At 70.8% G+C, this 56,908-nt stretch carries 51 protein-coding genes and 1 pseudogene (1 of these 52 cut by a window edge); 31 read left to right on the top strand and 21 right to left on the bottom strand.

Annotated features, from left to right (window positions below; genetic code table 11):
- Positions 1-748: 748 nt before the first annotated feature.
- Positions 749-1,387, top strand: a complete 639-nt coding sequence (locus I4J89_RS42235) for a hypothetical protein (RefSeq protein ID WP_196419849.1) — start codon at positions 749-751, stop codon at positions 1,385-1,387.
- A 266-nt stretch (positions 1,388-1,653) separates the two neighbouring features.
- Here I4J89_RS42235 and I4J89_RS42240 read toward each other — a convergent pair whose 3' ends face one another.
- The gene (locus tag I4J89_RS42240) at positions 1,654-2,367 is read right to left on the bottom strand and encodes a creatininase family protein (protein WP_196419928.1); all 714 of its coding nucleotides are present in this window, start codon (positions 2,365-2,367) and stop codon (positions 1,654-1,656) included.
- A gap of 22 nt (positions 2,368-2,389) precedes the next feature.
- Positions 2,390-3,577 carry an NsdA family TPR-like regulatory protein gene (locus tag I4J89_RS42245; protein ID WP_196419850.1) on the bottom strand — a complete coding sequence of 396 codons (1,188 nt, stop codon included), beginning with the start codon at positions 3,575-3,577 and terminating at the stop codon, positions 2,390-2,392.
- Positions 3,578-3,748: 171 nt separating this feature from the next.
- Here I4J89_RS42245 and I4J89_RS42250 point away from each other — a divergent pair, with 171 nt between their 5' ends.
- The 17 genes and pseudogenes from I4J89_RS42250 (at position 3,749) to I4J89_RS42330 (ending at position 15,319) form a co-directional block, all read left to right on the top strand.
- Positions 3,749-4,636 (top strand): hypothetical protein, encoded by an 888-nt coding sequence (locus I4J89_RS42250; protein ID WP_196419851.1) that lies wholly within the window; start codon positions 3,749-3,751, stop codon positions 4,634-4,636.
- A 55-nt stretch (positions 4,637-4,691) separates the two neighbouring features.
- On the top strand, positions 4,692-5,150 hold the full coding sequence (locus I4J89_RS42255) for a single-stranded DNA-binding protein (protein ID WP_196419852.1): 459 nt from the start codon (positions 4,692-4,694) through the stop codon (positions 5,148-5,150).
- Positions 5,150-5,437 carry a hypothetical protein gene (locus I4J89_RS42260; protein ID WP_196419853.1) on the top strand — a complete coding sequence of 96 codons (288 nt, stop codon included), beginning with the start codon at positions 5,150-5,152 and terminating at the stop codon, positions 5,435-5,437. Before I4J89_RS42255 ends, I4J89_RS42260 begins: the two co-directional genes overlap by 1 nt.
- A complete protein-coding gene (locus I4J89_RS42265) occupies positions 5,437-6,318 on the top strand; it encodes an FtsK/SpoIIIE domain-containing protein (RefSeq protein ID WP_230860533.1) in 882 nt (293 codons plus the stop codon). Before I4J89_RS42260 ends, I4J89_RS42265 begins: the two co-directional genes overlap by 1 nt.
- A 59-nt stretch (positions 6,319-6,377) precedes the next feature.
- The gene (locus I4J89_RS42270; RefSeq protein WP_196419854.1) at positions 6,378-6,746 is read left to right on the top strand and encodes a hypothetical protein; all 369 of its coding nucleotides are present in this window, start codon (positions 6,378-6,380) and stop codon (positions 6,744-6,746) included.
- Positions 6,747-6,790: 44 nt separating this feature from the next.
- Entirely contained in the window at positions 6,791-7,144 is a 354-nt protein-coding gene (locus I4J89_RS42275; RefSeq protein ID WP_196419855.1) for a tetratricopeptide repeat protein, read from the top strand.
- Positions 7,145-7,267: 123 nt separating this feature from the next.
- The gene (locus I4J89_RS42280; protein ID WP_196419856.1) at positions 7,268-8,368 is read left to right on the top strand and encodes a DUF6197 family protein; all 1,101 of its coding nucleotides are present in this window, start codon (positions 7,268-7,270) and stop codon (positions 8,366-8,368) included.
- Complete coding sequence (locus tag I4J89_RS42285) at positions 8,365-8,820, top strand: MazG-like family protein (RefSeq protein ID WP_196419857.1); 456 nt, start codon at positions 8,365-8,367, stop codon at positions 8,818-8,820. The genes I4J89_RS42280 and I4J89_RS42285 overlap by 4 nt, the downstream gene beginning before the upstream one ends.
- Positions 8,817-9,104: pseudogene (locus tag I4J89_RS42290) on the top strand (hypothetical protein); the annotation flags it as partial. The gene I4J89_RS42285 and the pseudogene I4J89_RS42290, both read left to right, overlap by 4 nt.
- Positions 9,105-9,490: 386 nt before the next feature.
- A complete protein-coding gene (locus I4J89_RS42295) occupies positions 9,491-9,985 on the top strand; it encodes a Pycsar system effector family protein (protein WP_196419858.1) in 495 nt (164 codons plus the stop codon).
- A 16-nt stretch (positions 9,986-10,001) separates the two neighbouring features.
- A complete protein-coding gene (locus I4J89_RS42300; protein ID WP_196419859.1) occupies positions 10,002-10,283 on the top strand; it encodes a GIY-YIG nuclease family protein in 282 nt (93 codons plus the stop codon).
- On the top strand, positions 10,280-11,293 hold the full coding sequence (locus I4J89_RS42305; protein WP_196419860.1) for a hypothetical protein: 1,014 nt from the start codon (positions 10,280-10,282) through the stop codon (positions 11,291-11,293). The genes I4J89_RS42300 and I4J89_RS42305 overlap by 4 nt, the downstream gene beginning before the upstream one ends.
- An 11-nt stretch (positions 11,294-11,304) precedes the next feature.
- Positions 11,305-12,156, top strand: coding sequence for a deazapurine DNA modification protein DpdA family protein (locus tag I4J89_RS42310; protein WP_230860534.1), 852 nt, complete (start codon positions 11,305-11,307; stop codon positions 12,154-12,156).
- Entirely contained in the window at positions 12,153-13,676 is a 1,524-nt protein-coding gene (locus I4J89_RS42315) for a replication initiator (protein ID WP_196419861.1), read from the top strand. Before I4J89_RS42310 ends, I4J89_RS42315 begins: the two co-directional genes overlap by 4 nt.
- A 55-nt stretch (positions 13,677-13,731) precedes the next feature.
- Positions 13,732-13,935 (top strand): hypothetical protein, encoded by a 204-nt coding sequence (locus tag I4J89_RS42320; protein ID WP_196419862.1) that lies wholly within the window; start codon positions 13,732-13,734, stop codon positions 13,933-13,935.
- A complete protein-coding gene (locus I4J89_RS42325) occupies positions 13,932-14,117 on the top strand; it encodes a helix-turn-helix transcriptional regulator (protein ID WP_196419863.1) in 186 nt (61 codons plus the stop codon). The genes I4J89_RS42320 and I4J89_RS42325 overlap by 4 nt, the downstream gene beginning before the upstream one ends.
- Positions 14,117-15,319, top strand: coding sequence for a tyrosine-type recombinase/integrase (locus I4J89_RS42330; RefSeq protein ID WP_196419864.1), 1,203 nt, complete (start codon positions 14,117-14,119; stop codon positions 15,317-15,319). Before I4J89_RS42325 ends, I4J89_RS42330 begins: the two co-directional genes overlap by 1 nt.
- 81 nt (positions 15,320-15,400) lie before the next feature.
- On the opposite strand, the gene glnA is transcribed toward I4J89_RS42330, so the two are convergent.
- Positions 15,401-16,825 (bottom strand): type I glutamate--ammonia ligase, encoded by a 1,425-nt coding sequence (gene glnA / locus I4J89_RS42335; protein ID WP_196419865.1) that lies wholly within the window; start codon positions 16,823-16,825, stop codon positions 15,401-15,403.
- A 187-nt stretch (positions 16,826-17,012) separates the two neighbouring features.
- Here glnA and I4J89_RS42340 point away from each other — a divergent pair, with 187 nt between their 5' ends.
- The gene (locus I4J89_RS42340) at positions 17,013-17,408 is read left to right on the top strand and encodes an RDD family protein (protein ID WP_309238724.1); all 396 of its coding nucleotides are present in this window, start codon (positions 17,013-17,015) and stop codon (positions 17,406-17,408) included.
- A gap of 6 nt (positions 17,409-17,414) precedes the next feature.
- Here I4J89_RS42340 and I4J89_RS42345 read toward each other — a convergent pair whose 3' ends face one another.
- Together I4J89_RS42345 and I4J89_RS42350 are read right to left on the bottom strand one after the other, a co-directional pair.
- A complete protein-coding gene (locus I4J89_RS42345; RefSeq protein WP_196419867.1) occupies positions 17,415-19,583 on the bottom strand; it encodes a hypothetical protein in 2,169 nt (722 codons plus the stop codon).
- 4 nt (positions 19,584-19,587) lie between these two features.
- Positions 19,588-20,574, bottom strand: coding sequence for a hypothetical protein (locus tag I4J89_RS42350; RefSeq protein ID WP_196419868.1), 987 nt, complete (start codon positions 20,572-20,574; stop codon positions 19,588-19,590).
- 126 nt (positions 20,575-20,700) lie between these two features.
- Here I4J89_RS42350 and I4J89_RS42355 point away from each other — a divergent pair, with 126 nt between their 5' ends.
- The 4 genes from I4J89_RS42355 to I4J89_RS42370 all read left to right on the top strand — a co-directional run bounded on the left by I4J89_RS42355 (position 20,701) and on the right by I4J89_RS42370 (position 23,513).
- Entirely contained in the window at positions 20,701-21,048 is a 348-nt protein-coding gene (locus tag I4J89_RS42355) for a WXG100 family type VII secretion target (protein ID WP_196419869.1), read from the top strand.
- Positions 21,049-21,074: 26 nt separating this feature from the next.
- Positions 21,075-21,359 (top strand): WXG100 family type VII secretion target, encoded by a 285-nt coding sequence (locus I4J89_RS42360; protein ID WP_196419870.1) that lies wholly within the window; start codon positions 21,075-21,077, stop codon positions 21,357-21,359.
- Between the two features lie 112 nt (positions 21,360-21,471).
- Complete coding sequence (locus I4J89_RS42365; RefSeq protein ID WP_196419871.1) at positions 21,472-22,260, top strand: ATP-binding protein; 789 nt, start codon at positions 21,472-21,474, stop codon at positions 22,258-22,260.
- Between the two features lie 14 nt (positions 22,261-22,274).
- Positions 22,275-23,513, top strand: coding sequence for a S8 family serine peptidase (locus I4J89_RS42370; protein WP_196419872.1), 1,239 nt, complete (start codon positions 22,275-22,277; stop codon positions 23,511-23,513).
- Between the two features lie 370 nt (positions 23,514-23,883).
- Here the strand turns inward: I4J89_RS42370 and eccB are convergent, their stop codons facing one another.
- Both eccB and eccD read right to left on the bottom strand, forming a co-directional pair.
- Positions 23,884-25,236, bottom strand: a complete 1,353-nt coding sequence (gene eccB / locus I4J89_RS42375; protein WP_196419873.1) for a type VII secretion protein EccB — start codon at positions 25,234-25,236, stop codon at positions 23,884-23,886.
- A gap of 6 nt (positions 25,237-25,242) precedes the next feature.
- Positions 25,243-26,646, bottom strand: coding sequence for a type VII secretion integral membrane protein EccD (gene eccD / locus I4J89_RS42380; protein ID WP_196419874.1), 1,404 nt, complete (start codon positions 26,644-26,646; stop codon positions 25,243-25,245).
- 87 nt (positions 26,647-26,733) lie between these two features.
- Here eccD and eccCa point away from each other — a divergent pair, with 87 nt between their 5' ends.
- A complete protein-coding gene (gene eccCa / locus I4J89_RS42385; RefSeq protein WP_196419875.1) occupies positions 26,734-30,690 on the top strand; it encodes a type VII secretion protein EccCa in 3,957 nt (1,318 codons plus the stop codon).
- Here the strand turns inward: eccCa and I4J89_RS42390 are convergent.
- From I4J89_RS42390 to I4J89_RS42405, 4 genes are all read right to left on the bottom strand, one after another.
- A complete protein-coding gene (locus tag I4J89_RS42390) occupies positions 30,687-31,490 on the bottom strand; it encodes a hypothetical protein (protein ID WP_309238725.1) in 804 nt (267 codons plus the stop codon). The two genes, eccCa and I4J89_RS42390, sit on opposite strands and share 4 nt — an antisense overlap.
- Positions 31,491-31,903: 413 nt before the next feature.
- Complete coding sequence (locus I4J89_RS42395; protein WP_309238726.1) at positions 31,904-33,088, bottom strand: type VII secretion protein EccE; 1,185 nt, start codon at positions 33,086-33,088, stop codon at positions 31,904-31,906.
- A gap of 402 nt (positions 33,089-33,490) precedes the next feature.
- Positions 33,491-35,146 carry an AAA family ATPase gene (locus I4J89_RS42400; RefSeq protein WP_196419876.1) on the bottom strand — a complete coding sequence of 552 codons (1,656 nt, stop codon included), beginning with the start codon at positions 35,144-35,146 and terminating at the stop codon, positions 33,491-33,493.
- 359 nt (positions 35,147-35,505) lie between these two features.
- Positions 35,506-36,198, bottom strand: a complete 693-nt coding sequence (locus tag I4J89_RS42405; RefSeq protein WP_196419877.1) for a DUF4191 domain-containing protein — start codon at positions 36,196-36,198, stop codon at positions 35,506-35,508.
- A 171-nt stretch (positions 36,199-36,369) separates the two neighbouring features.
- Here I4J89_RS42405 and I4J89_RS42410 point away from each other — a divergent pair, with 171 nt between their 5' ends.
- From I4J89_RS42410 to I4J89_RS42420, 3 genes are all read left to right on the top strand, one after another.
- Entirely contained in the window at positions 36,370-36,552 is a 183-nt protein-coding gene (locus I4J89_RS42410) for a hypothetical protein (RefSeq protein ID WP_196419878.1), read from the top strand.
- An 88-nt stretch (positions 36,553-36,640) separates the two neighbouring features.
- The gene (locus I4J89_RS42415; RefSeq protein ID WP_230860535.1) at positions 36,641-39,475 is read left to right on the top strand and encodes a helix-turn-helix transcriptional regulator; all 2,835 of its coding nucleotides are present in this window, start codon (positions 36,641-36,643) and stop codon (positions 39,473-39,475) included.
- 300 nt (positions 39,476-39,775) lie between these two features.
- Positions 39,776-39,979 carry a hypothetical protein gene (locus I4J89_RS42420; protein WP_196419879.1) on the top strand — a complete coding sequence of 68 codons (204 nt, stop codon included), beginning with the start codon at positions 39,776-39,778 and terminating at the stop codon, positions 39,977-39,979.
- An 836-nt stretch (positions 39,980-40,815) separates the two neighbouring features.
- Here the strand turns inward: I4J89_RS42420 and lipA are convergent.
- Entirely contained in the window at positions 40,816-41,712 is an 897-nt protein-coding gene (gene lipA, locus I4J89_RS42425) for a lipoyl synthase (protein ID WP_196419934.1), read from the bottom strand.
- A gap of 355 nt (positions 41,713-42,067) precedes the next feature.
- Here lipA and aspS point away from each other — a divergent pair, with 355 nt between their 5' ends.
- A complete protein-coding gene (gene aspS / locus I4J89_RS42430) occupies positions 42,068-43,333 on the top strand; it encodes an aspartate--tRNA(Asn) ligase (RefSeq protein ID WP_196419880.1) in 1,266 nt (421 codons plus the stop codon).
- A 35-nt stretch (positions 43,334-43,368) separates the two neighbouring features.
- Positions 43,369-44,424: an outer membrane protein assembly factor BamB family protein gene (locus tag I4J89_RS42435; RefSeq protein WP_196419881.1), complete on the top strand. Its 1,056-nt coding sequence runs from the start codon at positions 43,369-43,371 to the stop codon at positions 44,422-44,424.
- A 91-nt stretch (positions 44,425-44,515) separates the two neighbouring features.
- Here I4J89_RS42435 and I4J89_RS42440 read toward each other — a convergent pair whose 3' ends face one another.
- From I4J89_RS42440 to lpdA, 6 genes are all read right to left on the bottom strand, one after another.
- Positions 44,516-44,680 carry a peptide ABC transporter substrate-binding protein gene (locus I4J89_RS42440; RefSeq protein ID WP_196419882.1) on the bottom strand — a complete coding sequence of 55 codons (165 nt, stop codon included), beginning with the start codon at positions 44,678-44,680 and terminating at the stop codon, positions 44,516-44,518.
- Positions 44,680-45,309: a lipoyl(octanoyl) transferase LipB gene (gene lipB, locus I4J89_RS42445; RefSeq protein WP_196419883.1), complete on the bottom strand. Its 630-nt coding sequence runs from the start codon at positions 45,307-45,309 to the stop codon at positions 44,680-44,682. Before lipB ends, I4J89_RS42440 begins: the two co-directional genes overlap by 1 nt.
- A gap of 22 nt (positions 45,310-45,331) precedes the next feature.
- Complete coding sequence (locus tag I4J89_RS42450; protein ID WP_196419884.1) at positions 45,332-47,209, bottom strand: DUF6311 domain-containing protein; 1,878 nt, start codon at positions 47,207-47,209, stop codon at positions 45,332-45,334.
- Between the two features lie 31 nt (positions 47,210-47,240).
- Complete coding sequence (locus tag I4J89_RS42455; protein ID WP_196419885.1) at positions 47,241-48,158, bottom strand: TIGR01777 family oxidoreductase; 918 nt, start codon at positions 48,156-48,158, stop codon at positions 47,241-47,243.
- A gap of 89 nt (positions 48,159-48,247) precedes the next feature.
- The gene (sucB, locus tag I4J89_RS42460) at positions 48,248-50,083 is read right to left on the bottom strand and encodes a 2-oxoglutarate dehydrogenase, E2 component, dihydrolipoamide succinyltransferase (RefSeq protein ID WP_196419886.1); all 1,836 of its coding nucleotides are present in this window, start codon (positions 50,081-50,083) and stop codon (positions 48,248-48,250) included.
- Between the two features lie 39 nt (positions 50,084-50,122).
- A complete protein-coding gene (lpdA, locus tag I4J89_RS42465) occupies positions 50,123-51,514 on the bottom strand; it encodes a dihydrolipoyl dehydrogenase (RefSeq protein WP_196419887.1) in 1,392 nt (463 codons plus the stop codon).
- Positions 51,515-51,677: 163 nt separating this feature from the next.
- Between lpdA and I4J89_RS42470 the strand changes: the two genes are divergently transcribed.
- Positions 51,678-51,998: a hypothetical protein gene (locus I4J89_RS42470; RefSeq protein WP_196419888.1), complete on the top strand. Its 321-nt coding sequence runs from the start codon at positions 51,678-51,680 to the stop codon at positions 51,996-51,998.
- Between the two features lie 32 nt (positions 51,999-52,030).
- Here I4J89_RS42470 and I4J89_RS42475 read toward each other — a convergent pair whose 3' ends face one another.
- Complete coding sequence (locus I4J89_RS42475) at positions 52,031-53,566, bottom strand: leucyl aminopeptidase (protein ID WP_196419889.1); 1,536 nt, start codon at positions 53,564-53,566, stop codon at positions 52,031-52,033.
- A gap of 120 nt (positions 53,567-53,686) precedes the next feature.
- On the opposite strand from I4J89_RS42475, the gene gcvT reads away from it, so the two are divergent.
- On the top strand, positions 53,687-54,778 hold the full coding sequence (gene gcvT / locus I4J89_RS42480; protein WP_196419890.1) for a glycine cleavage system aminomethyltransferase GcvT: 1,092 nt from the start codon (positions 53,687-53,689) through the stop codon (positions 54,776-54,778).
- A 5-nt stretch (positions 54,779-54,783) separates the two neighbouring features.
- Here the strand turns inward: gcvT and I4J89_RS42485 are convergent, their stop codons facing one another.
- Both I4J89_RS42485 and cobU read right to left on the bottom strand, forming a co-directional pair.
- On the bottom strand, positions 54,784-55,548 hold the full coding sequence (locus I4J89_RS42485) for an adenosylcobinamide-GDP ribazoletransferase (protein WP_196419891.1): 765 nt from the start codon (positions 55,546-55,548) through the stop codon (positions 54,784-54,786).
- Positions 55,511-56,908 carry the 3' portion of a bifunctional adenosylcobinamide kinase/adenosylcobinamide-phosphate guanylyltransferase gene (gene cobU / locus I4J89_RS42490; protein WP_196419892.1) on the bottom strand. The gene runs 471 nt beyond the window's last position, so the window shows 1,398 of its 1,869 coding nt (coding positions 472-1,869); its start codon lies beyond the right edge, outside the window; its stop codon occupies positions 55,511-55,513. The genes I4J89_RS42485 and cobU overlap by 38 nt, the downstream gene beginning before the upstream one ends.

Raw genomic sequence — 56,908 nt, forward strand, 5'->3', positions numbered from 1 at the left:
TCAACTGTAGGGCATCCAGAGACGAAGGTCAGGCGTCCGTTAGCCTCCGACCTAGCGGCAACTTCCTAGCCGGATGTGTCACCCACGTCCCGAGACTGGATTGTCACGCAGATCCTGATACACGACACGACCAGCTGTTCACTGACCAGCTGTTCACGACCAGCTGTTCAAGGATTGTTCAAGGATCAGCTGTTCAAAGTTTCTGTACGAAATTAAAGCGGCCCTGACGGGCCGCTCGCGGTGCCTCTAAAGGGGCCGGGCCTGCGGCCCGCCGCACGGGTCCGCGCCCGGGTGCTTCGCTGGGCGCGGACCCGGCGGTTCCAGCGCCCCACAACGCGAGACACATGTGTGCCCACAGGTCCTGCGGACGCGACCGCGCCGGGATCCTCGCCGGGTTTGCGGCCATGTAGGCGAGGTGCCCCAGCTTTTGTCGGAGCCGCGACGGGGGTGGCCAGCCGGTTGCGCTAACCGCTAACCGAGCGGCCTCCGATTCGGGTCAAGCGGGACCGTGTATGTAGGTCGCTTTCCCCAGGTGAAGTGGTTCATCCGACAACCTTGCCATACCAAACGCTTTCGGACGTAGAGGGTAGATCGCTACAAGGCGCATTGAACTGTCAGATCGACTGCATTCTATGACAGTGTGCCGCTAGTAAAGGCAGACTAGTCGTAAGCCACCAAGGCGGGACGGTCCATCCACAGAAGGGTAGCAACGCGCGATCATCTCGGATCAAGGTGCGAAAGGATTGACATGGCTCAGCAAGGAGAGATCTCAGCCGAACGTAGCGTCGACATTTTCTTAAACGCGTTGAAGAAGCTTTCGGTCGGCGGAGCCTTCTTGATTGTTGCGGGAGCGGTCCCTTTAGTAATCTACGGATTAGCGAATCGATCCCATTTTCTCCAAATAGTAGGCGTCGGGTCGATGGTGTCAGCTGCAGCCGCCGTTGCTGGAGGTTTTGCCGGGTTCCTGTTCGGCATCCCGCGAAGCGCCCAGGTGGACGAGGTTGCATCCTCAAATTTGTCGCGTCCGGCGCTGCTACGCGTAAACACCAATCTTGAACAGATATCCGACTGGCTAACAAAAATTCTGGTGGGAGTTAGCCTTGTTCAACTCCCACACATCGCAGACGCTGGTCGTCGGCTAACGGCGGTCTTAGCCGACGCTATAGGTGGCGATCCGGGTAGCATTGGCATGGCGGGAAGCATGCTGGTTTATTACCTCGGTAATGGCTTTCTTGGCGGCTACTACCTCACACGAACCACGCTAACGACTGTGTTCGCCGTCTCAGACGTTCAGATCCGAGATATCGACGACCGGGTGCGTAGGGCCGAGGAACGCAGCGAGGAAGCACTTGAAAAGGTCGAAAGGGCAGTTGACGGCAGCCGCTGACGGCAACGGAGGTGGCCGACACCAACCTGGGGCGTGCCTGGAGGGGCGCGAATCGCGAGCGGGCTTGACAGCAACCCTGACAGCAACCGGCCCAGATGATCTCGGTCGAGCCGAGATAGTGCCAGATAGCTTCCGAGGTCACAGCCGTAGCGAGACGCCCATGGACGAGTCGCCCGGAACTTACAAGCGAGAGCTCGTCCATCTCGTCGGGCACGGCGTGCTCCCAAGCGTGAACGGCGTGAATCGGCGGCTCGGGCCGGGCAACGCTAGCCTGGCGCGTTCCTCAAGACGTTGTACGTGTCACCGAACGACCTGACAAGGCTCGCCATGGCGAGTTGGCCCTTCGCCGTTGTGCCGAGAGACGGGCGACCGACAACGCCGGATTTGGTGTATGCGGCCATGCCCAGAGTGAGCAGGTGCGGCCGGTCGGCGGTCCAGTCCGCTGATTCGTTTCCAGGGCGGACGACCTCCGGATAGAACGCCAGAAGCAGCGACGTCTCCAGCTCGCCGGCGTGCATGTCCTCGTAGCCGTCGGTTTCCATACCCGCGTCCTCGCGTGCCTGGTGCCAATCGGGACCCTGGGGGAAGACGGCGATGCGTGGTCCTCGTACAGAGGCTTCCTGCGCTACGTTGCCCAGCACGTAGTTGCCACCGTGGCCGCTGACGATTGCCATGCGATGTACTCCGCTTGCTGCCAGGGAGTCAGCGATGTCGGTGACGACGTGATGCAGAGTGCGTGCGCTGATGCTCACGGTTCCCCGCCATCCAGCATGTTCGTGTGAACAGGAGATGGTGATCGGCGGCAGAAGTAGAGCAGAGTATTGGCGTGCCAACTCGGAGGCTACGAGACTCGCGATGATCGTGTCCGTGGCAAGGGGTAGGTAGTCACCATGCTGCTCGAAGCTGCCGACGGGGAGGATCGCTACAGGCGCGTCCCGCCCTGACTCATCTCTGGCAGTTGCGGTAGTAATCAAGTCGATCAAGGCCAGGCCCTCCCTGCTGCTACGCGGCCGGGCGGAACAGGCTTCGTATCCGGTCGCTCAGATCGGATACTTCCGCATCGCGGCGCCAGGGCGCCAGTTGGATGCGCAGACGCTGAAGTTCGCTCAGTGCGCGGCCTGATGGGGCGGTACGAACGATGTCAACCGCTTGGCGTCCCCAGGCGCACGCGCTCCGGACGTCTTCCCGGCCAGCGTGGGCATAGCTGAGCCGTGCAAGGCAGAGTCCATGGTCTCGGCGGAGTTCAGCCGGCCAGGACTCCAGGCTTCGTTCGTACGCTCCCACTGCCTTGTCGAACTGTCCCAGCCTGCTCCAACAGTTGGCCGCCTCCATGCCGATATAGCCGGGAGTGCAGTACTCGGTGAGGCCGTCCGGCTCGTGCATACGCTCGACCTCTTCGCGAGCCGCATCGAGGGCTCGTGCGCACTCACTAGCATCACCGAGGCGCGCATGGGCTCGACCCTGTAGGCGTAGGACCAGTGCTCTGCTCCTGGGTGCCAACTTCGCTGAACCACGAAGCGCGGCGTCAGCAAGGCCCAAGACTCGATCGGGCCTGTCAAGGTCGGCAGCTATGTCCGCCTTACGCATCAGCACATAGGAAGTCTCGCGCTGGCGGCCGATTTCCAAGGCATAATCCATCGACCGATCAGTAAATGTCATCGCCAGTTCAGCGTTACATGCATCTTGATATAACCAACCTGCGAACTCGTTATACCGCAGTGCCAGAAGCACGAGTTCCTCGTGCACTTGGCCTCGTGCACTCGGCAGCATCTGATCCAGAAGATTCGCCTGCGCCTTCACCACATCGACTAGATGACTTGGGCCCATCAGGTTGTCGGCACGTAAGTGCTCCAGAAATACGTTCTGGAAGTACTGCACCATCTCGGGGCCGACTGGCGGCGCGACATGAGAGCGCCCAGACAGGTCAGCGCCCCTGGCGGGGAAACCCAGCTCCTCCGGCGTCTGGCAGTAGATGCGGCAAAGTAGCCTCTGGTAGAGCGGGTCACGCACCTCCTGGCCGTTCTCCCACCGGGACAGCATCGTCTTCAGGCTTCGCGCCGACGCGACGGTTGCGCCAGCAGCAGTCGCCGCGTCCCGCAAGGCCCGGATTGTTTGCTCTGCCTTCCAGCCGAGTTCCAAGCGGGCAGCCTGCAAGGGAGTAGACGCGCGCGTCGACTGTTCGTAAGCCATGATGACCAACCCTCTCGAATGCTGACCGCGTCCAGTGTGCACGCATAGACCCACGTCATGCACGAGTTAACTCGGGTTGTTAGCCGCTGTTAACTTCCGCCATCTGACACCGCCGATCTTCGCTGCCTTCTCATTGCATTCATAACGAAATGGCGAAGGGAGGTTTTCAGGATGAGAAGACGGCTTGCCGACGACTCCGCTGTTGGCATGGTGACCATCGTCGAGCCGCCGGTATCGCATTGGTACGCGCGTCGGGCTCGGCTCGCGTTCATCTGCGTGAGCCTGGGCTGTTGGGCGATCGCTGGTGCGGTGCTGTGGGTCTTCACTACGCCGCTGCTGGCGGTGGGGCTGGGCTTGGTGGCTGGTGTGCTGCTGGGCCTGGTCACGGCGGTGCTGGTGCGGGTCTGGCCGGTGTTGCGGGTGCTGTGGTGGTGGTCGTTCGAGATCGCGGCCGTGGTGTTCGTGGTGGGCGGCTGGGTCGTGCTGGCGCATGCGACGACGTGGTGGATCGCGCTGCTGGCGCTCCTGTCGGCGGCCACGGCTCTAGTTGCGCCGCATCGGCTTCGTGAGTGGCTGTGGGCATGGTCGTGGTGTCTGATCGTCCGGCATCGGCTGCGGCTGTGTTTCGCCACGCTGGTGCGCAGCACCGCGCAGATCGGCGGTTCGCGGCCGGCGGCGTTGCCGCTGCTGTTGTGGGCACGTCCGACGCCTGCGGGTGAGCGGGTGTGGCTGTGGCTGCGGCCGGGCCTGTCGCTGGAGCACCTGGAGAAGGACGAGCGTCCCGCGGCGATCGCGGTGGCGTGTATCGCCAAACAAATCCGGTTGAACGCGGCTTCGGAGCACTATGCCGCGCTGGTGCGGGTCGACATCACCCGGCGTGACCCGCTGACGGGTCGGGTGGAGTCACCGCTGGCGCTGCTGATCCCGAGCCTGCGCACCAACGACGACAACGCGGACGTGCCGGTGTCCCCGGCGGTGCCGCCGCTCGGCCTGGAACTGGCCGACATCGAACTCGACGAACCGGCCGCCAAGCCCACCCGCGGCGGCGGCCGGCGATGACCTGCGAGGTGCTGACGGTCAGCACCTCGGTTCGGATCGAGAAGGAGTCACGGTAATGGCAGGAGAAACCACGATTACGGTCGTTGGGAACCTGATCGATGACCCGCAGTTCAGGGTGCTGACCTCGGGTCATTCGCAGGCGAAGTTCACCGTCGCGTCCACGCCCCGGACGCTGGACCGGCAGTCCGGTGAGTGGAGGGACGGCGACCCGCTGTTCCTGAACTGCACCGCCTGGCGGGACCTGGCCGGGCACGTGGCTGAGTCGCTGACGAAAGGCACCCGCGTGATCGTCACCGGCAGGTTGCGGCTGTCGCGGTGGGAGACCGAGGAGGGCGAGAAGCGCTCGGCGTACGGCCTGGAGGTCGACGAGATCGGCCCGTCGCTGCGGTTCGCCACGGCGAAGGTCGCCAAGCTGTCCCGCGCGAAGGGCGACGGGTTCGTCCCGCCGCAGGCACCGGACAGCAACCCGTGGGAGAGCACTCCGGCTGACGCGAAGGCAGAGGTGCCGTTCTGATGCAGACGACACCGAGCCCGGATGAGATCCCGGCCGCCGTACTGGACGGCCTGTCCCCCGACACCGTCGAATTGATTCACCGCAACCTGTTGATCGGTGGCGAGCCCGGCTCCGGCAAGTCGGGTCTGCTGAACGCTCTGACGGCCCAAGGGGCCGTCGAGGACGCGAAGCCGGACGACTGCCTGGCATGCCCGAAGGGCTGCCGGCAGTGCAGCCGGGACGAAAGTGACTGCGAGTGCTACGAGCACGCCGATCTGCACCCGGACAGCGAGCCGGAGGAGCGCTGATGGCTCCGATGCTGGTCGCCGATACCGGTAAGGGTGCGGTCGAACTCGGCCCGACCCTGTCGATCTTCGACCCGGTGTATATCGGGATCGACGAGTTCGGCCAACCGAAGCGGGTCCCGCTGATCGAGCGCAACATCCTGATCGGCGGGGAACCCGGCTCCGGGAAGTCGGGTCTGCTCAACGGGATCGTCGCGCATGCCGCGCTGTCGCTGGACTGCCGGCTGGTCCTGCTCGACGGTAAGCGGGTCGAGCTGGGGCAGTGGCGTAAGTGCGCGGAAGAGTTCGTCGGCCAGGACATCGAGCAGGCCCTGGTACTGCTGTGGCGGCTGCAGAAGATGATGGACAACCGGTACGACTACCTCGATGCTTGCGAACGCCGGAAGATCATTCCGGGGGATGTGTTCGGTCCGTACCTGGTCGCTATCGATGAGATCGCTTACTACTCGGCCACCGTTGGGGACAAGACGCAGCGCGAGAAGTTCTCGATGCGGCTGCGTGACCTGGTCGCGCGGGGCCGGGCGGTCGGCCTGATCGTGGCCGCCGCCACGCAGCGGCCGTCGTCGGACATCATCCCGACGTCGCTGCGTGACCTGTTCGCGTGGCGGTTCGGCGGGCGCTGCACCAACGACAGCAGCTCGGACATCGTGCTCGGGCACGGCTGGGTCGCCAAGGGCTGGTCAGCGAACACGATCAGCCCGAACAACCCCGGAGCGGGGTTGCTGATCGCCGAGAACGGCAGCCCCGAGCTGGTCAAAGTCGCCTACCTGGATGACCGCACCTGCGCGGCCATCGCCGCCTACGCGGCCACCCTGCGCGCCACCGCCCCGGCCAGCCTGGAGCGCCGCAAGCTGCGGCCGGTCCCGGTCGCGGCGGCGGCCTGACGCGCCCACCAGACCTCCCGGAATTCACCGGGCGGAACGAATCATCGGAAGGAGAACCGATGCCTTTCAACCTGCACACCTGTGTGAGCGTGACCTGCGATGAGTGCGCAGAGGGCTGGGGTGAGGACTTCACCGTCCATTTTGCGAGCGAGGCCGAGGCGCTCAGCGAGCTGCGCCGTGACGGCTGGCTCGTCATGGGCAACAAGCTGCGCTGCCCCAGCTGCGCTCTGCACGCGGATTGCCTCGCCACCGGTCACCGGCACGGCGACTGGGAGCCGCGCGAGATGCACGGCGTTACGTTCCGCGTCCGGTTCTGCGAGCACTGCGGCGAGATGAATACCGACCCGTCGCGCGATCAGCTCACGAATCTGTGGCGGCTCGCCGCCATGGTCAACGAGATCGACGTTCGAGAAGGAGGGCCGATCTGATGGCCCGACGACAAACCGTGCAGCACACCCATCAGACCCGGGTCGTGCACTACGTCGACCCGGCGATGCAATCCGACCTGACCCGGTACGGGCTGCTGAACCCGGCGGAGATCATCCGGCAGCAGCAGCGGAACTCCGAGCTGTACCTGCGCTGGAAGATCCGCCAGGCCGAGATCAAGGAACGGGACAAGAAGTTCCGCCGGTTCTGGCTCGGCTTCGGCGCGATCGTTGGTCTGGTCTTCCTGACCGCCGTGATTATCGGCGGCTGGTTTATCTGGACCTACCTTGCGGCGCTGGGTTTCAGCGCGGCCGTGATCGCCGTCGTGATCCTGCTGTTCGCTGGCGGGCTCGCGGTTGGTGGTCACCGCTGTATCACCATCGTGCAGCACATGCACTGACCAGCACCAACACCTACAACCACGGACCTCGGTCCGAGCGGACGACACCGGACACAGGCCTGGAAAACCGACCGGTGCCGCCGCCCCTGCACCAACTCACCTCCGATGGAAGGAGTCGGCACGATGAACCCTACCCATGATCCTGACAACGCTGCGCAGCAGTCTCGCCGCGACACGGACGGCCCGGCGGCCTGGCTCGCCGGTCTGCTGACCGACGCCAACCGCTTCCGCGCCCACGTCGCCTCGGCGATGGGCAAGGCGGCATCACCGGTCCCTGCACTGGAGGAGACCGAGCCGGGTTGGAGAGTTGCCGAAGGGCGATCCTGCGACCCGTGCGTGGAACTGGCGGCGCTGGCCGAGTCGGCGGGATACGTCCTGACCGACGCAGGCCGCGAAGCGCTCGCCTCGGTGACGGTCGACTTCGCTGACAAGGCTGTCAACGCGGTGCGGCACGGTGTCACACCGGACCAGATCATGACCGACTACTGGGACGGCGAACCGTGGTTCGAGCAGATCGACACGTGGCGTCAGCATCCCGGCAGCGTGACGCCGGTGCTGGATGTCCAGTGCAGGTTTGTTGACCTGTTCAGATCGGCGGAGATCGCCGAGGCGTGGGGCGAGAACGAGCTCGATCACGACCGGGTTCCCACCACGGGCGGCTTCGAGGCCTGGTGCCACGAGCGCGCAGAGCGGGAAACCAGTGACGCCGGGTTCGGATACGTCTTCACCGACGCTGGTCTGCGAGCGCTCGACCAGATACCGGCTGCTGAGGCGCCGGGAACGGTGCCGCTGGTGCTGCGCTCGGCTGCCTCGTACCTGGAGCGATACGGCTGGATTCAGGGCGCCTACTACGACGGCACGACCGGCGTGTTCACGCCGCCGGCGTGCATGGTCGGTGCGATCGGCATGGCCTGCTACGGCGGACCGGTCGACGCTCCGGCGGAACATCGCAATGACCCGGGCTACGCCGACTTCGAGCAGGCCGTGCTGCACCTGGACCGGTATCTGCTGGTCGAGGACGGCTCGGAATCGTACGAGTTCAACGACGCCCGCGGCCGCCGGCTGGAGGACGTGACCCGCGTGTTGCGGGATGCCGCTACCCGACCGGCTGAGGAACTGGTCGACGCCATCAAGGCGATCGACGAGATGAACGACCGGCTCGCCGAGTCCGGCATCACGGCCGAACAGGTGATCGTCCTGCTGGACGGCGGTGACCTCCAATGAGCGAGTTGACCGTCCGTGACATCCAGGCCAGCGCCTGGGCGAACAAGCTCGGCAAGAGCTTCAACACGACGGACGTCGCGCTGGAGTTCGGTCTGCTCTACGGCGAGGTGGCTGAGGCGTTCACCGCGTGGCGTTCGCAGCAGCCTGCGGCGCTGGCCGACGAACTCGCCGACATCGCGATCTACCTGGTCGGCCTGGCCGAGATGACCGGTGTCGACCTGCAAACCGCGATCGCGGCGAAGCTGGCCGTCAACGCCGGACGGATCTACCGGTTCAACCCGGTGGCCGGCATCCTCGTCAAAGCCGAGACACCAGTCGACGGCATCGACTGCGCGCGGTGCGATGCGGGCTGCGCCAGCAACAACTACAACGGTTACGCCGATCCGGGAGCATTCGGCTACTGCGGATGTTCCTGCCACCGGTCCGCGAAGTCGGGCGGTGGCACCCGATGAGCAAGAACACCGTCAAGGCTGGCTTGACGCGCAAACGCGCCAAGCGGCCGGTCGAAACCAGTGAGTTCGACGCCTTCGCACGGCGGATCCTGCGGGCCTACGCCCGGCGGGTGTCCGCCGGGGATGTCGAAGCCCTGGCCGCGCTGGTAGCTCTGTCCGCTGAGCTGGACGCGGCGACGCGTCTGGCCGTGGCCGGGCTGCGCGGCAAACCGTACTCCTACTCCTGGGACGAGATCGCTACCCGGCTTGGCGTGTCCAAGCAGGCCGCGCAGCAGCGCTACGGCGACAAGTCCGATCGGCACGCCCTCGACACCCGGCTGACCAAAGCCGGGCTGAGCGTGTCCGTGGCGACCCTCGTGCAGGTGTTCGCCGACCACCATCCCGGTGACCCGGCCGCATCACGCTGCCCGGGTTGCGGCCACCGCTACGCCGACGGGCAGCGCGACTGCCCGACCAACGCCACCGTCCGCCCGCTGTTGCGGCGACGGCGGCACGAGAACGACGACGCGGTAGCCCGACTGTCCCCTGTCCAGTTCGCCGACCTGATCGGAACCACCAAGACCCGCACCACGCGGGCACTGGCTGGTCCGGCAGTTCGGCCCGTCGGGGCGGAACCACACACGGACCAGCTCTTTCACCTGCTCGACCTGAGCGGAAAGGAGCCCCTGCTATGACCCACTCCGACCTGACCGAGATCAGCAACAACGTCGTCGCCGACGCGATCACCGAGGTCCAGGCCCAGATCGCCCGGGTCGACACGAAAGCGTCGATCCTGACCGGCCTGTCTCTCGGAGCACTGACCGGTGGTGCCGCGCTGGCGGGCAAGGCCCACCTGCACGGCTTCGCCCTGGCGGCTGCGGCCATGACCGCTGCGCTGATCGGTGCGGCGATCGTGCTGCTGGGTCTGGCCATCCGGCCGGCACTCGGCGGCAACTACGGGTTCATGCGGTGGGCCACGCCTACCTTCACGGACTTGTGCGCCGACCTCGTCGACACGGTGACCAACAAGTGGCAAGGCCACGACGACGACGCAGACGCCGTAGCCCTGTGGCTGCTGGCCCGGTCCGCCCGCCGCAAGTACCAGCGGGTGCGCCTGGCCGTCGACCTGCTCGGTGCCGCCTTCGGCTGTGCCGCGCTCACCGCATTCCTCTCGGCACTGGATTGACGGGAGGAGCCAGGTGATGACGACGGGAACGGTTTACCTACTGCATTTCGACCGTCCGTACGCCCACGCCGGGCACTACACCGGCTGGACCACGGACCTGGCCGCACGGCTCGCCGAGCATGCGGCTGGACACGGTGCCCGCCTGCTGGCGGTCGCCAAGGCTGCTGGCATCGGCTGGACGCTGGCCCGAATCTGGACCGGCAGCCGAGCCGACGAACGAGCCCTCAAACGGCAAGGCGGCGCTTCCCGGCGCTGCCCGCTGTGCGGCGTCACTCCCCGCAACGGAGACCGCCGATGACTACCATCAGCGGCCGTCGCTGGGCCTACATCGGTGCCGCCCTCGGCGGCACGGTATCGATCGCCGCGAACGTCGCACACTCCTTCATCCCGCCCAAGGAAGTCGCCAACCCTGCCGACTGGACACCCGAAGCGGGTGCCGTCGTCGGCGCGGTCGTCTGGCCCGTCTTCCTGTTCGTCGCCGTCGAGATCTTCGCCCGCGTGGCGTGGCCGACGCGCCTGCACTGGCAGCTGATCCGCTGGGTCGGGCTCCTACCCGTCGCCTTCGTCGCTGCCCTGGTGTCCTATCGGCACCTGTCCGGTCTGCTCGCCTTCTACGGCGACGAGACCATCGTGTACATCATCGGCCCGCTCGCTGTCGACGGGCTGATGATCGGGGCCACCGGAGCCATCCTGGCCACCAGCCAACCCCGACACACCACCTCCGTATCCGCCCCGGCCGTCCCGGGCACCACCGGTGTCCCGGCCCCGACCCTGCCCGCCGTCCCGGCACCCAACATCGCGCCGCGACCGGCAGACAACCCGACGCCGTCCCCGGACCCGGCCCCGACGCCGGAACCCGTGACGGCCGCACGTGCCGACGCCGTGCCGACCCCGGCCGACGTTGCCACCCGGGTCACCGCAAGCCCGACGACCATCCCGCTACGACCGACCGCCGCCCGGCCGGCCACTGCTGGCAGCTCTAAGCCCCGACCCCGCAAGACCGCATCGACTGCCTCGGCTGAGCCGCTGGCCGCTCCTGCCGCCGACATTTCTGTCACCGAGCCGGAGCCCGCACAGCTGCCCCTGCCGATGGCCGTCGACCCGGCCTTGCTGGTCAAGGCTCGGCAGATCGCCGAGCAGTACCGCACCGAGACGGGCAGCCCGATCAAGGCAGGGCAGCTCGCCGCCCGCCTGCGAGTGAATTCCGAGGTGGCAGCACAGGCCCTGGCCGTGCTCGACCTCGACCCGCACCACCCCACCGATGAGATCCCGACCGTCAACGGCACGCCTGTGAAGGCGACCCGGTGACCGTCTCCACGTTGAGCGTCGTACCTGAAGCAACCGCTTCGGGTACGGCCCCCTGCGCTGAGCCGGTCCGCTTTTACCTCGGCACCCATCAACCGCACTGGCTGCGCCTCGGGGTGCCGCTGTTCGTCTCCGACCGGCGGCTGCGCCGCTACCGGCAGCTGCCGCGTGCGGCCGCGCCGTGGGCGCTGGACTCCGGCGGGTTCACCGAACTCAGCCAGTACGGCACCTGGGACACCGGCCCCACCCCGGCCGTCTACGCCACCCGGGTCCGCCGCTACCGCGACGAGATCGGCCACCTCGCGTGGGCCGCCCCGCAGGACTGGATGTGCGAACCGCCGGTGCTCGCCAAGACGGGGCTAAGCGTCGCCGAGCATCAGACCCGCACCGTCGACAATTACCAGCAGCTTCGGGATCTGGCGCCCGGTCTGCCGTGGGTGCCGGTCGTGCAGGGCTGGATACCCGGCGACTACCTGGCCTGCGCCGACCGCTACCACCGGGCCGGGATCGACCTCACCGGGCTGCCGTTGGTCGGGGTCGGCTCGGTATGCCGCCGCCAGTCCACCGCCCTGGTCGGCGAGATCCTCACCGTCCTGCACCGCGCCGGGATCACCCGGCTGCACGGGTTCGGCTTCAAAACCCTCGGCCTGGCCCGGCACGGCCACCTGCTCGCCTCGGCCGACTCGATGGCCTGGAGCGCCCAAGCCCGCCGCCAACCCGCCCTGCCCGGCTGCACCGGCCACCGCAACTGCGCCAACTGCCTCCGCTACGCGCTGGCGTGGCGCACCCGCGTCCTCACCGCGATCGCCACGGCGACGGCACAGCCTGCCCTGTTCGGCCTCGACCCGGCCGGGTGGCCTGCATGACCACCGAACTCACCGCACCCGCCTGGTACCGCCAGTCAGCCGACCTGCGCCTGCAAGCCGTCGCCCGCGCCGCCCGCGCCGACTTCCAAGCCTGGCTCAGCCACGTCAAATCCGCCTCCGCGTGCACGCGGCCGGTCCGGCTGGCCGGCACCATCGCCACCGTCGAGGCCGCCACCGGCCGACTGCTGGCCGAGCGTGCCACCGCGGACATGCCGGACGGGGTGATCTACAAGCCGTGCGGCAACCGCCGCGAGTCGGTGTGCCCGGCCTGTTCCGAGGTCTACCGCCGCGACGCCTACCAGGTGATACGTACCGGGTTGGTCGGCGGCAAGGGCGTCTCCGAGCAGGTGGCGCACCATCCGGCCGTCTTCCCCACGTTCACCGCCCCCAGCTTCGGCGAGGTGCACACCCGCAAGGTGCAGGGGCACACCTGCACGAAGCGCACCGCCTGCGACTGCCGCCCCGAACCGTGCCACGCGCGCCGCAACCTCGTCACATGCCCGCACGGCGTGCGGCTGGCCTGCTACGCCCGCCACGAACTCGGCGACACCCGGCCCGGCACGCCGCTGTGCCTGGACTGCTACGACCACGACGCGCAGACCGTGTGGAACCTGGCGGCCGGCGAACTGTGGCGCCGCACCACCATCGCCGTCAACCGCTACATCCGGCGACTGTGCCGCCAGCGCGGCCTGGCGAACGTACCGGTCTGCTCGGCCACCACCGGCAAGGTGCGGATGGTGCCGCCGGTACGGCTCTCGTTCGGCAAAGCCGCCGAGATGCAACGCCGCGGCGTCATCCACTTCCACGCCATCGTGCGCCTGGACGGCATCGACCCGGCCGACCCCACCGCGATCGTCCCCCCGCCTGCCGGGATCGACGCCCAGGACCTGGTCGACGCCATCGACCATGCCGCCGCCACGGTCACGTTCACCACCGACCCGCACCCGGCCCGGCCCGGCGGCTGGCCGATCGGCTGGGGCGACCAGGTCTTCACCAAGGTGATCACCGTCGCGGGCAAGGGCCAGGTGACCGATGCCCAGGTCGCCGCGTACCTGTCGAAGTACGCCACCAAATCCACCGAGATCACCGGCCACACCTCGCCCCGCCTCGACCACGCCGAGACCGACACGGTGCGGCTGTACGCCAACCCGGTCGGCACGCACGTCGAACGCCTGGTGTCCTCGGCGTGGGTGCTCGGCCGGTATGCGGACTGGCGGCGGCTGCGCCGCTGGGCTCACATGCTCGGCTTCGGCGGCCACTTCCTGACGAAGTCGCGCCGCTACGGGATCACGTTCGCGACGTTGCGCAACCGGCGGATCGTGTTCCGGCGGGCACAGAACGCCGGGCCGGAGCAGACCGAGCCCGGCGAACAACCGACCACGCTGGTCGTCAACTTCCTCCAGTTCGTCGGCGCGGGCTGGCACACCACCGCCGACGCCATGCTCGCCAACACCTCCGCCGCAATGGCCCGTGAGCACCAGCAGGCGGCTCGGGAGTACCTGAGCACCACTGCCGCCTGACGCGCGTTTCAGCGTCAAGGCCGCCTTGACCCTCCGGAGAAAGGAACCGCCTGCCATGCCCCGGCCCCGGCCGTTGCTCTCGGTGCGACTCATCGGCCCCGCCGACGTCGTCACCGCACAGAAGACCCACCTAGCCGGCCACCTCGCCGCCGTCTTCGGCGACACGGTCGTCTGCCGGACCAGCACCCACCCGGCCAGCCACGCCAACGAGATCCGCGTCTACCTGACCGTCAGCCGGAGGGAGGTGCCATCGCAATGACCACCGACACCGTGAGCGAGAACCTGTGGTCGATCGAGCGAACCTCGCAGTACCTCGGCGTTCCGGTTGGCACCCTCTACCAGTGGCGGCACCGCCGGACCGGCCCCCGTGCGCGGAAGGTCGGCCGTCACCTGCGTTACGACCCGGCGGACGTGCGCGCCTGGTTCCGGGAGTGTGCCTGATGCCGGTCGACGACCTGTGGTATCTGAAAGAGCGTGGTCCGGACGGAAGTCGTCTGCCGTCCAGGAAGCACGGCCGGGGCAAGCGTTGGCGAGTCCGGTGGACCGACGATCAAGGCGAGGGCCGTGAACGGCTTTTCGAGCGCAAGGTCGACGCTGAGCGCTTCGACGCGAATGTACGGGCCGACGTCAGCAGGGGCCAGTACATTGATGACCGGGCCGGGCGGGTTACTGTGGCCACCCTCGCCGAGCAGTGGCGGGCGAGCCAACTGCACATCGACAGCACGGCTATCCGCGTTGAGCATGCCGTCCGCTTGCACATCGTGCCGGGCCTCGGACAGCTCCAGGTCGGGCAGGTGCGGCGGAGCAAGGTGCAGGCATGGGTGCGGGACCGGAGTTTTGTACTGGCGCCGACCACACTGCGAGTGGTGTACGGCTACCTGAACGCGATGTTCGCGTCGGCGGTCCGGGACCGGCTGATCGCGAGTTCGCCGTGCGTCGACATCCGGCTTCCCGGCATCGATCGCGGTAAAAGGGTGATCCCGACGCCTGCGCAGGTGCACCGGCTTGCCGGGCTCATGCCGGATCGGCTGTCGGCGGCGGTCTACGTTGCTGCGGGATGCGGCCTGCGGCTGGGGGAGGTGCTCGGCTTGGAGGTGGAGGACATCGACTTCGAGCGTGCCGAGCTGTCAGTGCGGCAGCAGCTCAAGTCGCACAAGGGCCGCTCGCCGTACCTGGGCCAGCCGAAGACCAAGACCAGCGTCCGGACGGTCGAGCTGCCGGACGTGGTGGCGGCGGCACTCCGGAAGCACCTGGAAACCCTGGGAGATCCGGTTGAGGTCGACGACGACACCGACCCGCGTCGGCCGACTCGGCGGCTCGCCGCGCTGGTGTTTCGAGGGGCCGACGGTAAGCCGGTGATCGCATCGACGTTCTCGCGGACCTGGACGCCGGTGCGAGCCAAGGTCGGCTTGCCGATGCGGTGGGGCTTTCATGGCCTCCGGCATTACTACGCGACCCTGCTGATCCATGCCGGGGCGAGTGTCAAGACGGTGCAGCTGGCGCTCGGGCACTCCACGCCGACGGTCACGCTCAACGAGTACGTGCACGAATGGCCGGACGCTCTGGACCGCACCCGGTCGCTGGTGGACGGGGCACTCGGAAGCGGCGAAACGGCGGCCACGTCGGCTGGGAGCCGAGCATGACCGCCGTTCCTCAAGTTGTGCCCGAGTTGTGCCCAAGATCATACCAGCGGGTGAAACCGCTGGTCACGAGCTTGGAATGCGTCAGACGTTGTAGTACATCTCGAACTCGTGCGGGGTCGGCCGCAGGCGGACCGGGTCGACCTCGTTCGAGCGCTTGTAGTCCACCCACGTCGAGATCAGGTCTTCGGTGAAGACGCCGCCCGCGGTGAGGTAGTCGTGGTCGGCCTCGAGCGAGTTGAGCACGGCCTCGAGCGAGCCCGGCACCTGCTTGACGTTGCCCCACTCCTCCGGCGGCAGGTCGTACAGGTCCTTGTCGATCGGGGCCGGGGGCTCGATCTTGTTCTTGATGCCGTCGAGGCCGGCCATCATCATGGCCGAGAACGCCAGGTACGGGTTCGACGACGGGTCCGGCACGCGGAACTCGACGCGCTTGGCCTTCGGGTTGCTGCCGGTCACCGGGATGCGGGTGCAGGCGGAGCGGTTGCGCTGGGAGTAGACCAGGTTGACCGGGGCCTCGTAGCCGGGCACCAGGCGCCGGTACGAGTTGACGGTCGGGTTGGTGAACGCGAGCAGCGACGGCGCGTGGTGCAGCAGGCCACCGATGTACCAGCGGGCCGTGTCGGACAGGCCGGCGTAGCCGGTCTCGTCGTAGAACAGCGGCTCGCCACCGAGCCACAGGCTCTGGTGGGTGTGCATGCCGGAACCGTTGTCACCGAACAGCGGCTTCGGCATGAAGGTGACGGTCTTGCCCTCGGCCCGGGCGGTGTTCTTGATGATGTACTTGAACAGCTGCATCTGGTCGCCGGCGTGCAGCAGCGTCGAGAACTTGTAGTTGATCTCGGCCTGGCCGGCGGTGCCGACCTCATGGTGCGAGCGCTCGACGGTGAAGCCGGTGTCGATCAGGCGGCGCACCATGATGTCGCGCAGGTCGGCGTAGTGGTCGACCGGCGACACCGGGAAGTAGCCACCCTTGTAGGTGGTCTTGTAGCCGAGGTTGCCGCCCTCTTCCTCACGGCCGGAGTTCCACGCGCCCTCGATCGAGTCGATGTAGTAGAACGCCTGGTGGGCGGAGGTCTCGTGGCGGATCGAGTCGAAGATGTAGAACTCGGCCTCGGCGCCGAAGTAGGCGGTGTCGGCGATGCCGCTCGACGCCAGGTACGCCTCGGCCTTCTTGGCCACGTTCCGCGGGTCACGCGAGTACGCCTCGCGGGTGAACGGGTCGTGGATGAAGAAGTTCAGCGCAAGGGTCTTCTGGGCGCGGAACGGGTCGACGAACGCGGTGGCCACGTCCGGCAGCAGCATCATGTCGGACTCGTGGATGGCCTGGAACCCGCGGATCGAGGATCCGTCGAAGGCGAGGCCGTCGGTGACCACACTGTCGTCGAACGACTCGACCGGGATGTTGAAGTGCTGCATCACACCCGGGAGGTCACAGAACCGTACGTCGACGAACTTGACGTCCTCGTCTTTGAGGTATCGCAGGAGTTCCTCGGGATTGGCGAACACACGTCCTCCTGGCACAGTTTTCGATACCGGGCGGCACGGGCCGCCACGCAAGGCTGGTCGCGACGTTATGGGTGCGGGGTTGCCCCGGCGTATCCCGATTGTTTCCGTCGTGTTACGCCATGCATTGGGCACGCACCGTGAGAGCGCGAGCCGACCTACCGGACCCTATCGCGTACGCTCGGCAGACGTGGCTGCTTCCGCGAACGAATCGCCCCTGGTCCCGGCCCGTCTGGAGCCCGCCGGATTCGGCCCGCGACTGGCCGCCCTGATGATCGACTGGCTGCTCTGCCTGCTCATCGCGAGCCTCTACGCCAGCCCGTTCGAGAAGGCCTGGCCTGCGGTGCTCGTGCTGGTCGTGGCGAACACCTTCTTCATCGGACTGTTCGGGCAGACGCCCGGGATGCGCCTGCTCCGCATCCGTTGCGCGGCCTACCCGGGCGGCGGTCCGCTCGGCCTGGTGCGCGGCCTGATCCGGGCCGTCCTGCTGGGGCTCTTCATCCCGGCAATGATCATGGACAGCCAGGGCCGGGGCGTGCACGACCGGGTGGCTCACTCGATCGTGGCCACCCTGCCGCGCGGCTGAGAGCGGTCACCGCCCCCGGAAGGCGCGCTTGACCTCCGGTTCCACCCGCTCCTCACCTCTGCCGGTCACCACGCCGCCGCCGGGTGTGCGTACCCCGAAGGCCTGCTCGTCGGTGACGATGTCGTGCGCCTCGCGGTCCGGCGCCGGCTCGCCGCCGCCGCGGCGTTTGCCGAGCTCCGGCGCGACCGTGCCGGGCTTCGCGGTCTCCGCCGGCCCGGCCGGCTGAGTGGCCGCGCGGCTGCGCAGACCCCACGGTCCGCCTTCCGGGCGGGCCCGCTGCGGTGCGTCGATCCGGCCCGATCCGGCTCCCGACCGGGCCTGTTCCGCGCCGAAGAAGTCGGCCCAGGCGGCACGGCGGTCGCGGCGCGGCGGTGGCGCGGGCGGGCCGGCCGGCGAGGTCGGCCGGTTCAGCACGGGCGGCGCGGTTCCCGGGCGGGCGGCCGGACGGCCTCCGCTCTGCGGCGGCCGTAGCTCTTCCTTGCTGCCCGGACGCCGGTCACGGTCACCATGAGGATTTTTCAGTACGGGCGGAGCGGCCGAACCCGGCGGTCTCCCGAAGGTCTGGTCGCCGTCCACCCGGGCACCCGGCACCCGGTTCGGGTCGCCCGGCCGGCCGCGGCCGCGCTCACCCGGGCGGGCGGCCTGAGGCGGCGGGGTGTAGATGGGTCCCCGTTCGCGCTGCTCGCCAGGACGCCCGAGCTGGGGCGCCGCCGGATTGGCGGGCTGCCCGCGGCGCCGGTCACCGGGCCGGCCGGTCTGTGGCGGCGGGAGGATCGGCTGTCCCACGCCCGGGCCGCGCAGTTCCCGGCCGCCGGATGGCACGACGGGTGTGCCGGCGGGTCCGGCCGGCCGGCGCAGCGACCGGCCGGGCGGCGGGGCGCTGCCGGGCGGCAGGACGATGCCGCCGGGCCGTCCGATCTGCCCGGGTAGCCGCGGGCGCACGATGCTGGGCGGGATCACTGTGCCACCGCCCGGGATCGACGCTCCCGGCGGCGGCAGCGCGGCACCCGGTGGCGGCAACGCGGCACCAGGCGGCGGTAGCGCGGCGCCAGGCGGCGGCAATGCGGCACCGGGCGGGAGCGTGCCCGGCGGGAGGGCGCCCGGCGGCAGCTGAGCGCCCGGCGGCAGCGTGCCCGGCTGAGGTCCGATTTGTCCCGGAGGCAAAACCCCAGGAGGCAAAACCCCAGGAGGCAGAACTCCAGGAGGCAGAACCCCTGGCGGCAGAACACCCGGAGGCAGCCCCGGCGTACCCGGCGGCAGAACACCGGGCGGCAGAGTGCCCGGCGGCAGCTGACCACCAGGCAGCTGACTTCCCGGCGGCAGCGTGCCCGGCGGTACCACCCCGGGCGGATTGGCGCCGTCAGGCGGCGCGATCAGATCCGGCGGCGAAATCTGCCCGGGCGGCAGAACACCGGGCGGGCTGGTGATCGGGTTGTTCAGCCCGGGCAGGTTCGGCACCGGGACCGTGCCCGGCGCGCTGAGCACCGCGTTCATCGGCTGCACCGGCGGACCCACCCCGCTCGCGACCACTCCGATGTAGTCGAAGTACTGGTCGCCGTACCGCTGCGCCAGCAGTTGCGCCTCGCGCCGGTACCGCTCAGTCACCTCTCGCTGGTCGTCCTCGATCTCCTCCTGGCGCGCCGCGCTCCAGCTGACGCCCTCGGTCGCGAAGGCGCCGAGGTTCTCCAGGAAGCCGACCTGCTGCGCCTCGCGCATCTCCTGCTCGTAGCGCAGCACCAGGTTGTCGACGTCGCGGCGCGCCTCCAGGCTGATGTTCACCAGGTGGCGCAGCGCGGTCACGTTCTTCTGCGCCGCGTCCATCCACACGTCGAGGTACGTGAGCGCCTCGCCCGGCCCCCGGCGCAGGAACGCGTCCCGTGCTTCCGGTGACTGCCAGTGCTCGTCCTGGAGGACGGTGCTCTGCTGCACCACGAAGTCGCGGATGTCGGCCATGAACGTCCACGCGTTCTGCCACTGGTCGGCGAGCGCGGCCATCTGCTCCGGATGCATGTTGCGCACCTTGCGGGCCACGACCTCCAGCGTCAGCGGGTTGCCCGGCCCGGGCGGCGGCGCGAACGGGATCTGCGAGGGCGGGTAGCTGCCGTACTTCAGCTGCCCGCTGTACGGGCTGTACCCGTAGTTCGGATCGGCGGTGGCGCCCCAGTACTCACCCATCGGCTCAACCGTTCACGTAGTGGGGAGCGTCGGCACCGGAGGTACGCGTACCGGTCTGGACCTCGTTCGTCTCCTCCAGCAGACCGCTCTTGCCCGGCTCGTAGGTGGTCGTGGTGGTCTCCCGGGTCACCGGATCCAGCTTCTCGGTGGTCAGGTGCGTGGTCCGCCCCGTCGAGTCCACGGTCTCGGTGGTCTCCTCGACGACCCGGTCGCCCTGGGTCGTGGTCCGGGTCTCGGTGGTCGACGCCGTCTTGCCGTCCGGCCCGAGCGTCTCCTGGGTGGTCGTCTGCACCGGCCCGTCCACCCGGGACGAGACGCGGGTGGTGCTCGTCGAGACGGTCGCGCCGGTCCGGTCGTACACCGTGGTGGTGGTTGTCACGGCGCCACCCGGCGCCGTGAAGGTCATGATCTCGCGCCGCTCACCGTTCGGCCCGGTCGCCAGCTGCATGGTCTGGTACGCCGACACCGGTGTCACCGGCCCCTGCTGCCACAGCGGGCTGTCCGCCGGCGGCGGCGCGGCCCCGGTCGCCATCTGCGCCTCGAGGTACGTGGTGCCGACGCCCTCCGGAAGCCCGGCCGGCCGGCGAACACTCTTGTCGCCGAAGGCGAACAGCACGTCGGAGAGCTTGGCCGCGGACAGAGCGTCGCCCGACCGGTAGCTGTCCGCGATGGTCTGCGCCGCGTTGCCGACGTTGCTCAGCGACTCCCCGAGCTTGCTCAGATAGATGTTGAGTTCGCCGGCGTTCGCCGTCAGCTGCGCCCGGACCGCGTCCGCCTCACCGAGCACGTCGCCGTTCCACGCCTGTCCCGGCATCTCGCTCAGCGGACCGAGGTACGCGGCCCGCGACCCGATGTCGGCCTGCTGACTCCGCATGAGGCGTGCGTATTCGCGGAGACCGTCGAGATCGACGTCCACCGCCGGGCCGCCGGCGAGCCACGGTGTGCTCGTGTTCGTCGTGGTCTGGTCCGCATATGGATTCTCGGCAACCATCACGCCTCCCCGGATTCGGTGACGCTGGTGTGTACGCGCTCTTCCGGAAACCGGTTCGAACCGACCCGGCGGTGCCGGCGTACACCGAAGACATAGACCACTTCCGAGAACCGGGGAGAACCAACGATGGCAGGCATCGGTCAGGTCCACGCCACACAGGAGCAGCTCACCGCGATGGCGCAGCGGTGCGGCGACACCGGCCAGAACATCTCGCAGGGAATGAACCGGCTGATGGGGCAGATCCAGTCCCTCAGCGGCGCCGGCTTCGCGGGCACCGCGAACAACGCCCTCCAGGACGTGTCGGTGCAGCTCAACGACGGTCTCGCCAAGATCATGACCGCACTGAACGAGCTCGGCGGCAAGATGTCGTCCGCCTCCACCACCTTCGGCACGAACGACGAGGAGGCCGCGCAGTCGATCCGCACGGCGGCCGCGTCCGGCGACAGTTCCGTTGTCAACATCCTGCGCGGCTGAGCGCGCGAGAGAGATCGGGGAGCAGAATGAACATCACCTACAACTTCGGCCAGATCAGCGACGTCTCGGCCGGCATCAACTCGTTCCAGAACCAGATGGACCGCGAGCTGAACGATCTGTACACCGCGTTCACGCAGCTGTTCGCGCAGGACTGGTCCGGTGCCGCGGGTACCGCGTGCGACGAGGCCCGGCAGAAGTGGAACCAGGGCGCCACCGAGATCAAGTCCGCGCTGGCCAGCGTCGGCGTACGGCTGGGCGAGTCCGCGGAGCGGATGCAGCAGGTCGACCAGCAGATCGCCGCGACCATGTGAGTGAGCACCGAAAGACGGACCGGCCGCCGGCGAGACCGGCGGCCGGTCCGTGTCCGGGTAGGCTCCAAGAAAGGCTGGGTAATTCACAGGCCCCGGCCACCGGAGCGGGTCGATGGATCTACGACACTCACCTTCGCCGGACCACTCGGTCGTCTCGGTCGTCGACGAGGACACGTCGGTCGTCGAACTCACCGTCCGCGGCCGGTGGAGCCGGGAGCTCTGGCTGCAAGCACACCGGACACTGCGCAAGCGGCTCGCCGAACACCCAGCCGGCCTCCTGCTGGACCTGCGCGGGCTCGACGACCCCTGTGCCGAGAGCGCGGTCTTCTGGCTCACGGCGCGAGTCCGGGGCAACAGCTTCCGTCCGCGTACGCCGGTGGTGGCCGCTCTCTCCACCGACACCGCGCTGTCCGCCGCGTTGAGCCGGTTCGGCGTACCCCGTGGTCTTCCGGTCTTCGAGACGCCGGCGCGGGCCCGCGCCGCGCTCGCCGACCGCAGCCTCTGGCCCGGCCGGCTGCTGTTACGGCTGCCGGCGGAGCTAGGCGCCGCCGTGGCGGCCCGCCGCGCGGTCTCGGACGCCTGCCGCGAATGGGAACTCGAGCCGCTGGCCGCCCGTGCCCGGCTGGTGGTCTCCGAGCTGGTGGTGAACGCCGCCGAACACGCCGGCACCCCGATCGACCTGATGCTGACCCAGACGGACTTCTCGCTGCACGTGGCGGTGCGCGACCGCGGCACGTGTCCGGCGCGGGTGCTGCCGGCCGATCCGGAGAATCCGCTGCTGGCCCGGGGGCAGGGCCTGCGCCTGGTCGAGGCGGCGGCGTTCGCCTGGGGTGTGGCTCCCGCGGTCACCGGCAAGACGGTCTGGGCGATTCTGCGGGCCACTCCCGATCAACCGGGCTGAACTATCATCGATCGGTGCTTTCGCCCAGGCGCCGACCGGCTCTGGCAGCCGTTGCCGCCCTCCTGGCCGTCCTCATTCCGGCACCGGCGTCAGCCGTTCCCGGGCAGGACTGTGCCGAGCCGGGCCGGGCCGAGATCGGCGGGTCCTGGCCGCGGGCCGCGCTCCAGGCCGACGCGGTGAGCCCGCTCGCCAACGGTTTCGGTGTCGTCGTCGCGGTCCTCTCCACCGGGGTGGACGCGGGCCAGCCGCAGCTCGACGGCCGGGTCTCCGCCGGTGTCGACGTCGTCGACCAGGCCGGCGCGGCGAACCAGGACTGCACCGGGACCGGGACCCAGGTGGCCGGGGTGATCGCCGGGCAGCGGGGTGGCGGTGACGCGGACGTGGCCGGGTTGGCGCCCGGTTCGCGCATCCTGCCCATTCGGGTACTTCTGGATGATCCAGCTGGATCCGAGAGCAACCCGGCCCTCCTCGCCCGCGGCATCACCGCCGCCGTGCAGAACGACGCCGACGTCATCGTGGTCGCCGCGGCCGTCTACCAGAATCAGCAGCAACTCCGCGTGGCCGTGGCCGGTGCCGTCGACCAGGGCGTCGTCGTGGTGGCGGCGGCCGGTGACCTCGGCGGTCCGGACGACGGGAACCCGACGCCGTTCCCGGCCGCGTACCCCGGCGTGATCGGCGTCGGCGCCATCGACCAGAACGGCCGGATCTCACCGAGTTCGCAGCGCGGCGACTACGTCGACCTGGTGGCGCCCGGTGTCGCCGTGCCCACCCTGCAAACCGGTCGCGGCCTGGTCGAAGTGGACGGCACCGCGGTGGCCGCCGGCTTCGTGGGCGCGGCCGCCGCCCTGCTCCGCGACCGGCGCGAGGACCTCGGCCCGCAAGCCGTGGCCCAGGTGCTGACCGCAACGGCCAGCCCCGCCCCGATCGGGGAAGCGTTCGGCGCCGGGGTGGTCGATCCGGTCGCGGCCGTCACCGGCCGCCTCGTCGACCCCGACCCGCGGCCGCTGCCGGCCCTGGACCCGGCGCCACCGCCGGACACCGCGACCGATCGCTTGCGCCGCGCGATCGCCCTGGTCGGAGCCGGTATCGCGGCCATCGTGGCGGTGGCGGTCCTGCTCGCGGCCGCGGCGATCCGCCGCAGCCGCCGCCGGCACTGGCGGCCCGCCCTGGCCCCGCCGGCCCCGGTGCACGACGAACCCCTTGAACCCGGCCCGCCGGTCATGCTCCTTGACGAACGTCCGGGGTCGGGCTGAGCAGTTCGCTCACGCCGATTTTGAGGTACGCGCCGGGCCGTCGCGCCCATTTCGGACCGTCCCGCCGAGCCGCGCGAGCCGGCTGCCCGCACCGGGCCGCACCGCGACCGCCGGGCCCGGGCAGACGGGCACGCCGGCCGGCGACTGCCTGCTCGCGGTTCGCCTGCCGGTTGCGGTGTGCGGTGATCTGGCCCGGCGGCGTGCCGGCTCGCGGTTCGCCTGGCCGGTTGCGATGGGCGGTGATTCAGCCCGGCGGCGTGCTGTTTCCCGGCGGTCGCGCTGGGGCCGCGAGTGGCGGCTTGCCCGCGCTGGGAGAGCGGGGACGGCCCGGTTTCGGCGGGGACGGCCGGTCACGCGTACCGGAAAAGGTTTAGTTGATGTTGGTGACTGGTTTGACGGCGGCGGCAGGATCCAGGGTGACGCCGGCGGGGATGGTGCCGACCAGCGCGGGCGGGACCTCGATGGCGTTGGCGGCGGAATAGCCGAGCATGGCGAGGATGTCGGCGCTGGGCACCGCATGGCAGGTGCCGGTGTCGGTGATCAGCAGGAAGCCGCCGGGTGCCCGGACGAGTGCGAAACGGCCGGCCGGGACCTGGACGGCGTCGGCGAGCGGCTGGCCGTCACGCTCGGCGCCCGCGGTGGGGATGGCGGCGGCGAAGCCGGCGGGGGAACCGCCGACCGTGAGCGCCGGTGCTTTGGCCGCCTCGCGCGTGATGGCGCAGGCGGTCTCGCCCTGGGCGAGCGGCGCGAGTTGCGGGACGGCGGCCGGGCCCTGGGTGGCGGGGTCGTCCTTGAGCGCGTCGCTCTCCGGGATCCGGGTCAGTTCGTTCACCGAGATCTCGTCCGGCTCGCCGGGGAAGGCCGCCTCCAGCACGGCCTGCTGCAACGGCGTGATGGGTGCCCGGCCGTCGTCCAGGATCAGCCAGAACTGCTGGCCGCTGCCGGTGTTCGTGACCAGCACGTCGCCGTTGTCGAAGTCCGGCGCGGCGGCCGACCGATCGCCCCGGTCGCCGACCGGGATCGGCGCGATGTCGGCGCCGGAGGGAAGGGCGTTCAGCCAGGCGGTGCCGACCGGGATGGGCTGGGCGGCGCCGAACAGCGCGGGGACCGTGGTTCGGGCGTTGCGGATCTGATGTTTGCGACCCTGCACGACCAGGTGGATGTCGTCGTCGGCGGTGACCAGCAGGCCGCGCTCGCCGAGATCGGTCGCGGCCGGCCCGGCGGAGGAGATGAGCAGCACCGACGGCGGCTCGGCACCCGGTACGGTGCACATCGTCCACGGCAGACGGACCTGTCGCGCCGGCGCGGGCAGGGAGGCGGGCGCGCCCGCGATGCCGATCGTCACGCCGCGCGGCACGTCGGTCAGTTCCTTCGCCGAGACCCGGTACACCGGCGGGTTGGGACGGCCGGCGGCGAGTTTCGCGGAGGCGAAGTTGAGCGTTGGGGTCAGCCGGTCGCGCAGATAGATGAAGCTGGCACCGGTCTCCCGTTCCACCACCACCGTGCCGTCGGCGCGCCACCGGTCGGTGCCGGTACGGGTCAGGATGCCGTAGATCCCGAAGCCGGCCGCCACCAGGATCGCCACCATCAGCCCGCCGAACAGCGCCCCGATCCCGCGGCGCAGCGGCGACTGGGCCGGGTCGGTCTCGCGCATCACGAACGCCGAGATGACCCGCTGGTTCATGAACTGGTACGACTGCAACTGATCGCGGCGGGAGGTCACCGGGGCTCACCCGCCGATCGACGCGAACAGCCCGCGGATGCCGTCGAACAGCCCGAGGACCGCGCAGGCCAGCGGGATCAACGCCATGATCGCCACGACGTCCAGGATGTCGGCGGCCCGGCCCAGGTAGGGCGACGGCGGCCGGCGGCTGTAGACCAGCGCCGCCGTGAGCGCGACGCCGGCGACCAGCAGCGCGCCGGCGAGCAGGGCCACACCGGGCAGCGCGCCGGTGGCCACCGGGCCGAGTCCCAGCCCGGCCAGGCCGCCGAGACCGGCCACCAGCAGCGGCACGCGTTGCTGCGGCGTGGGCAGCAGCCGGGCCCGCAACAGCAGGGCGCTCACCGCGGCCACCATGAGTAGCACGGCCGACGTGCCCGGATCGGTGAGCGCGAGATAGGTCATCGCGACCACGCTGCACAGGGCCGCCGAGAGAAGCAGCCCGGTCAGCACCTCGCCGGCCCGGACCACGGCCGAGAAGACGTCCTCCCGGCGCGGCATCGGCTTGTCCTGGAGAATCTCCTCGGCCCGGTTCGGCAGCTCCGGGAAGGGCAGCCGCCCGAGCCAGCCGGCCAGCACCGGGTACGCCGGGAGCAGCCCGATCGCGGCGGTCAGCGCCACCGCCGCGGCACCGGCGGCGGACACTCCGCTCAGCGCCAGCATCGAGGCGAGCAGGCCGATCAGGGCGGCGGCGATCCCGGCGAAGAAGAGCCGGGACAGCCCGGCGACACCGGTGTGGCCGATGACGCTGAGCACCATCAGCGTGGCCGAGCCGAGCAGCAGGCCGAGTGCGCCGATACCGAGGAAACCGGCGGCGGGCTCGGTGAGCAGCCAGGCGCCGCCGAAGAACGCGTACGGCAAGCCGCTCGCGGCCACCACGCCACCGGCACCCGCGTCACTGAACGCGCGGGACAGCAGGATGCCGAGCACGGCCAGGGCCAGGGACACGACGAGCGCGATGACGGCCGGCACCACCCAGGGTGACCCGCTCGCGACCAGGCCGGCGAGCCCGAGCAGGAGCGCGCTCGCGGTGACGGCGAGTCCACATCGGCGGGTCGCGGCGGCGCTCCAGGACCGGGCCGCCCGGCGCGAACCGCTGGCGATCACCTCGACCACGTCGTCGTACGCCAGCTCCGGCCAGTCCTCCCGCGCCGGGTTGAGGTGCAGCAGCTCGCCGTCCCGCACGCCCTGCGCGGCCAGGTTCCGATTCGGCTCCAGCGCGGCACCGGTGGCCCGCCGCAGCACCCACCCGCCGTTGCGCTCGGCCGGCTCGCCCAGAGCGCTCTCGGCATGCCGCAGCAGATGCGGGAGAAGCTCGGCGACCAGCATGTTGTCGGGGAGTGCCAGATCCATCCGGCGGGTCGGCGCGGCGACCGTCACCCGGGCCAGACTGGGGCCACCCGGTGTGGTCACAAGATCACCCCCCGCGACGGTCTGTTCCACAACGTAGCAGCTTCCACCGATATGATGGCCACCGATCCGTCACCATGGGGAGCCCCTGTGACTGTCACGATCATCAAGCGCCCACCGCGGCGTCCGGCGCCCGCCATGCCCTCCGGCGAGGTGCTGCTCGATCCGCCGCCCGAGGTGCCGCCACCGGCCGGCAAGGGCTGGACGCGGATGCTGATGATCCTGCCGATGGGCGCCGGGGCTGCGGCCATGGGCCTGATGATGGGTGCGCAGCGCGGCGGGCCGATCACCTACGTCGCCGGCGCGATGTACGGGGTGTCCATCCTCGGCATGATCGCCATGATGGCGAGCAACACCACCGGTCCCGGCAAGCGCGAGATGATCGAGAACCGGCGGCAGTACCTGCGGCATCTCGCCCAGCTGAGGGCCACCGTGCGCAACACCATCCGGCAGCAGCGGGAGGCGCTCTACTACCGCAACCCCGATCCCGAGACACTGTGGAGCTTCACCGACAGCGGCCGGCTCTGGGAGCGCCGGCGTGGCGACGCCGACTTCACGGTGGTCCGGATCGCGGTCGGCCCGCAGGAGGTCGCGACCCGCCTGGTGCCGCCGCAGACCCGCCCGGTCGACGAGCTGGAGCCGCTCTGCGCGCTGGCACTGCGCCGGTTCATCAGCACCTACTCGGTGGTGCCGGACCTGCCGGTGTCGGTGGCGCTGCGCGACTTCTCGCACATCTACCTGCGCGGGGCGGACGGCCCGGCGCACGACTTCACCCGCGCGCTGCTGGCCCAGATGGCGATCTTCCACGCCCCGGACGACCTGCGGATCGGCGTCTGCGTGCCGGACCATCAGCGAGGGCGCTGGGAGTGGGCGAAATGGCTGCCGCACGCACAGCACCCGGGCAAGACCGACGCGGTCGGCCTGGTCCGGCTGGTCGCGCCGAGCGTGCCCGCGCTCGAGGCGATGCTCGACGACGTGCTGGTCAACCGGCCGCGGTTCGACCCGACCGGAGCGCCCGGTGGCGGTCCGCACGTGGTGGTGGTGATCGACGGCGGCTCGACGGCCGGCTCCGACCATCTGATGACCGAGGGCGGGGTCGCCGGTGTCACCATCCTCGACCTGTCCGTGCCGCCGCCCCGGCTGCTCGACGACAGCTCGGTCGTTCTGGAGATCGCCCCGGACGGGACGGTCACCGGCACCACCATGGACGGTCCGACCGAGGTGGGCCGGGCCGACGCGCTCAGCCTGCCGGAGGCCGAGGTGCTGGCCCGGGAGCTCGCCCCGCTGCGCCTGTCCGCCGCGTCGTACGGGGATCAGCCGGCCATCTCCCAGGACACCGGGCTGGCCGAGCTGCTGGAGCAGGACGACCCGTACCAGATCGACCTGACCGAGCTCTGGGCCAGCCGGCCCAACCGGGACCGGCTGCGGGTGCCGATTGGGGTCAACCTCGAGGGCCGCCCGGTCGAGCTGGACCTGAAGGAGTCCGCCCAGGACGGCATGGGCCCGCACGGCCTGCTGGTCGGCGCGACCGGCTCCGGCAAGTCCGAGCTGTTGCGCACGCTCGTGCTCGCGCTCGGCCTGACGCACGATCCGGAGATCCTCAACTTCGTGCTCGTCGACTTCAAGGGCGGCGCCACGTTCGCCTCGCTGGACCGGCTGCCGCACACCGCCGCGATGATCACCAACCTGGAGGACGAGCTTCCGCTGGTCGACCGGATGCTCGGGGCGATACAGGGCGAGCTGACCCGGCGGCAGGAGCTGCTGCGCAAGGCCGGCAACTACGCGTCGCAGCGGGACTACGAGCGGGCCCGATCGGCGGGGGTGCCGCTCGCGCCGCTGCCCAGCCTGCTGTTCATCGTCGACGAGTTCTCCGAGCTGCTCAGCGCCCGGCCCGACTTCATCGACATGTTCGTCCAGATCGGACGGGTCGGCCGGTCCCTCGGCATCCACCTGCTGCTCGCCTCACAGAAACTGGAAGAGGGGCGGCTGCGCGGGCTGGAGTCGCACCTGTCGTACCGGGTGGGGTTGCGGACCTTCTCGTCGATGGAGAGCCGGGCGGTGCTCGGGGCGCCGGACGCGTACGAGCTGCCCCGCTCGCCCGGTCACGGCTATCTGCGTACCGGCACTGAGGGATTGGTGCGGTTCAAGGCGGCGTACGTCTCCGGGGCGGTGCGGCGGGACGGGGAGCCGGGGGCCGGCGGTGGGCGTACCGGCAACCCGATCCGCGACTTCTCCACCTTCTACTCGGCCCCACTGCTCGACGAACGGCCGGCCGAGGCGGACGCCGAGGAGCCGCGCGACGAGAAGGTGGTCGGCGACACCCTGCTCGAAGTGCTGGTCCGGCAGATGGAGGGCAAGGGCACCCCGGCGCACGAGGTGTGGCTGCCGCCGCTGGACAAGGCGCTCACCCTCGGACAGATGCTGCCGGCCGCGATCTCGATGCCGGAGCGGGGCCTGACCGTCGACGCCCCGGACCGCTTCGGCGCCCTGCACTCGCTCGGCGGCATCATCGACAAGCCGTTCGAGCAGCGGCGCGATCCGATGTGGCTGGACCTGTCCGGCGCCGCCGGCAACGTGGTGGTGGTCGGCGCGGCCCAGTCCGGCAAGTCCAACCTCCTGCGTACGTTGATCGCCAGCCTGGCCCTCACCCACACCCCGCGCGAGGTGCAGTTCTACGGGCTCGACTTCGGCGGCGGGCCGCTCAGCGGGCTCACCGACCTGCCGCACGTCGGCGGGGTGGCGACCCGGCGCGACGTGGACCGGGTGCGGCGGACCATCGCCGAGCTGTACGGGCTGATGCGGGCCCGGGAGGAGCTCTTCGCCCGGCAGAACGTGGAGGGTGCTGCGGCGTACCGGCGGGGCAAGGCGCAGGGCCGGTTCGCCGAGGACCCGTTCGGTGACGTCTTCCTCGTGGTGGACGGCTGGTCGACGTTGCGTACCGAGTTCGAGGATCTCGAGTCGACCGTGCACGAGCTGGCCAACCGCGGGCTCGGCTTCGGCATCCACATCCTGGCCGCCACCAACCGCTGGATGGACATCCGGCCACAGATCCGCGACGTCTTCGGCACCCGGCTGGAACTGCGGCTCGGCGAGCCCAGCGACTCCGTGATCAACCGGCGTGAGGCGGTGAACGTGCCGGACAAAGCGCCCGGCCGCGGCCTCACCCCCGACGGACACCACTTCCTCGCCGCGCTGCCCCGCATCGACCGTGAGCAGCGCACCGACGACCTCGCCGACGCGGTCACCGACCTGGTCAAGGTCTCCACCGAACACTGGACCGGGCCGCCCGCGCCGCGGGTCCGGCTGCTGCCGGCCGAGCTGCCGTTCGAGGCGCTGCCGCCCGCCCAGGGACCGAGGGTCCCGATCGGCATCGCCGAGTCCGACCTCCAGCCGGTCTGGCTCGACTTCGACTCGGAGCCGCACGCACTGCTCTTCGGCGACGTGGAGAGCGGCAAGAGCTCGTTCCTGCGCAGCCTGGCCCGCTCGATCACGGCCGGAAACAGCCCCGCGCAGGCCCGGCTGCTGCTGGTCGACCTGCGCCGCAGCCTGCTCGGCTGCGTCCCGGCCGAGCACACCATCGGGTACGGCACCTCACACCAGATCACCGCCGACCTGATCAACCAGGTGGCCGTGGCCATGCGGGAGAGACTGCCCGGCCCCGACGTCACCCCGGAGATGCTGAACGACCGCAGCTGGTGGAAAGGCCCGCAACTCTACGTGCTCGTCGACGACTTCGACCTGGTCGCCAGCGTCCAGCCGAACCCGCTGACGCCCCTGCTGGAATTCCTGCCGCAGGCCCGCGACATCGGACTGCACGTCGTCATCACCCGGCGCATCGGCGGCGCGGCCCGCGCGCTCTTCGACCCGGTGATCGGCCGGATCCGCGAGCTGGCGTCGCCCGGCATCATGATGTCCGGCCCGCGCGAGGAAGGCCCGCTCTTCGGCACGATGAAACCGCAGCCGCTGCCACCCGGCCGTGCCTGGATGATCACCCGCAAGCACGGGTCGCGGCTGGTCCAGCTGGCCTGGACCCCGCCGACCCGCTAGCGCCGGGGGAGTCCCACGTATTGCTGCTCCACCCCGGTCTGGTGCAGGAACAGATGACGCTCCGTGCCGTCGGCGATCAGGGCGACCATGTCGTCGGCCATGAACTGGAGGAACTGCCCGCTCTGCGGCCGCAGCCGCAGCGTTGCGGAGGCCAGCGTCGCCTCGTCGCCGCCGAGCCGTTGCAGCAGCACGAGCTGGGCTTCCTGGAGAGCGGCGACGCCCGGACGGTCGAGCTGCCGCAGGATGGTGAGCTGGGTGTGCCAGGGGCCGAGCGGCGGCGCGGTCGCCGGGCCGATCATCCCCAGGTCGTAGACGGTCAGCGTGGGCGTCTGCGCGGTGCCGCCCGGGAAGCCGCCCTGATCGCTGCTGAGCACCGTGAGCCGGTTGTACTGCCCGGTGGCGCGCTCGCCGAAGCCGGACCAGGCCTGCGGCTCGCTGGTCACCACGATCGCCCGGGCACCGAGCGAGAACGCCCGGAAGATCAGAAGCTGCGCAGCCCAGACGCCGCCGACCAGGGCGACGCGAATCGGCTCCGGTGCGAAAAGCCGCAACGGTACGGGCGACTGCTGCCGATCCTTCCCGAGAAGCAGCCCGGCGCCGGTGGACGGGGTGACCGTCACCCGGCGCAGCCCGGCCCGCGAGATCGAATGCCAGCCGATGTGCAGCCGGCTGGTCCGTCCCGATGGTCCGGTGCGCTCCCGGCCACCGGTGCCGTCCGGGCCGTCCGGTGGCCCACCCGGCCGGTCCGGGGCGATCGGCTGGGCCAGCGGGCTGGGCGTGGCCAGCGGTGCCGAGGTCACGGCGGGCGCTGCGAGTCCCCGCGCTGCCGCTTCGCCGGTGGCCTGCCCGGCGCTGTAGGGATCACCTTGGCCGGGTTGCGCCTGCAACGGCACAGCCGCTCGCGCCATGGTCGCCGGCCCCGGCTGCGCACCCGGCCCCGGCTGCGCACCCGGCCCCGGCTGCGAGGCGGCCGGCGGATAGAGCGCGGCTCCAGGCGGATATGCGGCGGCCCCCGGCGGATACGGCCCGCTGCCGCCCGGCTGCCCGGCCCCGCCTGGCGGCCCGGCCCCGCCTGACGGATAACCGCCGGGCGGTTGTCCCTGCCCCGGCTGGTAGCCGCCATCCCGGGGATCCTCGCCCTCCCGGCCCGCGTCTTCATCTCGGCGCTGCCCCGGATACGGCCGCCACGAGCCGTCGCGTTCCGGTGGGTAGCTCATCCCGCTCCGCCTCCGGTCGGTGCTGTCGCATACGCCGCCGGGCCGTGCTCGCCGTCCAGCGGTTGCAGCTCCGCCCCGGCCCGTCGAACTCCGTCCAGCAGCACCCGGTCCAGCGCCGCCAGGTCAGCGTCCGGCCGGGTGGCCAGCCGGATGAACGCGCGCACCGCGATGTCCTCGCCCGGAGCCGCATCGCTCCTGCGCTGCGAGCCGCCGGCGGTGAGCACGAGTGCCACGCTGGTCTGCGCGGCCGGCGCGGTCGCCGCCCAGGCGAAGAGCGATCCGATCTCGGTGGCCGAGGCCGGCCAGGTCTTCAACCAGTAGGTCCGGTGCACGAGCCGCGCCGACCGCCAGTGGGTCCAGGCCTCGTCCAGGCTGTCCGCCGGAGTCTCCACATCGCACGATCGGGCCAGCAGCGCCAGCAGTTCACCGGCGTCCAGCACCCGGCCGGTGACGCCGAGGCGGCGCAGGCTGGTCGCGACCTTGCGGCCCAGGCCGGCGACGAGTTCGGCCGCGGTCTCCGGGTCGGCGGTGTGGTCGAGCAGCGCCTCGGCCAGCGCCTGGGCGTCGACCCGCACGCTGATCGACGACTCCCGGTGCGCCGGGACCGGGGCCGGGCTGACCGCTTCCACCAACTGCCGGTACGACGAGCCGGCCGGAGACGCCGGATGCACGTCCGGGCTCGGCGCCGGAACGGTGTGGGTGACCAGTTCGAGCACGACGCCGGGCTGCTCGGTCGCGGCGACGATGCCGATGAGCGCGTCCAGCGGGATCGGCGCGGCGTCCGGTTGAATCGGGGTGCCCGGATCCAGCACGACGACGCTGAACCATCCTGCCTCGTCGCGGGCCACGCCGACGGCGGCGCTGCCCTCCTCCGGGCCGGTGATGTCCCGGACGGTCAGCCCGGGCGCCACCGTGCGCAGGGCGGCGAGCACCGGGCCGGCCCGGGTGTCCAGGCGGGCGGCGCGCCGGCGGCGGTGGTCACCGGCGATCCGCCGGTGCTCGAGCCACCACCGGTGCTGCCGGCGGGCGAAGAAGATCAGAAGGAGGGCCGCCGCGATCGAACCGGCGATCAGGGTGGGGCCCGGACCCTGCGTGACGGCGGCGACCAGGGCCAGCAGGGACGCCTCGGCGACCAGGATCTGGGCCAGGCTCAGCGGCCCGAGATGCCCGCGGCGGGGCACCGCGCGCACGGTCGCCTCGGAACCCGGCTGAGCTGGCACCGGCCGCCCAGCGACCGGCCGGCCCGGCGGACCAGGCGGCCCGCCCGGCACACCGGGCGGGGCACCCGGCAAACCAGTCAAACCCGGCGGAGCCGACGTCCCGGCGCGACGAATCGGAACCGCCGACGCGGTCACCGTCGCCCGCGCCGCAACAGGCTGCCCAGGCACGCCGGGCTGTTGGGGCACCGGTTGCGTAGAAGCGTGTGGCACGCCCGGTTGCGCAGCAGCATGCGGCACGCCCGGCGGGCCGAAAGGTGACGGCGCACCCGGCGGGAAACCGCCGTACTCCGGCCCGGGATAGCCCTCACCGCGATGCACCGGGCGCCTCCCCCGACGGTCCGTATTGGACACAGTCTACGAGCGTCACCGGACCACCGCCCGCAGGTCGTCCAGCATCAGCGTCCGCAGATCGTCCCTGCTGGGCATCCGTCCCATCGCCCGCAACCGCCCGGACTGCGCCTTGCGCATCCCCTCGAGCAGCTTGCGGGCCTCCCGCGCGTTGCCGAAGTTGCGGTCCCGCTCCAGCAGCGAGAAGTGCTGGTGCAGCGCCGCCGACAACCCGGCCGCGAAGACGTAGTCGTCGTTGCGCGCGATCCGGTCGGCGATCCGCACCAGCTCGTCCGGACCGTAGTTCTCGAACTCCATGGTCTTGGCGAACCGGGAGGCCAGACCCGAGTTGGCATCCAGGAAGTCGGACATCTCCTTCGTGTACCCGGCGACGATCACGGCGACCTGGTCCCGGTGGTCCTCCATGAGCTTCACCAGCGTGTCGATCGCCTCCTGACCGAAGTCGGCGGCCGCCCCACCGGCCCGGGCCAGCGTGTACGCCTCGTCGATGAACAGCACGCCACCCATCGCGTCCTCGAACACCGAGGTGGTCTTCTCCGCGGTGTGCCCGATGTACTGCCCCACCAGGTCGCGCCGGGACACCTCGCGGAACCGCCCGTTCGGCAGCACACCGAGCGCCTTCAGCAACTGGCCGTAGATGCGGGCGACGGTCGTCTTACCGGTACCGGGAGCGCCCGTAAAGATCAGATGGTGGCTGACCATGCCCACCGACAGTCCGGCGCTGCGCCGCCACTCGTTCACCTGGATCTCGTCGATCAGGGCCCGGACCTCGGCTTTAACCCCGGCCAGCCCGATCATCGAGTCCAATTCGGTCAGCAGCCGCTCCACCTCGGCGGCGTCCTGCGCCGTGGCGGCCGCCACCACACCCGCTTTCGGCAGCCCGTCGCTCTCGCTCAACGTGACCGTGGCCTGCGCCGACGGATCGACCCGCACGGGTGGGTCGGCGGTCTGCTCCACCACGCAGCGCTCCACCACGACGCCGTGGCACCCGCGCTCGATCACGATGCCGGAACCCACCGTCTGATGCACCCGCGTCTCCACGATCCGCGGCGTACTGTTCTGCGCCACGACGATGCCGGCCTTGCCGGTGCCGGAGATGTCGCACCGCTCGATCCCGGGCCGCGCCGACTGGTAGACGTAGATGCCTCGATCTCCGCAGCCGGCCACCGTGATGTTGCGCAGTATTGGACTGCCGAACTGCACGATCACCCCGTCCTGGGAGACGTTGCGAACCTCGCTGGCCTCCACCGTGCCGCCGGCGTCGGAGAAGACGAAACCGTGCTGGCCGCGGATCACCCGTACCTCACCGGCGTCGACCACGGCGCCGTCGCTCGCCTGCACGCCCGCGCCCCAACCCGCGGAGAGCTCGCACTTGCGCAGCCTGAGCCGCCCGCCGGACACGGTGACCGCCGGGTAGTCCCCGCTGACCAGCGCCAGCCCCTCCACCGCGATCTCGCCCGAGGAGACCGCCAGCGCCGGCCCGTCCAGCCCGGTCGCGTCCACGATCGCCGAGCCCGGATCCCCGGCCGCGCGCACCGTCAGCCGTCGCCCGTCCAGCTCGATCCGCTCCGGATAGGTGCCGGGCGCCAGCGCCACGACCGCACCGTCGGGTGCCACCTCCAGGGCGTCACGCAGCGTCGGATAGGTGCCGGGGACCGCCAAGGTGACCACGAGCGAACTCCTTCGCGTGCGAGCCGGAAGGGCGTAGACCCGAGGCTATCGCTCCGCGCAGATCATGGAGGTACCCGTCGATGAACGGATGACACGGTGGTCCGGCCGGGCATTTCGCCGCCGGCCTTTTCGCCAGGTACGCGCCACACCTCACCGAACACATCGGCCGTTCCGCCCGCTCCGGGACGGCACGCGGCCGGTCCCGCCCGCACTTCGCCGCCGGGCTGAGATCGGTGGGCCGGCGCCGGGCATGGCCCGGCGCCCGCGCCGGGGCCTGGAGTGGCTGCCGGCCGGGCGCCGGCGCGGGCGGGACGGGGTGAAATCGGCGGGGGCGGGCGTTACGCGTACCCCCGCCGGTTTCAGCGTGGGCGCTGCTGGCGGAACGCGCCCTTGCTGGGCCGCATGTTCTTGGGGATCGCGCCCTTCGGCATCTGCGGGCGCGACATCAGCGCGCCGAGCCGCTTGTCGAGGGCGTTGACGTCCTTACCGGTGAGGTTGCGCGGCAGGCGCAGCATCGTGGAACGCAGCTTGCGGACCGGGAGCTGGCCCTCCTCGGTGCCGATCACGTAGTCGTAGAGCGGCGCGTTACCGATGACCTTGGAGAGTCGCTTCTTCTCCTGGCCGAGCAGGCCGCGGACGCGCTGCGGGTCGCCCTCGGCGAGCAGGATCACGCCGGGGCGGCCGATCACCACGTGCACCATGTCGAACTGGGTGGTCGAGCTGGCCGCGGGGCGCACCCGCCAGTCGCCTCGCATGTTCTCCATCAGCGAGGCGGCGGCGCCGGGCTGACCCTCCGCGACGTTCATCATCGCGGTGTTCGAGCGCAGGTTGAGGACGATCAGCACGGCCAGCATCGTGAAGAGGATGCCGACCGGGATCCAGACCCAGCCCCCGGTGAGCAGCACGACCAGCACGGTGACCGCCACCGGGATCGCGACCGCCGCGATGACCAGCGGGACGAACCACTTGTCCTGCTTTGCCGTGAACGAGAACACCTGGCCGATCTGCTTCAGGCGCTCGCGAAACGACACCTTCTCCTGGGGCTTTGCCATAGCCGCAAAGTGTAGTGGTGCTCAGGTACCTTACGGCGTCCCGGGCACCTCAGCGGTCCGAGGTAAGGAGGGGGCGGGCTCTCAGATGAGGCGGCGTCCCCATGACCGGGTGCCGCCTTCGCGCGAAGAGTTATCGGTGCAAGAGCCGAACGATTCGCGAGGAGTACCGAGATGAGCCCGTTCACCAGCCCCGAGTTCCAGCTCGAACTGATCCGTTCGCACACCGACGACCTGATCCGGCAGGCCGACCACGACCGGCGTGCGCGGCAGAGCGCCGAAGGGCGGCATCGCCGCACCGCACGGTGGCCAAGGATACGCCGGGCGGCCACACCCGCGCGGCGACTCGCATCGTGATCGACCGCACTGAGCGACAGGAGACGGCGTCGTGACGGCGGTGACCGGTCCGGAAATTCTGTCGTACCCGCGTGGCATGCTCGAACTCATGACGGTGAGTGCCCACAGCTCGGTTCTGGTCGGCCGCGACGCCGACCTGGCCACGCTGCACGAGGCGCTGAAACGGGTTCGTGGCGCCGAGCCGTCGGCCGTGCTGGTCGGCGGCGAGGCCGGGGTCGGCAAGACCCGGCTCGTCGAGGAGTTCAGCCGGTCACTGGCCGGTGAGCGGGTCCGTGTGCTCACCGGCCAGTGCCTGGAGCTCGGCGAGGAGGGCCTGCCCTTCGCGCCGTTCGCGGCCGCGCTGCGCGAGCTGCTCCGGCACGAGGGCCGGGCCGCGTTCGACGGGCGGGAGCCGGAGTTCGCCCGGCTGCTGCCCGAGCTGGGGCCGCCGCCGGAGTTCGGCGAGACCCGCCGCGGCCACCTCTTCGAGCTGGTCGGTTCGCTCTTCGCCCGGCTCGGCGAGGACCAGCCGGTGGTCCTGGTGATCGAGGACCTGCACTGGGCCGACCGGTCGACGCGTGACCTGATCGGCTTCCTGCTGCGCTCGGCCCGGGTTCCCCGCCTGCTGTTGCTCGCCACCTTCCGCACCGACGAGCTGCACCGCGGCCATCCGCTGCGGCCGTTCCTCGCCGAGCTGGAGCGGGTCCGCGGCGTGCAGCGGCTCGAGGTCGACCGGCTCGACCGGGACGGCACCGCCGAGCTGCTCGGTCACCTGCTCGGCACCGAGCCGGACGCGCCCGTCGTCGACGCGGTCTCCGAGCGGGCGCAGGGCATTCCGTTCTTCATCGAGCAGTTCGCCGGCACCGGTGACCCGCGCTGCGGTGACATCCCGGAGACCCTGCGGGACCTGCTGCTCTCCCGGGTCGACCAGCTGCCCGAGGCCGCGCAGCGGGTGCTGCGGGTGGCCGCGGTCGGCGGCACCCAGTTCGGCCACGACCTGCTGGCCCGCGTCGCCGGGGTGGACGACGCGACCCTGGAGTCCGCGCTGCGTGCCGCGGTCGCCGCCCAGATGATCGTCTTCGACCCCGCCGGGGGTTACGAGTTCCGGCATGCGCTGGTCCGCGAGGCCGTGCACGACGACCTGCTCCCCGGCGAGCACGCCCGCCTGCACGCCAGATACGCGGAGGCGATCGAGGCCGAGCCGCAGCTGGTCGCCAGCGACCGGGCGCCCGCGGAGATCGCCCACCACTGGCACGCCGCACACGACCATCCGCGTGCCCTGGTCACCGCCCGTCGCGCCGCCGACGACGCCGGCCGGCGTTACGCGTCCGCCGAGCAGGCCCGCCTGCTCGACCGGGTGCTCGAGCTCTGGGAGCAGGTGCCCGACGCGGCCACCCTGCTCGGCACCAGCCATCTGGACCTGCTGGAGGAGGCGGCGCTCGTCGCGATCGACTCCGGCGAGCACATGCGGGCACTGACCCTGACCCGGGTGGCACTCGGCGATCTGGACTGCGAGGCCGAGCCGGTGCGGGCGGCGCGGCTGCTGATCCGGCGCGCCAAGCTGCTGCGTAACGCGGGCAAGAGCGACGGGGCGGCGGAGGCCCGCGAGGCGTACCGGTTGTTGCGCACCGCACCGCGTGACCCGCTCTGGTTGCGGCTGCTCGGCGACGTGGCCTACGTGTTCGGCGGCATCGACGGCGACGAGGCCGGCCGGATCGCGCAGGAGATCAAGGAGGCCGCCGCCGGTCTCGGTGACGAAGAGGCACTGGTCTCCGCCGAGATCATCTACGGGCAGGCCTGCGGCGGCCGCATCACGGCCGTGGACGCGTTGCCCGCCATGCGGCAGGCGATGGAGCGGGCCCGGGCCGCCGGCGATGTGCAGAATTTCGCTCACGGCCTGGTCAACCTCTCCGACTCGCTGTTTGAGCTGGGGGCATATGAGGAGTCCGCCGCGACCGCCGCCGAGGGCGTGCCGCACGCCGACCGTATCGGTGTCAGCCGCACCACCGGCGTCTACCTGCTCGCCAACCACGCCGAGGCGCTGATGGCACTGGGCCGCTGGGACGAGGCCGACGCCCTGCTCGCCGCGGCCGCCCGGCAGGACCCGCCCGGCACCCTGGCCGTCCCGTGGCTGCGGCTGCGCGCCCGGATCCGGCTGGCCCGCGGTCACGAGGGGGCGGAGGCGCTGGTCAGCCGGGCAACCGGGTTCCTCGGCAAGCCGTTCCTCACCGCGGAGACCCGGGTGTCACTGCTCGAGCTGCGGATCCTGGCGAGCTTGACCGCAGGCGACCAGGCCGCCGCCCGGAACCACGCGCGGGCCGCCGTGCAGGACCGCGGCATCTGGGACCGCCCTCGCTACGGCTGGGCGCTGCTCACCGCCGCGGCCCGGGTGGCCGGCGACGCGGAGACCCAGACGCTGATCCGTTCGGCCGCCGCCGAGCTCCCGCAGAGGTACCCCGCTGAGCGCGCCTACGCGGCCGAGATCTCCGCGCTGCTAGATGGCGGCGCCGACCGGTGGCTTGCGGCCGTCGACGCCTGGCGGGCAGACGGCCAGCCTTACCAGCTGGCGGTGGCGTTGCTCGGCCTGGCCGAGGCGATCGCCTCCGACCGGCATGCCGCCACCGAGGCGATCGCCGAGTCCACAGCGATAGCGACCGACCTAGGCGCGGCCCCGCTCATCGAGTCGGCCGACGTGCTGGCCAGGCGGCTAGGCGTCAGCCCGTCCACGCCGGCCGCGGCCGGCACCGAGGTGCTGACCGCCCGCGAGCGCGAGGTCCTGCGGTTGGTCGCCGAGGGCCAGAGCAACAGCCGAATCGCCCAGCGGTTGTTCATCTCGCCGAAGACCGCGAGCGTGCACGTCTCCCGGATCATCGCCAAGCTGGAGGTGACGAACCGGGTGGAGGCCGCGGCGGTCGCCCATCGGCTCGGCTTGCTGGACGATTAGGGCGCTCCCGCACCTTCCGGATACGGCGGCGCTGCGCTCCCTGTTCGCGGCCGGTTTCTGTCACCGGCCGCTTTCGGGGGTGACGGCCTTGCGCTGCCATTCGCCGTCGGCCGTAACCGGCCGGTTCCGGAGGTGGCGGCGCTACCCCCCCCGTTCGCCGGCCGGACTCTGTCACCGCAGGGCTCTGTCAAAGGAGCGGCGAAAGGCTAAGGGGGAGGGCGGGGGCTCCGATATTTGTGGCCGACTCCCGGGATGGGAGTTGCAATGTCCTACGTGTGCCTTTCATCCCCTCGGAGGCCGATGATGGATGCCGCCCTTGATGTCGCCTACCAGGTGGTTGACGCTCTGTTCGGGCCGGGCTCGACCGTGCCCTGGTGGGCCTGGATCGCGCCGCTGGTGATGATCTTCGGAAGGCTGATGATGCCGGCGTTGGTGCCGCAGACCGCCCCGGCGAAGTTCGGAAAAGACAAGAAGAGCAAGAAGGCCAAGAAGGGTAAGAAGTAGCCCGAGTTGGGCCGCAACGAGCGCCAGCAGGCGGGATCAGACCCGCCGGCTGGCGCTCATTGCTGTTCTGACGACGGAGACGGCATGTGTGAGTCGCCGGTGTTGCTCGACATCTCTCGCGGTCAAGGCCTGTTAGGTGACCGTTCCAGGAATGGCCGTTGCGGCAGTCGCACGGTGAGCCCATACGCGGCGGCTAGCCCAGCGCAGTGCGGCCCAGCGCAGTGCGGCCCAGCGCAGTGCAGTGCGGCTCGGCGCGGCCCGGCCCGGCTCGGCTCGGCTCGGGAGGCGGTGACAGCCATTAGGCACAGCCGGGCCCGCTTTTTCGGCCTATCTGATCACTCGGCCCTACGCCAGGGCTGCTTCCCGGCAGTTGAAGCAGCCCTGGCGTAGGGCCGGCTCGCACAACCCCGCCTTGTCGACCACCGAGCTAGAGCCTTCGTGGTCAGGGTCTTGTCCGGCCCAACGTGGGTGCTGTCTGGCGGCCGTTGAGTCAGCATTGAGCTTGGGCCAAGCAAGATCACCGCTGGGGGACGCTGACTACGGAAGCCCTCTAGCCGCAGTGGCTGTCTCGCTGATCCACACCCCGACGGCCATGCCCGGGCGGACGGCATCCACCGGCTGGCCGTGACCGGCGCCGCCAACCGTGAGTGGGCGCTCCGGCCGCTGGCTGGCAACGACCGGCCGACCGTAACCGGCCCCATACACCGCAAGCAGGTACCCCGGCCGCTGGCCAGCAACCGCCGGCCGCAGCCCATCGGAGGCGGCCGCTGATGGGGGCCGTGAGGCCTGGGCCGGCGGTCCCGAGGGACGGCCGGGTGTGTGCTGGAGCGGAGTGCTCAGCCGCGGGCTTCGAGGGCCTGGCGGTAGAGACGGCCGGCCCGGTAGGAGGAGCGGACCAGCGGCCCGCTCATCACGCCGGCGAAGCCGATCTGCTCGGCCTCCTCGCGCAGCTCGACGAACTCCTCCGGCTTGACCCAGCGCTCGACCGGGTGGTGGCGGGGGGTCGGCCGCAGGTACTGCGTGATGGTGATCAGCTCGCAGCCGGCCGCGTGCAGGTCGCGCAGGGCGGCCGAGATTTCGGAGCGCTCCTCGCCCATGCCGAGGATCAGGTTGCTCTTGGTTACCAGGCCGGCTGCGCGGGCCTGGGTGATCACGTCGAGGGAGCGCTCGTAGCGGAAGCCGGGGCGGATTCGCTTGAAGATCCGCGGGACGGTCTCGACGTTGTGCGCGAGCACCTCGGGTGCCGCGCCGAAGACCTCGGCGAGCTGGGTGGGCTCGGCGTTGAAGTCGGGGATCAGCAGCTCCACGCCGCAGCCGGGCTGCAGCTTGTGGATCTGGCGTACGGTCTCGGCGTAGAGCCAGGCGCCGCCGTCGGGCAGGTCGTCACGGGCGACGCCGGTGACGGTGGCATAGCGGAGGCCCATGGTGGCGACGGACTCGCCGACCCGGCGCGGCTCGTCGGCGTCGAACTCGGCCGGCTTGCCGGTGTCGATCTGGCAGAAGTCGCAGCGGCGGGTGCACTGGTCACCGCCGATCAGGAAGGTGGCCTCGCGGTCTTCCCAGCACTCGTAGATGTTGGGACAGCCGGCCTCCTGGCAGACCGTGTGCAGGCCTTCCTTCTGCACGAGGCCGCGCATCTGCGTGTACTCGGGTCCCATTTTCGCTTTGACTTTGATCCACGGCGGCTTCCGCTCGATGGGAGTCTCGGCGTTTCGCGCCTCGATGCGCAGCATGCGGCGGCCCTCGGGAGCAATAGTCACAACCTGAAAGATACGCCCGCCCGCGGCCAACCTGACGCAGGGTGTGAGTGCACTCACCGGACCCGCCACAAATCTTGTGCACAGGGGGACGGAAGTTGCTAACGTCGCCGCACGGCATTGATGGGACCGAGTACCGCTTCGATCGCCGGCCGAGAGAGCCACCAGTAGCTGTGAGGGTGGCCCGAGCGCCGGAGCGGGAAGACACCCCGGAGCCGAGCAGGAAAAAGAGGCGCTTCCAAGGAAGCGTGAAGGTGCGGTGGTACCGCGAGGATCCCGCTCGCCCGCACCTCCCTGGGGCCGCGTTGCAGAACCAGAGGAGGTACGAGCCATGCAACGCATCCTCTCCACCCAGCTGACCGCGCACGTGCACGAGAAGGTCACGATCGCCGGCTGGATCCATCGCCGCCGTCTGCTCAAGTCGGTGGCCTTTCTGATCGTCCGGGACGCCGGCGGGCTCAGCCAGGTCGTGGTCACCGACCCGCAGACCCGGGAGCAGCTGGAGCGGCTCACCGAGGAGAGCGTCGTCGAGGTGAGCGCCCTGGTCACCGCGAACGAGCAGGCTCCGAACGGGGTGGAGCTGACCGAACCGGAGATCCGGGTTTTGAGTGCTGTGGGCGTACCGCTGCCGTTTGAACTGCATCGGCCCGCGCTCAGCGCGGGTCTGCCTGCCCAGCTGGACCACGCTGCTCTTGCCCTGCGACATCCGAGCCGGTCGGCGAACCTGCGGATCGCCGCCGCGGTGACGGCCGGTTTCCGGAAGGCGCTGGAGGAGCAGCGGTTCGTCGAGATCCACACGCCGAAGATCGTGGAGTCGGCGACGGAGTCCGGGGCGAACGTCTTCCAGCTGGACTACTTCGGCCGGCCCGGCTATCTGGCGCAGTCGCCGCAGTTCTACAAGCAGCTGATGGTCGGCGTCTTCGAGCGGGTCTTCGAGGTCGGGCCGGTGTTCCGGGCCGAGCCCAGCGACACCGCGCGGCATCTGGCGCAGTACACGTCGCTCGACGCCGAGATGGGTTTCGTGACCGACCACCGGGACGTGATGGCCGCGCTGACCCGCACGCTCGCGGGGATGCTCGGCGAGGTCACCGAGCGGGTCGGCCGGGAGACGCCGGAGGTGCCGGCGGAGATTCCGGCGGTGCACTTCACCGAGGCGCTGCGGATCGTCGGCGCGCCGGTGGACGAGCCGGACCTGGCGCCCGCGCACGAGCGGGCGCTGGGCGAGTGGGCGCGGCGTGAGCACGGGTCGGAGTTCCTTTTCGTGACCGGTTACCCGATGCGCAAGCGGCCGTTCTACACCCATCCGGACCCGGCCGACCCGGCCTACTCGAACGGCTTCGACCTGCTCTTCCGCGGCCTGGAGATCGTCACTGGCGGTCAGCGCCTGCATCGGTACGCCGACTACGTCGCCGCCCTGCAAGAAGCGGGCGAGCCGCTGGATGCCTATCGCGGCTACCTCGACGGTTTCCGGTACGGCATGCCACCGCACGGTGGCTGGGCGATCGGCCTGGAGCGGTTCGTGGCCCGGCTGACCGGCGCGGCGAACGTACGGGAGACCACCGCCTTCCCCCGCGACCTGAACCGGATCGCGCCCTAACAGCGGCTTGACGGGCGGTGAGGTCGAATCCGACGGTGCTTATCGACCTGGATACGACCCCGCCGTCCCGTCCCGGGTCCCGCCCAGTCCCGTGGCGGCGGGCCGGCCTCATCCTGGCCGTGTCGCTGATGCTGCTCCTGGGGTCGTCGGGGGCGGCTGCCACCGGCTACGGGCTGCTCCGGGCGGCCGCGACCACCGAGGGCCGGGCCTCGTCCTGGCTGCTGGCCGGCGACCTGCTGGTCAGCGCCCACGTCGCCGCGGAGAGCAGCGCCAACGTGGAGTTGCGGGCACACTCCCTCGACGGGAACGGCGTGGTGTGGAGCCGGTGGATCGACGGGGGCGGGGACACCCCGGTGCTGGTGGAGCACGGTCCACATCTCGCCGTGACGTCCCGGGGCACCTTGGTGATCCTGCTGGATCTTCGTACCGGGCAGCCGCGCTGGGAGCCGGAGGGCTACCAGTTCGCGACCCTGGCCGGCGATCAGATCGTGATCTGGGAGGGCGACCGGCTGGGGCTGTTCGATCCGCTCGGCACGGGCCGCATCGCCTGGTGGTCGCCTTTCGAGGCGCCGGTGTTCGCCGCCGCGACGACCGGCCGCTATCTGGTGGTCATGGATGAGGCCGGAAACGCCTTCGCCTACGTCCGCCGGACCGGCGAGACGGTGGGCAGGCTGGAGGCGGGCGACGACCCGGTCCTGTCCGTGACGGTCCGCGACTCGACGGTGTACGTGCTGGGCCAGTCCAGGGTGACGGCGTTGGCCGTGCCCGGCCTGGACGTGCGGTGGACGGCGCCGGTGGCGGTGCCGATGCATCTGACCGGCTGCGGTACGCGGCTCTGTGTCAGCTCGAGGAGCGGCATGATCGCGATCGACCCGGCCACCGGGGCGGTCCGCTGGTCCAGCGCCCGATGGGTGGCCTGGGTGGACGGGCTGGTGGCCACGGCCGACGGCGGCGTCGTGCAGCTGGATCCGGAGACCGGCCAGGTGCGGGCCGAGGTGGGTCCCGGTTTCCCGCTCGGCGACCTGATGGTGCGCGGGACCGGAACGCCACCTGGCTGGTCGACTGGCGGACCGGCCGGCTCCGCGGGATGATCCCGGACGCCGGGCAGGTCGTGTGCAGCCGGGCCGGCCGGCACCTGGCCTGCCAGGGAGCCGACGCGCGGGTCCGCGTCTGGCGCCTGCCCTAGAGGATCACGGCCAGGGTGACGATGGCGACGATGGTGAACGGCACGACGGTCGTGCAGATCAGGATCGTCCAGGCGACCGGGTGCCCGAAGTTGAGCACCAGCCCGCCACCCGGCTTGGGAACGAACACCCGTTTGTCCCGGGGGTCACGGTAGAGGGCCATCAGAAGAGCGTGGCCAGGTGCCGCTCGACCACCGGGAGCACCTCGGCGACCGGCACCGGCCGGCCCAGCTCGGCGCTGAGCGAGGTGACCCCCGCGTCCCGGATGCCGCAGGGCACGAAGCGGTCGAAGTTCGACAGGTCGCAGTCGCAGTTCAGGGCGAAGCCGTGCAGCGTCACGCCGCGCGAGACCCGGATGCCGATCTGAGCGATCTTGCGATCGAGGCCGCCGTCGGTCGCCTTGACCCAGGCGCCGCTGCGGCCCTCCACCCGCTCGGCCGGTACGCCGAACTCGGCGCAGACGTCGATCAGCAGCTGCTCGACGCGCCGCACGTAGGCGACCACGTCGACCGGGTCGGGCAGGCGCAGGATCGGGTAGCCGACCAGCTGGCCCGGCCCGTGCCAGGTGATCTTGCCGCCACGGTCCACGTCGACGACCGGGGTGCCGTCGAACGGCCGGTCGGCGGGCTCGGTGCGCTTGCCGGCGGTGAAGACGCTCGGGTGCTCCAGCAGCAGGACGGTGTCCGGCTGGGAGCCGTCCACCACGCCCTCGTGCAGACGCTTCTGTTCCTCCCACGCCTCCCGGTAGTCGACCAGGCCGGGGCGCAGGACGGTGAGTACGGAGGAAGTCACGATGGCAAGCCTAGCCTCGTACTCACCGGTCGACCGGATCCACACCCGGCCGGATGCGCCACACCAGCACGTCGTCCACCCGCTCCGGCTGGCCGAGCAGGTCGATGGCGGTGATCTCGACCGCCTCACGGAACGGCAGATGGTGATCGGAGCCGGTGACCGAGTCGGCCAGGATCACCGTCTCGACCCCCCAGTACTGGAAGTCCTGCCGGGCCTGCGCGCGGTCACCGTTGGTCAGCTGGGCCACGTAGCCGTAGAAGGCGGCGCGGGTGAAGAGCCAGTCGGTGGCCCGGGCCGGCGCGCCGATCCGGCCGGGCTGGTGGCGTCCGTCCTCGTCGTAGTTCTGCGGGCCGAGGAAGTAGCCGTCCGGGATGCGGAACGGTTTCTCACCGCGGGCCATGGTGTAGGACTGCCAGCGCTGCCCGTCGGCGTGCACGTTGAGGGCGAACGGGAGGGCGGTGAGCACGCCGTTGTCGGAGACGTACTCCTTCCAGGTGCCGTTCGCGATGAAGGCGGGCTCCGGGGTGCGCTCCTGGTAGCGCAGCGGCAGCGGGAAGATCGGCAGGAGGCTGACCACCACGCCCGCTCCCAGCGCGGCCTTCAGGGTGACCGAGGTGAACTTCCGGTCCAGCAGCTGTTCGAGGAGCAGCGCCAGCAGGATGCCGATGACGCCGATCAGGACCAGCCCGAACCGGGTCGGCAGCGCCGAGTCGAAGAGCGGCAGGTGGGAGAGCGCCGCGTAGGGCATCGGGATGTTCAGCTCCGTGCCCATCCAGTTCAGCCGCGGGCCGAAGGAGATGAGCATGAAGACCAGGCCGACCATGGCGACGGCGCGCAGGGTGGCGCGCCGGCCGGGCTCCGCCCGCCGCCAGAGCAGCGCCAGCGCGGCAAAACTCAACAGAATCAGGGGTACGCCGAAGTAGGACGTCTCCTCGGTCCGGTTGGACGCCAGCTCCGAACCGAGCCCGAACAGCGCTGCCAGCGACCGGCTGGCGAACGACAGGTAGGACGCCGGGTCCTCGACGAAGTCGCGCTGGTCGAAGCCGGTGCCGGTGAACGTCAGCGGCCCGGCGAAGTGCATGTAGAGCGGGTACGCCAGCAGCGACCCGGCGACCACCGCGGTCACACCGAGCGCGGCGAGCACGGTCGGCAGCGCCTCCCGGGCCTCGGCGCGGACTGGCTTGGCCAACGCCCACACACCGAGGAACACCCCGCTGGCCAGGGCGGTGAAGAACAGGCCCTCCGGCGCGACCGAGAAGCCAACCGTGAGCAGCAGACCCAGCACGATCCCGTTACGCAGCCAGCGGCCCCGCTCGCGCAGTTTCAGCACCTGCCACAGCACCACGGGGGCGATCCACCCGGCGGTCCAGTTCAAGTGGCCGTTGCCGTGCGAGATGACACCGGGCGCGAACCCGCAGAACAGGCCGGCCACCCCGGCGGCGACCGGGTTGCGCACCAGCCAGCGGCGCAGGAACAGGTACCAGGCGAAGGCGGTCCCGGCCATGTTCAGGCTCAGGATCGTCACGAAGCTGACCTGCGGCCCGGCCAGGTAGGTCAACGGCGCGAAGAGCAGCGTGTAGACCGTGATCGACGTGTTCGCGGCCAGATTGACGCCGTGCGGGGCGTTCATCATCTCCGCGAAGTACGGGTCGCCGCCGTGCGAGATGATGTGCACGCCGTACGCCAGCAGCCACTCGAACCACGCCTGATCGCCGACGTTGTCGGACAGGACGTGGTTGTAGGGATCGCGCCACAGCCAGTTCGTCACGTAGCCGGCGAGGGCTAGCGCGATCAGCGCGACGGTCAGATGGGCACGCCACGGACGGTCTCGGAGCGGCGTGCCCGCCGACTCGGAGGGTGGATCCGTGGAGGCGGCGGAGGCGGGGGCGGCGACTGACATCAGGCGCAGGTTAGCAAGTGCCCGCGGGAGCTCAAGGAGCCAACACGGGTTCCGGTCGCAGCGTTGCCGCCAGCGCGGCTTCCATACCGGGGTACGCCCACGCGAATCCGGCGCCCGACAACACTCCCGGAAGCACTCGCTGACTGCGCTGGGCCTCGCCGGCCAGCTCGCCGATCAGCAGATCCAGCGCCGGACCGGGGATCGTCAGCAGCGCCGGCCGGTGCAGTTCCCGGGCCAGCGCCTTGGTGAACTGGGCGTTGGTGACCGGCTGCGGCGAGACCACGTTGACCGGACCGCTGACATCCTCGCGTTCGAGCAGGAACTCGGCCGCGTTCAGCCAGTCGGCGAGGGCGATCCACGCCATCCACTGCTTGCCGCCGCCGATCCGCGCGCCGGCGCCCAGCTTGAACGGCAGCAGCAGCGGCTTGAGCAGCGAGCCGGAGGCGTCGATCGTCGGCGCCGTGCGCATCAGCACCACCCGGGTGCCGGCGTCCTCGGCGGGGCGGGTCGCGGCCTCCCAGACCCGGCACATGTCGGCCAGGAAGGTCGTGCCGGCCGGCGCCTCCTCGGTGACGGCCTGGTCGCCGGTGTCGCCGTACCAGCCGACTCCGGAGGCCTGCAACAGCGTACGAGGCCGCTGGTCCTCCGGGAGCTGCCGGATGATCTTGGAGATGGTGTCGGTGGTGTTGATCCGGCTGGACCGCAGCACCCGCTTGTAGCGGGCGGTCCAGCGGTGATCGCCGACGTTCGCGCCGGCCAGGTTGATCACCGCGTCGGCGCCGGAGAGCACCGCCGCGTCCAACCGGCCCTGGGCGGGCTCCCAGGTGGCTTCGTCGGGCCGCTCGGCCGGACGTCGTACCAGTCTGGTGATGTGGTGACCGCTTTCCCGCAGCCGGTCAGCAAGCCGGGTGCCGAGGAACCCTGAGGCCCCGGCCATGACGATCCGCATGTTCCGATTGTTTCCCGAGAACCTCTCAGCGCAAAACAAACCGGGGACACACCTCACGGTGTGCCCCCGGTTCTTGAGCCGATGACGGGTTACAGGCCGAGCTCGGCCTCGAAGTGACCGCCCTCCAGGCGCTCCTTCAGCGTGCCCAGGAAGCGGGCGGCGTCGGCGCCGTCCACGATCCGGTGGTCGTAGCTGAGTGCCAGGTAGACCATCGACCGCGGAGCGATGATCTCGCCCAGCTCCGCGTCGTTCACGATCACCGGGCGCTTGACGACCGCGCCGAGGCCGAGGATGCCGACCTGCGGCTGGTTGATGATCGGGGTGTCGAAGAGCGCGCCCCGGCTGCCGGTGTTGGTCAGCGTGAAGGTGCCGCCGCCGATCTCGTCCGGCCCGATCTTGTTGTTGCGGGTGCGGTCCGCCAGGTCCGCGATCCGCTTGGCCAGACCGGCCAGGTTCAGGTCGCCGGCGTCCTTGATGACCGGGACGACCAGACCCTTCGGCGCGTCCACCGCGATGCCCAGGTGCTCGGAACCGTGGTAGGTGACCGTGCCGGCCTCGACGTCGATCGAGGAGTTGACCACCGGGTGCTGCTGCAGCGCCTCGACCGTGGCCAGGGCGAAGAACGGCAGGAAGGTGAGCTTCACGCCGTGCTTGGCCTGGAAGTCGGCCTTCGCCTTGTTCCGCAGGTTGGCGATCTTGGTGACGTCCACCTCGACCACCGTGGTGAGCTGCGCCGAGACCTGGAGCGACTCGACCATGCGCCGGGCGATGGTGGCCCGGATGCGGGTGAGCTTCTCGGTGCGGCCACGCAGCGGGCTCGGCTCCGCCTTGGCCTGCGGCGCGGGAGCCGCGGCGGCCGGAGCAGCGGCGGCGGGGGCCGGAGCAGCCTTGGCGGCGGCGGCCTTCTCAGCGGCGTCCAGCACGTCCTGCTTGCGGATGCGGCCGCCGACGCCGGTGCCGGTGAGCGAGGAGAGGTCCACGCCCTTCTCGGCGGCCAGCTTACGGACCAGCGGGGTGACGTAACCGGCGTCACCGGCGCCGTTCGCCTTGACCGTCTCGGCCGCCGGGGCGCTCGGCTGGGCCGGAGCGGCGGGCTGGGACGGGGCCGGCTGCTTGGTCTCGGCGGCGGGCGACGGGGTCGCGTACGACTCGCCGGACAGGTCCGGTGCCGGGGCCGACTCGATCCGCGGCTGCGGAGCGGGCTGGGCCTCCTGCTTCGGGGCCTCCTGCTTGGGGGCCTCCTGCTTCGGTTCCGGCTGGGGCTCCGGCTCGGACTGAGCCGGCGCACTGCCCGCGGCGCCGATGACGGCCAGCTCGGCGCCGACCTCGACGGTCTCGTCCTCGGCGACCTTGATCTCCAGGACGGTGCCGGCGACCGGCGACGGGATCTCGGTGTCGACCTTGTCGGTGGAGACCTCGAGCAGCGGCTCGTCGGCCTCGACCTCCTCGCCGACCTGCTTGAGCCAGCGGGTGACGGTGCCCTCGGTGACGCTCTCGCCGAGCGCCGGCATCTTCACCGCGGTGCCCTGTGCGGCGCCGCCGCCGGACGCGGCCGCGGTCTGCGGCGCCGGGGCCTCCTCCTCGACCGGCTTCTCGGTCGAGGGTGTGGTCGGCGCGGCGGGCTCGGGCTCGGGCTCGGCGGCCTGCTCCTGGGCCGGCGCGGGCTCGGCGGCGCCGGCGTCCTCCCCGTCGCCGGAGATGACGGCCAGCTCGCTGCCGACCTCGGCGGTCTCGTCCTCGCCGACCACGATCCGGGTCAGCACGCCCGCGGCCGGCGAGGGAATCTCTGTGTCGACCTTGTCGGTGGAGACCTCGAGCAGCGGCTCGTCGGCCTCGACGCGCTCGCCCTCCTGCTTCAGCCAGCGCGTGACGGTGCCCTCGGTGACGCTCTCACCCAGCCGCGGCATGGTTACCGATACCGGCATTTTTCCCCAAACTCCTTATGAACGATGGAATCGCTGGAATCAGCTGTGCGCGTGCAGGGGCTTACCCGCGAGCGCGAGGAAGGCCTCGCCCAGCGCCTCGTTCTGCGTCGGGTGGGCGTGTACGAGCTGGGCGACCTCCTCAGGGAAGGCCTCCCAGTTGAAGATCAGCTGGGCTTCGCCGACGAGCTCGCCGACCCGCGCACCGACCATGTGGAGACCGACGACCGGGCCGTCGTTCACCCGGACCAGCTTGATGAAGCCCGCGGTCTTGAGGATCTGGCTCTTGCCGTTGCCGCCGAGGTTGTAGTTGTACGTCGAGACCTTGTCCGCGCCGTACTGCTCCTTGGCCTTGGCTTCGGTGATGCCGACCGACGCGACCTCGGGGTCGGAGTAGGTGACCCGCGGGATGCCGGCCTCGTCGATCACGGCCGGGTTCAGCCCGGCGATCTCCTCGGCGACGAAGATGCCCTGCTGGAAGCCGCGGTGCGCGAGCTGCAGGCCGGGGACGATGTCGCCGACGGCGTAGATGTTGCCGACGCCGGTGTGCAGGCGCTCGTTGACGATCACGAAGCCGCGGTCGAGGGTGACGCCCTGCTGCTCGTACCCCAGGTTCGCGGTGGTCGGGCCACGGCCGACCGCGACCAGCAGCACCTCGGACTCGAGGGTCTCGCCGCCGGCGATGGTCACCCGCACGCCGTTCTCGGTGTGCTCGACCTTCTCGAACGGCTTGCCGACCTTGAAGTTGATCTTCCGCTTGCGGAAGGCGCGCTCGACCTGCTTCGAGATGTCCTCGTCCTCGGCGGCGACCAGGCGGGGCAGGGCCTCGATGATCGTCACGTCCGCGCCGAACGACTTCCACACGCTGGCGAACTCGACGCCGATCACGCCGCCGCCGAGCACGATCGCGGACGACGGGACGCGGTCCAGCACGAGCGCGTGCTCGCTGGTCAGCACCCGCTTGCCGTCGACCTCCAGGCCGGGCAGCGAGCGCGAGTAGGAGCCGGTGGCCAGGATGACGTTGCGGCCGGTGTAGCGCTTGCCGTCGACCTCGACGGTGTCCTGGCTGACGAGCTTGCCGGCGCCGTTGACCACGGTGATGTTCTTGTTGTGCGTGAGGAGACCGGTCAGGCCCTTGTAGAGGCGGGCGACCACGCCGTCCTTGTACGAGTTGACCCCGGCCATGTCGATGCCGACCAGGTCCGCCTTGATGCCGAACTGCTCGCTCTCGCGAGTCTGGTCGGCGATCTCGGCGGCGTGCAGCAGCGCCTTGGTCGGGATGCAGCCGCGGTGCAGGCACGTGCCGCCCAGCTCGGCTTTGTCGATCAGGGCCACCGAGAGGTTCAGCTCGGCCGCACGCAACGCGGCCGCGTAACCACCGCTGCCGGCGCCGAGGATGACGATGTCGAAGGTTCCGCCGTTGGGCTGGCTCACGTTGACTCCAGTAGTCGCATCGTCGCCATGTGGGTCACACAATGGAAACGGTCACAGTCCCGTCACCGACATCTTGTCACTTCCGGGGCCGGTCAATGCAGCCAGGTGCCCCACGACACGTCGCGTCGTCGTACCCTTGCGGCATCGAGCGTGAGGAGCGGCAGTGTCTTGGTTTCGGCGACGCCCCCGGTCGGCCGGGCCCAGCGGACGGCGGGTTGAGCAGGCCGATCTCGAGCATCTTACGCAATTCATCCAGTCTCGGCGCGGAGTCGAGGGATTCATCGAGCCACAGACGACAGTGACCGAGACCACTTTGTTGCTGGTGGCGCACGACGGCGAGTGGACCAGGCGGCGGATCGAGTCCCCTGAGATCGCGCGCCGCTTCGCGCACCAGCTGTCGCTGCCCATCTACGACGTCAAGCTGATGGGCTATCCGCAGCGGATGCGCGACTACAACGAGCGCCGGCGGCGGCGCCCGGCCTGACCCTACTCGGGCCGGCCGGACAGCGCCGTTGCTTACGCCAGGTCGTCGATCAGTTTGAGCAGCGTCCGCACCGGTACGCCGGTGCCGCCCTTGGTCCAGTAACCGGTGGCCTCGCCGGTGTGGTAGCTGGGGCCGGCGATGTCGATGTGCGCCCACTCGACGCCCTCGGCGACGAACTCGCGCAGGAAGACCCCGCCCTGCAGCATGTGCCCGGCCCGGTCCAGGCTGGAGTTGGTCTGGCAGATGTCGGCGATGTCCGACTCCATGCCCTTGCGTACGTCGTCCGGCAGCGGCATCGGCCAGGCCGGCTCGCCCACCGCGTCACCGGCGGCCTGCACCAGCGCGGTGGCCTCCTCCGAACCCATCAGGCCGGCGATCCGCTTGCCCAGCGCGACCACCTGGCCGCCGGTCAGCGTCGAGGTCTCGAACAGATAGTCGGTGCCGTCCGCGCAGGCCCGCGCCATCGCGTCGCCGAGCACCATCCGGCCTTCGGCGTCGGTGTTGAACACCTCGACCCGCTTGCCGTTGAACATGGTGATCACGTCACCCGGCCGGTACGCCGACCCGGACGGCATGTTCTCGGCGATCGCCAGGTAACCGGAGACCGCGACGCCCGGCTTGAGCGCGGCGACGGCGAGCAGCGCCGCGGCGACCGCGGCCGCACCGGCCATGTCGGACTTCATCTCCCACATGCCCGCGGCCGGCTTGATGCTGACGCCACCGGTGTCGAACGTGATGCCCTTGCCGACCAGCGCGACCCGCTTCGGCTCGGCCACACCGGACGGCGTGTAGGTGAGCTTGACCAGCCGCGGCGGTGCCTCGGAGCCCTGTCCGACCGCCACGATGCCGCCGTAGCCGCCGGCCTTCAGCTGGTCGAAGTCCAGCACCTCGACGCCGAGCCCGGCCTCCGTGGCGGCCTCGGCGACCAGGTCGGCGAAGGTCGCCGGGCGCAGCTCGTTCGGCGGCATGTTGACCCAGTCCCGGGTCAGCCGGACCGAGCGCGCGACCACCTCGGCGCGGCGCAGCTCGGCGGCCACGGCCTCGTCGGCCGCGTCCGGCACGTGCAGGTGCAGGGCGGAGACCGGGTCGCGGCGTCCCTTCTGCGGCTTCGACTTGTAACCGGCGAAGCGGTAGGAGCCCAGCAGCGCGCCCTCCAGCACCGCGCGCAGCACCGGCGGCGCGTCCGCGTCGTCCGGGAGGGGCAGGGCCAGCGCCACGGTGCCGCTGCCGGCGAGCGCGCGGACCGCGGCCCCGGCGCCCCGGCGCAGCGTCTCCAGCTCGGGCGCCGCACCGGTCGGCTCGTTGCCGAGACCCACCGCGACCAGCAGCGGAGCGGAGATCGTGCCGAGCGTGGCGAGCTTGGTCACCTCACCCGGGGCGCCACTCGCGCCGAGCAGGGCCAGCGTCGCGGTCAGCTTGCCGTCGAACGCCGCGGCGATGCTCTCGGCGCCGGCGGCCGGCAGTAGGGCGCCGTCCTCCTCGGGCTGGCTGTGCAGGCCGATGACGATGGCATCGACCGCCGATTCGGCCGGGTCGGTGTCGACCAGGCTGAGGATGGGCTGGGTCACTCGGGCACTCCGGGACGTCTGGGGCCGGGACGCCACGGGTGGGTGTGCTCCCGGCTGTTGGGAAAGAGTGTTGTCCCCGCGACTCTAACCAGGTGCAAGGTCACCGGTAAGTTGAGTCTCATGTCTGCCGAACTTCTCCGCTCTCCCCTGCATGATCGCCACGTCGCGCTGGGCGCGAAGTTCGCCGCCTTCGGCGGCTGGGAGATGCCATTGGAGTACGCGGGCGGCGGCGTCCTGCGCGAACATGCCGCGGTACGCGAGGCGGCCGGCGTCTTCGACGTGTCACACCTGGGCAAGGCGCGGGTCCGGGGCACCGGTGCGGTCGCCTTCGTCAACTCCTGCCTCACCAACGACCTCGGCCGGATCGCGCCCGGCAAGGCGCAGTACACGCTCTGCTGCGACGAGACCGGCGGCGTGGTCGACGACCTGATCGCCTACCTGCACGCCGACGACCACGTCTTCCTGATCCCGAACGCGGCGAACACGGCCGAGGTGGTCCGCCGCCTGGTCGCGGACGCTCCCGAGGGGATCACGGTCACCGACGAGCACCGGTCGTACGCCGTCCTCGCCGTCCAGGGCCCGCAGTCGGCCTCGCTGCTCGGCAAGCTCGGCCTGCCCACCGACCACGGCTACATGTCGTTCGCCACCGCCGCTTTCGGGGGCGCCGAGCTGACCGTCTGCCGCACCGGATACACCGGCGAACACGGCTACGAGCTGGTCGTCGGCTGGGACGACGCGGGCGCCGTGTGGGACGCGATCATCGAGGCCGGCGTGCAGCCGTGCGGGCTCGGCGCTCGCGACACCCTGCGTACCGAGATGGGCTATCCGCTGCACGGCCAGGACCTCAGCCTGGAGATCAGCCCGGTGCAGGCCCGCTCCGGCTGGGCGGTGGGCTGGGACAAGCCGGCCTTCTGGGGCCGCGAGGCGCTGCTCGCCGAGAAGGCCGCCGGACCCCGGCGGCAACTGCGCGGCCTGGTACTGACCGGGCGCGGCATCCCGCGAGGTCACATGCAGGTGTACGCCGGTGACGCGCTCATCGGCGAGACGACCAGCGGCACCTTCTCGCCGACGAAGAAGGTGGGCATCGCCCTGGCCCTCCTCGACACCGCGGCCGGCATCGCCGACGGCGACCTGGTCCAGATCGACATCCGCGGCCGCCGCATCGAGGCCCAGGTGACCAAGCCGCCGTTCGTCACGCCCTCGGTCCGCTAGGCGGCTCAGCCGAGGGTGACGGCGATCAGGGTCACCGTGGTCGCCGTCTCCACGGCCGCACCCAGCACGTCGCCGGTCAGGCCGCCGAATCGGCGTACCGTGTGACGCACCAGCAGGACCACCGCCAAGAGTGCGGTGAGCACGGCGGCCGGGCCCTGCCACGGACGGCCCGGCACCGCGGTGGTGGCCAGGGCCGCGACGGTGATCGCGGCCGCCAGGACCGTGCCGAGCGGCACGGTCGAAGCCACCATCGCGCCCAGCCCGTCCGGACGGGCGGCCGGTACGCCGCGCCGACAGGCGACGGTGATCGCCAGCCGGCCGGTCGCCCAGGCCGTCACCAGCGCCCACGGACCCACTGCGGTGACGGCGGCGGCCTGTATCAGCAGCGTCACGACGATCGCCGCCACCCCGAACGGCCCGATGTCCGGCTTTTTCATGATCTCCAGGGCGGCGGGGCCGGTACGGTACGAGCCCAGCGCGTCCACGGTGTCGGCCAGCCCGTCGAGATGCAGCCCGCGGGTCAGCAGCGCCCCCGTGGCCACCGTGACCCCGGCCGCCACCAGAGCGGGTGACCCGGCCGCCCGCAGGCCCTCGTGCACGCCCGCCAGGACCAGCCCGAGCAGCGCCCCCACGGCCGGCGCCACCGTCATCGCCACGCCGGCCGCGGACCGGTCGACCCGGCCGGCCCGCAGCGGCAGGACGGTCAGCGTGGTGACCGCCAGCCGCAGCCCGTCAAGCACCCGCGCGTTCGCCCGGCTCGGCCTCGTCATCCGCGGTCTCGGAGTCCGGCTCGGCCTCGTCATCCGCGACCGGCTCGGCCTCGTCCGACAGGCCGGCGTCGCCGTGCTCGGCCAGCAGCGCCGGATGCACCGGCAGGGCCGAGAGCAGGCCGACCGCGGTCCGCAGCACCGGCAGCACGGTGAGCGCGTTCGCCCCCTCGCCCAGGTCCAGCCCGATCTCCAGCACCGGGGCCAGGCCGAGTACGTCGGCGCCCTGCTTGACCAGCGCCAGCGTGCCGGCCTCCGGCAGCACGCACCAGTGCCGGGTCTGTGCGGCCAGATCCCGGGCGACCAGCCCCGCCGCGATGCCGAGCGGGCCGTCCAGCAGCACCGGGATGCGGCGGGCGGCGGCACCGAGCAGCACACCGGTGGCGACGGCCAGGTCGGGGCCGCCGAGCTCGCGCAGGACGTCGGTGGCACCGCGCGGCTCCTGGCGGATGCGGTGCATGGCGTCGCGTACCGCCGCGCAGCGCACCATCCAGGCGTTGTCGTCGAAGCGGCCGCCCGGAAGCATCACCCGGGGCAGCATGGCGACCGGCTCGGCGCCGGTCGTGGCGGCGAGCACGGCGGTGGCGACCGCCTCCACGCCGGTTCCGAGCCCGGCCAGCAGGATCGCGTCGCGGCCCGCGTCGGCGGCGGCGTCGGCGAGCCGCCAGCCGTCCCGCAGCGCGGCCTCGACCGTCGCCTCGTCGGTGACCGGGCCGTCCTCCATGGCGCCCGCTTCGGTGGCCCGCAGCACCGCGATGTCCGCGCCGACCTGCCCGGCGAGCCGGCCGAGCAGGCCGGTGCCGGCCTCGGCCTCGGCGACCCGGCGCTCCACGTCGAACGGATCCGTGCCGGCCGCGGCGCCACCGCCGTGCCGGCCGGCGATGAGCACCAGCCGCACCGAATCCCAGGAGCGCGGTGTGGTGGTGTCCTGAGTGGCGGCGGCGAACTCGATCGCCTCGGCCAGCGGGCCGAGCCCGGCGCCGGGCAGGTCGATCCCGGTCAGCCGCTCCCGCGCGTCGGGGCCGGCGTCGCTGCTCGGCATCGGCAGGTCCATGCCCGGCTTGATCTCGGTGAGGCCGGAGGCGACAAGCGGCAGGGTCATGGTGGATTCGGTGAGCACATCGGCTCGGACCGGCTCCGGGGCCGGCGCCGCGGGAAGCACGACGGTCGGCTCGGCTGTCGTGTCTGGCGTGAGCACCGGCGGCGGTGGGGGAGCGGCTACCGCCGGCGGCGCGGGCGAGAGCACGGCCGGCTGACGGCTGGGCGAAGCCGTTTCACGTGCCACCGGGGCCGTACGCTTCAGCCAGGTCGGCTGCCCCGCCACGACCAGCGCCACCGAGTCGCAGGCCTCGGCGAGAGCCTG

This window comes from Actinoplanes aureus (assembly GCF_015704865.1).
Taxonomy (GTDB): Bacteria; Actinomycetota; Actinomycetes; order Mycobacteriales; family Micromonosporaceae; genus Actinoplanes; species Actinoplanes aureus.

Bases quoted from the DNA above. Each gene is read 5' to 3' on its own strand.
- I4J89_RS42235 (WP_196419849.1), top strand. From the start codon at position 749: ATGGCTCAGCAAGGAGAGATCTCAGCCGAACGTAGCGTCGACATTTTC.
- I4J89_RS42245 (WP_196419850.1), bottom strand. From the start codon at position 3,577: ATGGCTTACGAACAGTCGACGCGCGCGTCTACTCCCTTGCAGGCTGCC.
- I4J89_RS42250 (WP_196419851.1), top strand. From the start codon at position 3,749: ATGAGAAGACGGCTTGCCGACGACTCCGCTGTTGGCATGGTGACCATC.
- I4J89_RS42255 (WP_196419852.1), top strand. From the start codon at position 4,692: ATGGCAGGAGAAACCACGATTACGGTCGTTGGGAACCTGATCGATGAC.
- I4J89_RS42260 (WP_196419853.1), top strand. From the start codon at position 5,150: ATGCAGACGACACCGAGCCCGGATGAGATCCCGGCCGCCGTACTGGAC.
- I4J89_RS42265 (WP_230860533.1), top strand. From the start codon at position 5,437: ATGGCTCCGATGCTGGTCGCCGATACCGGTAAGGGTGCGGTCGAACTC.
- I4J89_RS42270 (WP_196419854.1), top strand. From the start codon at position 6,378: ATGCCTTTCAACCTGCACACCTGTGTGAGCGTGACCTGCGATGAGTGC.
- I4J89_RS42280 (WP_196419856.1), top strand. From the start codon at position 7,268: ATGAACCCTACCCATGATCCTGACAACGCTGCGCAGCAGTCTCGCCGC.
- I4J89_RS42285 (WP_196419857.1), top strand. From the start codon at position 8,365: ATGAGCGAGTTGACCGTCCGTGACATCCAGGCCAGCGCCTGGGCGAAC.
- I4J89_RS42295 (WP_196419858.1), top strand. From the start codon at position 9,491: ATGACCCACTCCGACCTGACCGAGATCAGCAACAACGTCGTCGCCGAC.
- I4J89_RS42300 (WP_196419859.1), top strand. From the start codon at position 10,002: ATGACGACGGGAACGGTTTACCTACTGCATTTCGACCGTCCGTACGCC.
- I4J89_RS42305 (WP_196419860.1), top strand. From the start codon at position 10,280: ATGACTACCATCAGCGGCCGTCGCTGGGCCTACATCGGTGCCGCCCTC.
- I4J89_RS42315 (WP_196419861.1), top strand. From the start codon at position 12,153: ATGACCACCGAACTCACCGCACCCGCCTGGTACCGCCAGTCAGCCGAC.
- I4J89_RS42320 (WP_196419862.1), top strand. From the start codon at position 13,732: ATGCCCCGGCCCCGGCCGTTGCTCTCGGTGCGACTCATCGGCCCCGCC.
- I4J89_RS42325 (WP_196419863.1), top strand. From the start codon at position 13,932: ATGACCACCGACACCGTGAGCGAGAACCTGTGGTCGATCGAGCGAACC.
- I4J89_RS42330 (WP_196419864.1), top strand. From the start codon at position 14,117: ATGCCGGTCGACGACCTGTGGTATCTGAAAGAGCGTGGTCCGGACGGA.
- I4J89_RS42345 (WP_196419867.1), bottom strand. From the start codon at position 19,583: ATGGGTGAGTACTGGGGCGCCACCGCCGATCCGAACTACGGGTACAGC.
- I4J89_RS42350 (WP_196419868.1), bottom strand. From the start codon at position 20,574: ATGGTTGCCGAGAATCCATATGCGGACCAGACCACGACGAACACGAGC.
- I4J89_RS42355 (WP_196419869.1), top strand. From the start codon at position 20,701: ATGGCAGGCATCGGTCAGGTCCACGCCACACAGGAGCAGCTCACCGCG.
- I4J89_RS42360 (WP_196419870.1), top strand. From the start codon at position 21,075: ATGAACATCACCTACAACTTCGGCCAGATCAGCGACGTCTCGGCCGGC.
- I4J89_RS42365 (WP_196419871.1), top strand. From the start codon at position 21,472: ATGGATCTACGACACTCACCTTCGCCGGACCACTCGGTCGTCTCGGTC.
- I4J89_RS42405 (WP_196419877.1), bottom strand. From the start codon at position 36,198: ATGGCAAAGCCCCAGGAGAAGGTGTCGTTTCGCGAGCGCCTGAAGCAG.
- I4J89_RS42410 (WP_196419878.1), top strand. From the start codon at position 36,370: ATGAGCCCGTTCACCAGCCCCGAGTTCCAGCTCGAACTGATCCGTTCG.
- I4J89_RS42415 (WP_230860535.1), top strand. From the start codon at position 36,641: ATGACGGTGAGTGCCCACAGCTCGGTTCTGGTCGGCCGCGACGCCGAC.
- I4J89_RS42420 (WP_196419879.1), top strand. From the start codon at position 39,776: ATGATGGATGCCGCCCTTGATGTCGCCTACCAGGTGGTTGACGCTCTG.
- lipA (WP_196419934.1), bottom strand. From the start codon at position 41,712: ATGCTGCGCATCGAGGCGCGAAACGCCGAGACTCCCATCGAGCGGAAG.
- aspS (WP_196419880.1), top strand. From the start codon at position 42,068: ATGCAACGCATCCTCTCCACCCAGCTGACCGCGCACGTGCACGAGAAG.
- I4J89_RS42440 (WP_196419882.1), bottom strand. From the start codon at position 44,680: ATGGCCCTCTACCGTGACCCCCGGGACAAACGGGTGTTCGTTCCCAAG.
- I4J89_RS42450 (WP_196419884.1), bottom strand. From the start codon at position 47,209: ATGTCAGTCGCCGCCCCCGCCTCCGCCGCCTCCACGGATCCACCCTCC.
- I4J89_RS42455 (WP_196419885.1), bottom strand. From the start codon at position 48,158: ATGCGGATCGTCATGGCCGGGGCCTCAGGGTTCCTCGGCACCCGGCTT.
- sucB (WP_196419886.1), bottom strand. From the start codon at position 50,083: ATGCCGGTATCGGTAACCATGCCGCGGCTGGGTGAGAGCGTCACCGAG.
- gcvT (WP_196419890.1), top strand. From the start codon at position 53,687: ATGTCTGCCGAACTTCTCCGCTCTCCCCTGCATGATCGCCACGTCGCG.
- I4J89_RS42485 (WP_196419891.1), bottom strand. From the start codon at position 55,548: ATGACGAGGCCGAGCCGGGCGAACGCGCGGGTGCTTGACGGGCTGCGG.